Source organism: Paenibacillus sp. FSL P2-0121 (assembly GCF_037975345.1).
GTDB classification, from domain to species: domain Bacteria; phylum Bacillota; class Bacilli; order Paenibacillales; family Paenibacillaceae; genus Paenibacillus_AQ; species Paenibacillus_AQ odorifer.
On sequence record NZ_CP150245.1, the window covers coordinates 6336295 to 6393965 of the forward strand.

Genomic DNA, 57671 nt, shown 5'->3' on the forward strand with positions numbered 1-57671 from the left:
CAGGATAGCTCCGTCCATTTGCGCTGCGCCAGTGATCATGTTTTTAACATAGTCGGCGTGACCAGGGCAGTCTACGTGAGCGTAGTGACGGTTAGGAGTTTCATATTCAACGTGGGAAGTGGAGATTGTGATACCACGTTCGCGCTCTTCAGGAGCTTTGTCGATTTGATCGAATGCGATAGCTGCGCCACCGTAAGTTTTGGACAATACAGTAGTGATTGCAGCAGTCAGAGTCGTTTTACCATGGTCGACGTGACCAATAGTACCGATGTTAACGTGCGGTTTGTTACGTTCAAACTTTGCCTTTGCCATTTGAACAGTTCCTCCTTAATGTGGGGTTCCTTATATTTGAGCCGCCCGCATACCTGTAATCTTAGATGACTGAGTGTTTATACCCGGGACGGCAAGTTAAAACTGGTAATTATTCAGCGCCTTTGTTCTTTGCAGCGATCTCTTCCGCAATGGATTTAGGAACTTCTTCATAGTGAGAAAGCTCCATTGAGAATACGCCACGTCCTTGTGTACCAGAACGAAGTGTTGTAGAGTATCCGAACATTTCGGAAAGAGGCACCTTAGCACGGATAATTTGCGCTCCACCACGGGAATCCATACCTTCGATACGGCCACGGCGGGAGTTCAGCATACCCATTACATCACCCATATATTCCTCAGGAACAGTTACTTCTACTTTCATGATTGGCTCAAGCAGGACAGGCTTACACTTGTCTTTAGCTGCTTTGAGTGCCATCGAACCGGCAATTTTAAATGCCATTTCGTTGGAATCGACATCATGATAAGAACCATCTACGATGGTAGCTTTAACGTCTACTAGCGGGAAGCCAGCAAGTACGCCGTTTTTCATTTGTTCTTCAATACCCGCAAGTGCAGGAGCGATGTACTCTCTAGGAACCGAGCCACCAACAACTTTACTTTCGAATTTGCTACCAGTACCTGGTTCGAGGGGTTCAAATTCAACCCATACGTGACCGTATTGACCACGACCACCAGATTGGCGTACAAATTTACCTTCGACGCGAGCAGGTGCCTTGAACGTTTCGCGGTAAGCTACCTGTGGTTTACCCACATTAGTTTCTACTTTGAACTCACGACGCATACGGTCGATGATGATGTCCAAGTGAAGTTCACCCATACCAGCCAGGATTGTTTGGCCTGTTTCTTCATCAGTGTGAGCACGAAGAGTTGGATCCTCTTCAGTCAACTTTCCGAGAGCAACGCCCATTTTATCTTGGTCAGCTTTAGTTTTTGGTTCAACAGCGATCTCGATAACTGGATCAGGGAAGTTCATTGATTCCAGAATTACTGGATTCTTCTCATCACACAGTGTATCACCTGTACTGGTATCTTTCAAACCAACAGCAGCTGCGATGTCGCCAGAATACACGATGGAAATTTCTTGACGGCTGTTCGCATGCATTTGAAGGATACGACCAATACGTTCACGCTTGTTCTTAGTTGCATTAACTACGTATGATCCGGACTCAAGTACGCCTGAGTAAACACGGAAGAACGTAAGTTTACCAACATAAGGGTCTGTCATGATTTTAAATGCCAAAGCTGCAAACGGCTCTTCATCCGAAGAGTGACGAACAGCTTCTGTACCGTCATCAAGATGTCCAGTGATAGCTGGAACGTCAAGAGGAGATGGCAAGTAATCAACAACAGCATCCAGCATAAGCTGAATCCCTTTGTTTCGGTAGGAAGATCCAGCAATTACAGGGAACAATTTAACTTCAACTACGCCTTTGCGAATTGCAGCTTTAATTTCCGGAATTGTAATTTCTTCGCCTTCCAAATACTTCATAGTCAGATCCTCATCAAGTTCAGCAACTTTCTCGATCAACTCGAGACGCAGCTCCTCAACTTTGGCCAAATATTCTTCCGGAATATCCGTTACTTCGATGTTTTGGCCCAGATCATCTCTGAACATGTGTGCTTTTTGCTCAACTAAGTCGATAATACCAGTGAAATCACTTTCTGCACCAATTGGCAATTGAATAGCAACTGCATTGGCTTGAAGGCGATCACGCATAGTTTCGATTACGTTAAGGAAATCCGCACCGATAATGTCCATTTTGTTTACATATGCAATCCGGGGAACGTTATAACGGTCAGCCTGTCTCCATACGGTTTCAGACTGAGGCTCAACGCCCTCTTTTGCACTAAATACACCAACTGCCCCATCCAATACACGCAGGGAACGTTCAACTTCAACAGTGAAGTCAACGTGTCCTGGGGTATCAATGATATTGATGCGGTGACCTTTCCACGCAGCAGTCGTAGCAGCGGACGTAATCGTGATTCCGCGCTCTTGTTCTTGCTCCATCCAGTCCATTGTAGCAGCACCCTCGTGAACTTCACCGATTTTGTGCGTACGGCCTGTATAGAAAAGAATCCGCTCTGTGGTAGTTGTTTTACCAGCATCAATATGCGCCATGATCCCGATGTTACGTGTATTTTTTAAGGAGAACTCTCTAGCCATGAAATGGATCTCCCTTCAAAATATAAGTTATTTGAATGACCTTTATCCTACCAACGGTAGTGAGCGAACGCTTTGTTTGCTTCAGCCATTTTGTGTGTATCTTCACGTTTCTTAACAGAAGCGCCTGTGTTGTTGGAAGCGTCGATGATCTCAGCCGCCAAACGCTCTTCCATAGTCTTCTCACCGCGGTTGCGAGAGTAGTTTACGAGCCAACGTAATCCCAGAGCAGTACGTCTCTCTGGTTTAACCTCGATAGGTACTTGATAGTTAGCACCACCGACACGACGAGCTTTGACTTCCAAAACCGGCATGATATTCTTGATGGCAGCTTCGAAAACTTCCATCGGATCTTTACCCGTACGTTCTTCAATCAATTTGAATGAATTGTACAGAATGCTTTGAGCGACACCTCTTTTACCACCCAGCATAATGCGGTTAATCAAACGAGTAACCAACTTGCTATTATACAACGGATCTGGCAATACGTCTCTCTTTGTAACTGGACCTTTGCGTGGCATGGATATCCCCCTTTCTTAAATGTTTATTATTCAGATATTGTTATCTTACTTCTTAGCTTTAGGACGTTTTGCACCGTATTTAGAACGAGCTTGCATCCGGTTAGCTACACCTGCTGTATCCAAAGCACCACGAACGATATGGTAACGAACCCCTGCAAGGTCCTTTACTTTACCTCCGCGAAGTAATACAACACTGTGCTCTTGTAAGTTATGTCCGATACCCGGGATATAAGCTGTTACCTCGAGACGGTTCGTCAAACGAACACGGGCATATTTACGAAGCGCTGAGTTTGGTTTACGTGGAGTCATTGTGCCTACACGAGTGCACACACCGCGTTTTTGCGGAGCGCTCAAATTTGTAGCCTCACGCTTGAGGGCGTTATACCCTTTTTGAAGAGCGGGAGATTTAGATTTTTCGATTTTGGCTTGACGGCCTTTACGAACCAATTGGTTAATTGTTGGCATGTTGTTGCCACCCCCTTCCTGAAATGATAGTCGATTTAAGAACTCTAAGCCCACAGACCCAGGCGGTTCATAAAAAGACAAATGAAAAGTTCTTGCCGCTGGTGTTCACCCCAGTACAAAAACATTTCTGTAGCTATTGTTTTAAGACGGCTGCCATCGCAGCGCCAACTTCTATTCCGCAGGCCTTGCCCAAATTCAGCATCGTATCCACATATGTGATCTTAACACCTTGTTTGTTACAAAGCAAAACTATCCTGGAAGTAAGCCTTTGATCTCCGTCCTCTGCCACATAGACTTCTGCGGCTAGGCCCAACTCTACCGCCTTGACGGTTTGTTTGGTACCGATCTTGACCTGAGCATCCTGTAGTCCTCTATCATCAGTCATTCTCTTTACCTCCAATGAACAAGGATAACATGGCTACTCACGCACCTTAGACATTTTAGCATTATCAATAGATGGTGTCAAGAAATTCAGCAACAATTTTTATAGAAATTATACACAGCAGAACACTCATGCCACACCTATGAGTAGGTATGACATGAGCACACTACCATGATTGCTAATTTATTCAGCAGGAACCGTCTCTAAAGATTCAAGTTCGCTTTCTGCATTTGGATCACTTAGCTTAACGTTACGGTAACGGTTCATCCCAGTACCTGCAGGAATCAACTTACCGATAATAACATTTTCTTTAAGTCCAAGCAACTTATCTACTTTACCTTTGATAGCAGCGTCTGTTAGGACACGAGTAGTTTCTTGGAATGATGCAGCTGACAAGAAGGAATCCGTTTCAAGAGACGCCTTGGTAATACCGAGCAAGACTGGTTTAGCAACAGCAGGCTCTTTACCAGACAAGATAGCTTCCTTGTTAGCACCTTCGTACTCATGAATATCCGCAAATGCACCTGGCAACAGACTTGTGTCACCTGCGTCAATGATACGGATCTTCCGAAGCATTTGCTTGATCATAACTTCAATGTGCTTATCATTGATCTCAACGCCTTGGTTACGGTATACACGCTGTACTTCTTGCAGAATGTAGTTTTGTACCCCACGGATCCCTTTGATACGCAGCATTTCTTTAGGGTCAATCGAACCGTCTGTCAGCTCATCGCCGGCTTCTATTTCTTGGCCTTCGCTAACACGTAGACGTGAACCATAAGTAATGGAATAAGTCTTGGATTCTGCTTCACCTTGAACCTCGATTTCGCGACGGTCTTTGGTTTCACGGATTTCCTTAATTACGCCATCGATCTCACTGATTGTAGCTTGACCTTTAGGGTTACGAGCTTCAAACAACTCCTGAATACGCGGCAAACCTTGAGTGATGTCATCACCGGCAACACCGCCGGTATGGAACGTACGCATTGTAAGCTGGGTTCCTGGTTCACCGATAGATTGTGCGGCAATAATACCAACTGCTTCACCAATCTCAACGTGTTTACCAGTTGCCAAGTTACGTCCGTAACATTTCTTACAAACACCATGACGGGCACGGCAGCTCAGTACAGAACGAATTTGCAGCTTAGTTACACCTGCGTTTACAATTGCCTCCGCTTTATCGGAGTCAATCAAATCATTGCGGTGAACAATGATTTCGCCTGTTTCTGGGTGACGAACAGTTTCGAAGCAGTAACGACCTTCAATACGGTCATACAGATCTTCGATAACTTCTTTACCATCCTGAATACGACTAACTGTGAAGCCTTTATCGGTTCCACAATCTTCTTCACGGACAATAACGTCCTGGGCAACGTCAACAAGACGACGAGTCAGATACCCTGAGTCAGCGGTACGAAGTGCGGTATCGGCAAGACCTTTACGCGCTCCGTGAGTGGAGATAAAGTACTCCAAGACGGTAAGACCTTCACGGAAGTTCGCCTTGATTGGCAATTCGAAAATCCGACCTGAAGGTGTTGCCATCAGACCACGCATACCACCCAGCTGAGTGATCTGCGATTTGTTACCACGCGCTTTAGAGTCAACCATGAGCATGATAGAGTTGAAACGGTCCATCGACTTAAGCAGGATGTTCGTAAGATCATCCTTAGTCTTCGACCAGATCTCAATAACACGGTCATACCGTTCGTCATTGGTGATCAAACCACGGCGATATTGGTTAGCAACCACATCAACCTTAGCTTCAGATTCTTTCAGGATGGTAACTTTCTCCTCAGGAACAATAACGTCCGACACGGCAACTGTAACACCAGAACGTGTGGAGTAAGTGAATCCGAGTTGTTTGATTTTATCCAAAATCATAGAAGTTTTGGTTGTGTGATAAGTTTCAAAACAACGAGCAATAATCAGACCCAGATATTCTTTACCTACAGCACTGGCTTCTGGAGCGGATTCAATCAGCTCGCGAATGTTCGCGCCTTTTTCGTAGATAAAGTATTTCTCTGGTGTGCCGTGCAGCAAGTTAGTTTTGGTTGCTTCGTTGATATAAGGGAAACTACTTGGGTAGATTTCATTAAAAATGATCTTACCGACCGTAGTAATCAACATTGCATTTTGTTGTTCTTCCGTAAAGCATGTTTTGCCAAGTGCTTTAGCCGGAATAGCAACACGAGCATGAAGTCCTGCAGTTCCGCGTTGGTAAGCTGATACAGCTTCGTTAACGGTACGCAGAATCATACCACTACCCTTTTCTTCCTTGTTATCCATGGTCAAGTAGAAAGTACCAAGGACCATATCCTGGGAAGGTGTTACAACTGGCTTACCGTCTTTAGGGTTCAAGATATTACCAGATGCAAGCATAAGAATGCGTGCTTCCGCTTGAGCTTCTGCAGACAGAGGAACGTGCACCGCCATTTGGTCACCGTCAAAGTCGGCATTGTACGCCGTACATACGAGTGGGTGAAGACGAATAGCGTGACCTTCCACCAAAATCGGTTCAAATGCTTGAATACCGAGACGGTGAAGTGTTGGTGCGCGGTTTAGAAGTACTGGGTGTTCTCTAATTACTTCTTCGAGTACATCCCAAACTTCAGGACTTACGCGTTCAACTTTACGTTTCGCGCTCTTTATGTTGTGGGCAAGGCCCTTATTAACCAATTCTTTCATAACAAAAGGCTTGAACAATTCTAACGCCATTTTCTTAGGAAGTCCGCACTGATACATCTTGAGGTACGGTCCTACTACGATAACGGAACGTCCAGAGTAGTCAACCCGTTTACCGAGCAAGTTCTGGCGGAAACGTCCTTGTTTACCTTTCAGCATATGGCTGAGCGATTTAAGCGGACGGTTACCAGGACCGGTTACCGGACGTCCCCGACGGCCGTTATCGATGAGAGCATCGACAGCTTCCTGGAGCATCCGTTTTTCGTTCTGCACGATAATGTCAGGAGCACCGAGATCAAGCAGTCTTTTCAGACGGTTGTTCCGGTTAATAACACGGCGATAGAGATCATTCAAATCAGACGTAGCAAAACGGCCACCATCCAACTGAACCATCGGACGAAGCTCCGGAGGAATAACCGGAAGAACATCCATGATCATCCAATCAGGCTTGTTGCCGGAGTTACGGAACGCTTCAATGACTTCCAGACGTTTGATCGCCCGGTTACGGCGTTGGCCTTGGGCCGTACGCAGTTCTTCTTTGAGGAATTCCAGCTCTTTATCAATGTCGATATCTTGAAGAAGCTTTTTAACAGCTTCAGCACCCATGCCGGCTTGGAAACCATAACCGTATTTTTCACGGTAGCTACGATATTCTTTCTCGGACAGAAGTTGTTTCTTTTCCAGTGGAGTTTCACCTGGATCCGTTACAACATAAGATGCGAAATAGATAATTTCTTCAAGTGATCTTGGAGACATATCTAGTGCAAGCCCCATGCGGCTTGGGATACCCTTGAAATACCAGATATGAGATACCGGAGCGGCCAATTCAATGTGACCCATACGTTCACGACGAACTTTAGCACGGGTAACCTCAACGCCACAACGGTCGCAGACTACGCCCTTATAACGGACACGTTTGTATTTACCGCAATGACATTCCCAGTCTTTTTGTGGTCCAAAGATACGCTCACAGAAAAGACCCTCTTTTTCCGGTTTCAACGTACGATAGTTAATGGTTTCCGGTTTCTTAACTTCTCCGCGGGACCATGAACGAATCTTCTCCGGAGAAGCGAGTCCGATTTTCATAAATTCAAAATTGTTAACGTCCAACAAGGAGCAACCCTCCTTAACCTAATCCTGATTTAGTACCGCTTTGCCCTCTTCTGACTGTTACATCAAAAGAGGGCGTGCGGTCCTTTATAAAATGGAACACTTAAGCTCCAGCTTGATTATTCTACTCCGACTTCTGAACCTTCTAAATTGAGGCTTAGTTTGTCGCCTGACGTCTCGTCCTCATCGTCCAATTCTCTCATTTCAATTTCCTGCTCGTCACCGCTAAGAATCTTAACATCCATACCCAGGGACTGCAGTTCTTTGATCAATACCTTGAACGACTCAGGAACACCTGGTTCCGGTACATTTTCACCTTTGACAATAGATTCGTACGTCTTCACGCGACCAACTACGTCATCGGATTTCACGGTCAAAATTTCTTGCAATGTATATGCAGCACCGTAAGCTTCAAGCGCCCACACTTCCATCTCCCCGAAACGCTGTCCACCAAATTGAGCTTTACCACCCAATGGTTGCTGCGTAACTAGTGAGTAAGGTCCTGTTGAACGGGCGTGAATCTTATCATCAACCATGTGCGCCAGTTTGATCATGTGCATGACACCAACAGTAACTTCACGTTCGAAGCGTTCACCTGTACGGCCATCATACAGCACGGTTTTACCATTACGCTGCATACCTGCTTCTTCCATCGTATCAAACACGTCGTACTCACGCGCTCCGTCGAATACCGGCGTTGCAATGTGAATTCCCAGACGCAATGCGGCCATACCAATATGGACCTCAAGCACCTGTCCGATGTTCATACGAGAAGGAACGCCCAGAGGGTTAAGAACAACCTGTACTGGCGTACCGTCCGGAAGGAACGGCATATCTTCTTCTGGCAGGATACGGGCAACGACACCCTTGTTACCGTGACGTCCGGCCATCTTGTCTCCCTCAGAGATCTTACGTTTCTGAGCGATGTAGACACGTACCAATTGATTTACACCAGGAGGCAGCTCATCGCCGTTCTCACGTGTAAAGACTTTAACGTCCACGATAATACCATCACTACCATGAGGAACGCGTAAAGAGGTATCCCGTACTTCACGAGCTTTCTCACCAAAGATAGCGTGCAGGAGACGTTCTTCTGCTGTCAGTTCAGTTACACCCTTAGGAGTAACCTTACCCACCAGAATGTCACCAGCGCTGATTTCCGCACCGATGCGGATGATTCCGCGCTCATCAAGATTGCGCAGAGCTTCTTCGCCGACGTTCGGAATATCGCGCGTAATTTCTTCAGGTCCCAATTTAGTGTCGCGAGCTTCAGATTCGTATTCTTCGATATGAATCGAAGTATATACATCTTCCTTAACCAGCTTTTCACTTAACAGGATCGCATCCTCGTAGTTGTAACCTTCCCAAGTCATGAACGCAACGACTACGTTACGACCAAGAGCAAGTTCGCCCATTTCTGTGGAAGGACCGTCTGCCAGGATATCACCCTTCTTAACAATGTCCCCTCTTTTAGCTAGAGGACGTTGGTTAATACAGGTACCTTGGTTAGAACGCATAAATTTGTGTAATTTATATTTAACGATATCGCCTTTAACTTCCTTGCCTTCGACAGTCTCAACGCGACGCAGCCAAATTTCATTAGCTGAAGAACGTTCGATAATACCGTCATACTTGGAAACGATACATACGCCAGAATCCTTAGCGGATTTATGTTCCATCCCTGTTCCGACCAGTGGAGCTTTTGGAATCAGAAGCGGAACAGCTTGACGTTGCATGTTAGATCCCATCAGTGCGCGGTTGGAGTCATCGTTCTCAAGGAACGGAATGAGCGCCGTAGCGACAGATACAACCTGTTTAGGCGAAACGTCCATGTAATCGACACGATTACTTGGCATCGTTGTAATGTTGTCTGAGTCTTTGTTGTAACGAACGATTACCATGTCTTCTTTAAAGGTGCCATCTTCTTCGATCAACACGTTAGCCTGAGCAACTACATAATTATCTTCCTCATCAGCAGTCAGATAGTCAATTTGCTCAGTCACCTTACCAGTCTTCGGATCCACCCAACGATACGGAGCTTCAATAAAGCCGTATTCATTGATGCGGGCAAAGGTAGACAAGGAGTTGATCAACCCGATGTTTGGACCTTCCGGCGTTTCAATTGGACACATCCGACCGTAGTGACTGTGATGGACGTCACGAACTTCAAAGCCCGCGCGTTCACGTGTCAAACCACCAGGTCCGAGGGCGGACAGACGACGTTTATGCGTAAGTTCCGCAAGCGGGTTCGTCTGATCCATAAATTGAGACAGCTGGGAGCTACCGAAGAACTCTTTAATAGACGCGATGACCGGACGAATATTGATCAGAGCCTGAGGCGTAATCGCATTAGCATCCTGAATCGACATTCTTTCACGTACAACACGTTCCATCCGGGACAAACCGATACGGAACTGATTCTGCAAGAGTTCACCTACAGAACGCAGACGACGGTTACCCAAGTGGTCAATATCATCGGTATTGCCAATTCCGTGAAGCAAATTAATAAAGTAGCTGATTGAGGATATAATATCAGCTTGAGTAATATGCTTAACAGATTTGTCGATATTGCCGTTAGCGATCAGCTTAATAACCCGGCCTTCTTCAATTGGCGAGAATACGTCAATTGTTTGAAGAGGAATATCTTCGCTGTCCATAACTCCACCAGTAACACGGTAGTTTTTAAAGGCAACATTCTTTTCGAAATATGGAATCAATTCATCAAGCAGTCTACGATCGACCATTTGGCCGGATTCTGCCAGGATTTCTCCAGTAGAGTCGTCAACCAAAGGCTGAGCAAGACGTTGATTGAAAAGACGGTTCTTAATGTGTAGCTTTTTATTGATTTTGTAACGGCCTACATTAGCTAGGTCGTAGCGTTTTGGATCAAAGAAACGCGCAACCAGCAAACTTTTGGCATTGTCTAGTGTCGGCGGTTCGCCCGGACGCAAACGCTCATAAATTTCAATAAGCGCCTTCTCCGTGGAGTCCGTGTTGTCTTTATCCAGCGTATTGCGAATATATTCATCATTGCCAAGCAATTCCAGAATTTCGGCATCACTACCGAAACCGAGAGCACGCAAAAGTACGGTAACAGGAATTTTACGAGTCCGATCGATACGAACATACATAATGTCCTTAGCATCGGTTTCAAGTTCCAACCAGGCTCCGCGGTTCGGGATTACTGTGGCGGTGTAGGTTTTTTTGCCGTTCTTATCCACTTTTGTGCTGAAATAGACGCTTGGAGAGCGAACCAACTGGCTGACAATAACCCGTTCCGCACCATTAATAATAAAAGTGCCGGTCTCCGTCATCAGCGGGAAATCTCCCATGAACACTTCCTGCTCTTTAACCTCACCGGTCTCTTTATTAATGAGCCGCACCTTTACACGCAGAGGAGCCGCATACGTTACGTCCCGCTCTTTAGCGTCGTCAACCGTATATTTCGGTTCACCCAGGCTGTAATCAATGAACTCTAGTACCAAATTACCTGTGAAATCCTGGATCGGCGAGATGTCCTGAAACATTTCCCGCAATCCTTCCTCCAAAAACCAATCATAAGATTTTTGTTGGATCTCGATCAGGTTCGGGACCTCGAGTACCTCGTTAATTCTCGCATAGCTCCGCCGAGTGCGTCGACCATACTGAACAAGATGTCCTGCCAACTTTACTCACCCCTCATGTCTACTCACTTAAAAATTGATTGCGAACCCTTGTTTGGAACCGTATAATGGAACCATACTACAAGGATTCAGTCATAAATAAAAGAAAAGCCCTTATCGAAATCTTCGAAAAAAGAGCGCATTTATCCATGACCAAAATACTCCTTATCAAGTAGATTTGCCCAAAACGTACATATTATACGTCACCAAGCAATAGTTTATGCGCTATTATCTATTACCACGCAGCATTTGCTACGTTAGAGCATAGACAACCAACTCGCAAAAACTTGCCGTGCGGCATGCGCTAGCCGGGCGACAATATATTGCTTGACATTTCAGCAAACTAAAGACATGGAGCCTATCTTAATACTGACATTTTATAATAATACCATTATCACTATCACATGTCAATAACCTATTGTATTTTATTTTTGCGCTTTAATAATACGATAGCCTTTGTCTTTCCCCACTTCTTCCACCATTGAGAACAAGCTTTCTAGTTTTGCCACTGCGGATGGAGCGCCCTGCTTCTTCTGAATCACAATCCACAGATAGCCACCCTCATTTAAATGTTCATACGCATCTTCAAAAATCTTATGCACTACAGCTTTTCCTGCACGAATCGGAGGATTAGTTAGAATCACATCGAACTTCTGCTGCTCATTCAATGCGCCGAGCACATCGCTTTCCATTATCGTAACATTCCGGATTCCATTGTGCTGAGCATTCTCACGCGCCAGTTCTACCGCACGACTGTTAATATCAATCATGGTTACATGTCCTTTGGGAGCTAGGTATGCTGCACTTAATCCAATCGGCCCATAACCACAACCTACATCAAGCACCGCTGAACCGTCCGGAATTATCATAGCTTCAATAAGAACTCGGCTACCGTAATCGATGTCCCCTTTAGAGAATACACCGGCATCGCTCGTAAAACGAAAGCTTTTGCCTCTTAGTACGGTATCAATGCTACGTCTGTCATGACGTACTTCCGGCTGCTGCGAATAATAATGTTGCGACATCTCTTTCCTCCCTTTCCTATTATGTTAGCAGTTGGTATATACGCCCTACTAACTCTATTTATAAAACAAACCCCTTGAACAAGTTCAAGGGGTTTTCAGTAATAGAAGGAATTACTTCACTTCTACAGCTGCGCCTGCTTCTTCCAATTTTGCTTTAGTAGCTTCGGCTTCGTCTTTGCTTACTTTTTCTTTGATTGCTTTTGGTGCGTTGTCTACAAGATCTTTAGCTTCTTTCAAGCCAAGACCAGTGATTTCGCGAACGATTTTGATAACGTTGATTTTGGAAGCGCCAGCGCCTGTCAAAATTACGTCAAATTCGGATTGCTCTTCAGCTACTGCTGCTACTGCACCGCCAGCTGCTACTGGAGCTGCTGCAGTTACGCCGAATTCTTCTTCAATTGCTTTAACCAGGTCGTTCAGTTCCAATACGCTCATGCCTTTAATTGCTTCCAAGATTGCTTCTTTACTCATGATTGAACCTCCATTTTATATTTAAATTTATTTGTGGTATTGATTATGCTGCAAGAGTCAAAGGCTTACGCGCTTTGTTCTTCTTTTTCAGCAACAGCTTTAACTGCAAGCGCGAAGTTGCGCATTGGAGCTTGAAGTACGCTAAGCAGCATGGACAGCAAACCATCGCGGGATGGAAGCTCAGCCAGTGCTTTCAGTTGTTCCGCGTCAATGACACGACCTTCAACTACGCCGCCTTTCAATTTCAAAGCGTCGTTTTTCTTGGCGAAATCGTTCAAAATTTTAGCTGGTGCTACTGCATCAGTTGTGCTGAATGCGATAGCTGTTGGACCAGTCAAAACTTCATCCAATTCACTCAACTCAGCCGCAGCAGTTGCGCGACGCAGCAATGTGTTCTTCAGGACTTGAAACTCAACGCCAGCTTCACGAAGTTGCTTACGCAGTTCAGTCACTTGGGAAACGTTCAATCCACGGTAGTCAGCTACAACAGTCGAAAGACTGTTTTGCAGTTTTGCAGTAACGACGTCAACCGCGTCTTGTTTTGCTTGAATTACTTTTGCATTTGCCAATGTATACACCTCCTGAAAATTTATGTGTCGGCGTTCTTTCCAAGGAAAGCTTCACCGCTCCTACGCAGGCAGTAGAAAAGCCTCCGCAGAATCACGAAGGCTTGATAAAACGAAAGTTATACGAGCGAGCTCGTTACTTCTTGTTTCTATCACAACACCTCGGTAGGAAATTAAGCACTAAGGCACCTACTGTCTACGGTAAGCATATTCAAGGTTAAGATTGATACCTTAAGTTTCACAACTGTTATAGATTATCAAAATTGACTCAAAGAGTCAACCCTTAATTATCTGAAGACGGTTGTGTTCACACGAGCGCTAGGTCCCATTGTGGAAGAAATCGAGATGCCTTTAAGGTATACACCTTTAGCAGCAGCTGGTTTCGCACGGTTCAAAGCGTCGATAAGAGCTTTAAGGTTATCGTTCAATTGTGCAGCATCAAAGGACACTTTGCCGATTGGCGCGTGAATTTGACCTGCTTTGTCGAGACGGTATTCGATTTTACCGGCTTTGATTTCTTGCACAGCCTTGGAAACATCGAATGTAACTGTGCCAGCTTTAGGGTTAGGCATAAGACCTTTACCACCAAGCAGACGACCCAGTTTACCGACTTCACTCATCATATCAGGTGTAGCTACGCAGACATCAAATTCAAACCAGCCTTGTTGAATTTTGTTGATCATGTCTTGATCACCAACAAAATCAGCGCCAGCAGCTTCAGCCTCTTTCGCTTTTTCACCTTTTGCAAATACAAGCACGCGTTGTGTTTTACCAGTGCCGTGAGGCAGGACAACAACACCACGAACTGCTTGGTCTTGTTTACGTGGGTCTACACCCAGACGAACTGCTGCTTCAACGGTTTCGTCGAACTTAGCAGTCGCTGCCTTTTTCACAAGCTCTACAGCTTCTGAAGGCTCGTAAGTTGCTTCGCTGTTGATCAGCTTAGCAGCTTCTTGGTATTTCTTACCATGTTTAGCCATGAAAATGTTCCTCCTTTGTGGTGTTAGCGGAAATTCCTCCCACATACTTGCGGGTCACGAATGACCGATTCTTCGAAAACTACTAGTCTTCGATTGTGATACCCATACTGCGGGCAGTACCTTCAACCATACGCATTGCAGCTTCAACAGTTGCAGCGTTAAGGTCAGGCATTTTTGTTTCAGCAATTTCACGTACCGCAGCGCGGCCGATTTTTGCTACTTTTTTCTTGTTTGGTTCGCCGGATCCTTTTTCTACTTTAGCAGCGATGCGAAGCAGAACAGCAGCCGGAGGAGTTTTAGTGATGAAAGTAAAGGAACGGTCTTCAAATACTGTAATTTCAACCGGAATGATCAAGCCAGCCTGGTCGGCAGTACGAGCATTAAATTCCTTACAGAATGCCATGATGTTGACACCTGCTTGACCTAACGCCGGACCTACTGGAGGCGCTGGATTCGCTTTCCCTGCAGGAATCTGCAGTTTCACCATTTTAATAACTTTTTTAGCCATGAGTGACACCTCCTTGCAAAAATAGTGGTCTTCGAACGCCAATAGCGCTCTCCCACAAGAAACCCTAGCTTATGTTATATTTTCTCCACTTGAGTGAAATCCAACTCTAGCGGGGTTTCCCGTCCAAACATGTTAACATGCACTTTGATCTTGCTCTTGTCAGCCAAAATTTCTTCCACGGAGCCCACAAAATTCGCAAACGGACCAACCATAATACGTACGGATTCCTTGATTTCGAAATCAATCTTCGCTTTAGGTTCAACCATGCCCATATGCTTCAGAATTTGTTCTACCTCTTCCGGAAGCAAAGCTGTTGGTTTAGACCCTGAGCCTGTCGAACCAACAAATCCAGTAACGCCCGGAGTATTGCGGACAACATACCAGGAATCATCAGTCTGAACCATTTCCACCAAAACATATCCGGGGTAAACTTTACGCATAACGGTTTTTTTCTTACCGTCTTTGTTTACGATTTCTTCTTCCATAGGAACAAGAACGCGGAATATTTTGTCTTCCATGCCCATGGACTCAACGCGCTTTTCCAAATTGGCTTTGACCTTATTCTCATACCCAGAATAGGTATGAACGACATACCATCTTTTTTCCATATCAAGCCACCTGGGACCTCTCTAAATAATCGCTTCAATCACAGCGGAAATACCGATGTCCAGAACCCAGAAGTAAATAGCGACAACTACAATCGTACCGAGAACGATCAATGTATAGTTGGTCAATTCTTTACGACTTGGCCAGCGAACCTTTTTGAGTTCACTCCAGCTCTCAGTGAAAAAGGAAAACATAGACTTGAAACTACGTTTCATGCCGACTACACCTCCACAGACTATCTGGTTTCGCGATGAGGAGTTTGCGAGTTACAATACTTGCAAAATTTCTTCATCTCCATGCGGTCGGGGTGATTTCGCTTGTTTTTGGTAGTCGCATAGTTTCTTTGTTTGCAACTTGTACAAGCCAAAGTGATAATTACCCGCATGATGTGCACCTCCCGAGACGTCCTTCTAATTCACATTAGAAGACGCAAATATTGATCCTAAAAAAAAGCCGCGAATTTAGGCCTACCTAAAACACTTTAGCATAATGTCAAGGTCTGTGTCAACGAAAGAATTCCGTTCTGCACTGGGTAATTCCGGGTTTAGTAGTCATATGGCCGTACCCTGTCTTTGGGTCTATCTCTTCCTCACACTTCGCTGTCTTCCTTACCATTATGGGGTATTCCGTCTGTGTATAAACCTACCTTCAACGGCAACGACTAAAATCGGCTCAAATAGTAATTTATGGTGCAAGCACCTAATTCTATCCGAGTGATTTCAAAAAGACTAAAAAAAAGAACTCGATGTCCGAGCCCTCTCTTGTTCATTATATCATCAATTGTCACGTACTTCTAGATATCTTTCTAATTTCCTTTTTACTCGTTGTAGAGCGTTATCAATAGACTTTACATGCCGCTTAAGATCTTCAGCAATCTCTTGATAGGATCTTCCGTCTAAATACAACATCAGAACCTTGCGCTCCAAGTCACTTAGAATCTCCGCCATCTTATCTTCAAGACCAATGAATTCTTCTTGATTAATAATTAGCTCTTCTGGATCTAGAACCTGTGTTCCACAAATGACATCCATAAGTGTTCTATCAGAATCTTCGTCATAAATGGGCTTGTCCAAGGAAACATAAGAGTTCAGCGGAATATGTTTCTGACGAGTGGCCGTCTTAATAGCCGTTATAATCTGTCGTGTAATGCAGAGCTCAGCAAAAGCCTTGAATGAAGAGAGCTTGTCACCTTTAAAGTCACGAATAGCCTTGTATAGACCAATCATTCCTTCTTGTACAATATCTTCACGGTCTGCCCCGATCAAGAAATAAGAGCGGGCTTTAGCACGTACAAAGTTACGGTATTTATTAATCAAGTGTTCTAATGCGCCACTGTCGCCACCACGGAAAGCCTCGACAATATCTTCATCACTTATGAAATCATACTCAGACAGCATTATTTCCTTGAGGTCGACACTCACCAAGAATCCCCCCGGCTGCAACGCAAGACACATCGTTACTTCGCGAAATATAGGATCAGTATATATTATGTTACCTTCCACCGTCAACCGGAGTTTGTCCAAAATCAATCTAGAATAGCATAAATTGGAATAAAATATTTCCTGATTCTTCCTCAATCTCACTGTCTGCGCCATTTTTCCAACTTACTGCGCACATCGGGAGGCAGTTTGTCTTCCAAAGAATGACGAGTAGAACTGACACCGCCAGGTTCAATAGCTTTTTTTACTTGTTTCTGATTCTCTTCAATTTCCAGATGCAATTCCCTTGCCGAAATTCGCAATGCACCTTGTGCAAAAATAATATGCTGCTCTATAAAATCACTCGTAGCCACATAGATCTGCCGGCGCCGATTGCTATATTCCCCAACCAGTCGCTCAATGCATTCATCTGCGGTTTCTTTTTCCTTGGTGAAGTACACCTGGACCTTACCCTGGACAAAAGACCTTCCCAACCCCGGAACACGGTATGCATCAAAAACAGCAATAACTCTTCGTCCAGAGAAAGCCTGGTAATCTGCCAGCAAATCCATCAAGCGGTCGCGTGCTTCCTGCATACCAATCTGGGACAGTGCCACAAGTTCCGGCCAGCCACCGATCATGTTATATCCATCCACAAGCAGCACATCGCGCCAGTCGGCCATAGCTATCCCTGCTGTTGCCGGCGGCGTATCACTTCATACATAATGACTCCTGCGGCGACAGAGGCATTTAATGAATTGATCTTTCCGGCCATCGGCAGCTTAAGAAGTACATCACATTTTTCACGAATCAAGCGTCCCATTCCTTTATTCTCATTGCCAATTACAACAGCTACCGGACCCGTGAAAATATCGGATTGGTATAGATTCTGATCGGTATCCACGTCTGTTCCTACTACCCAGACTCCCTGCTCTTTTAGACGGTCAATGGTCTGACCCAGGTTTGTAACCCGGGCAACCGGAACATACTCCACAGCACCCGCGGATGTTTTGGACACGGTCGCAGTTATCTGAGCCGAACGGCGTTTAGGTACGATTACCCCATGTACTCCAGTACAATCCGCCGTCCGTAGAATCGAGCCCAGGTTATGAGGATCTTCAATTTCATCAAGCAATATAAGGAATGCCGGTTCTCCTTTGGCTTCTGCTATAGCTAACAGATCATCCACTTCAACATAGGCAAATGGTGCTGCTTGTGCAACCACCCCTTGATGCTGCACGCCTGGTGCCAGTTGATCCAGCTTACGCTTGTCCACATGCTGAATGACAATTCCCGCTTTCCGGGCTTCGGCAACGATGGGTGCTGTCAGATGCTTCTGGGCTGTCTCTGCAATCCAAATTTTATTTAATGTACGACCAGCACGAAGCGCTTCAAGCACAGAATGCTTCCCTGCCAATATTTCCTCTTCAGTCTTCAATTCTTCTTCCATGTTCACTTCTCCTATTTTCTATTTCGCCAAAGCCTATCACGGCTGTTTCAACATAAACTGTATACCCTTGTGCACAATTTCTTCTATTCTCTCCTGTTGTCCTGTGTAGTACAAGTGACCAATCAAGCACTCAAAAGCTGTAGCATGACGGTATTCAAGCACATCCGCATTCTTAGGAACACTTCCCGATTTCGCATTTCTTCCCTGACGGGCGACATCCTTCTCTTCTTCCGTGAGACTAGGCTCCAAAAAGTTCAGAATTGCACACTGTGCTTTAGCGGATACCAGCCCTGTAGCAGAACGATGCAAATGGTTCGGACGCAAATTCGGAAGAGATACTAAATACTGGCGAACAGCCACCTCATAGATAGCATCTCCTACATAAGCTAGAACAATAGGCGAAAGTAGTCGCGCAGGTTTGGAAGGCTCATAAGGAAACCATCCGTTATCAAACTTGCGTTCCTCACTCATTTACGACGCCACCGCATTCCTTGTGGAGTATCCTCAAGCAATATGCCCAAGCGGCCTAATTCATCACGGATCTCGTCAGACCGGCTCCAATTCTTATTCTTACGAGCTTCAACCCGCTCGGCGATCAACCGTTCAACTTCTTCACTTGCAATTTCCTCTTCCAGTTCAGGCGTCAAACGCAGCACAGCATTCATTTCGCCAAAAGCTTGCAGTAATGCAGCAAAATCAGCAGGAGCAGCCTCGTTATTCGCAAGCGTATGGTTTGCCAGGCTCACCCAATCGAACATAGCCGTGATCGCATCAGGCGTATTAAAGTCATCCTGCATTCTAGCATGGAAATTGGCCACTATAGCTGACAGCTTATCATTAATCTCTGAGTTGACCTCACCTTGAGCACCATCAGCAGCGAGTTCAAGCCGATGTTTAACGTTACTCTCTGCAAGCGTGATCCGTTCAACGCTCTTTTCGGCGGAAGTCATAGATTCCTCTGAGAAATTCAGCGGGTTACGGTAATGGGTCGATAGCATGAAATAGCGGATAGCTCCTGCTTTAAAACGCTCACGGATGTCTTTTACAAGCCAGCCATTACCGAGCGATTTCGACATTTTCTCGTCCCCGATGTTGATGAATCCATTATGCATCCAGTAATTAGAGAGTGGTTTACCAGTCAGAGCTTCGGTCTGAGCGCATTCACATTCATGATGCGGGAACTGCAAATCTTGTCCACCACCATGGATATCAATCGTATCTCCCAAGAACTCTCGCGCCATAGCCGAGCATTCAATATGCCAGCCGGGACGTCCGTCTCCCCAAGGGCTACTCCAGTGCACTTCACCAGGTTTGGCTGCTTTCCAAAGCACAAAATCCTCCGGTTTTTCCTTACGTGAGTCTACCTCAACACGGATACCAAACTGCAGCTCATCCAGATTCTGACGAGATAATTTACCGTAGTCTTCAAATTTTGAAGTGCGGTAATATACATCGCCGCCGCTTTCGTATGCGTATCCTTTTTCCTCAAGCTCTTTAATAAATCCAATGATCAGCTCCATGCTTTCCGTTACACGGGGATTCAAGGTTGCCGGTTTAACACCAAGCCCTTCCAGGTCGTCACGGTAAGCAGCTATGAAAGTTTCCGCTACCTCTGCTACAGTAGTGTTCATTTCTTCGGCTTTGCGAATCAGTTTATCATCGACATCCGTGAAATTCGTAACATACCGCACCTCATTACCTAACTGCTCCAAGTAATTCCGGACCATATCAAAAACAATTATAGGTCTAGCATTTCCGATATGCATATATCCATAAACGGTTGGACCACACACATACATCTTAACTTTGCCCGGCTCCTGGGGCACAAACTGCTCCTTGCTGCGTGTCATTGTGTTATATATTTGTAAAGCCATCCTTATTCCAGCCCTTTCTGTTCTTCCGGATTCCTTAATACCGGGATGCTTAAATTTCGTAGTCACCAATATACTGCTGAGCTTCTGCTATCCGCTGTGCGGTTTTTTGTTTATCTTCTGCGCCAAGCTTTTCCCTAATTTCTTCGATTTCTTTCTGCAAAAACCGCAGTGAATCGACAAGCGGGTCAGGCATCTTCGTATGATCGAGCCGATCGGATACCCGTTCTCCATTACGTTTTACCACACGACCTGGATTCCCTACTACTGTACTGTTGTTAGGCACTTCACGCAACACAACTGCATTCGAACCTATATTTGAATTGTCACCAATACGAAAAGATCCTAAAACCTTCGCACCGGAACCAATAACTACATTGTTGCCGACCGTGGGATGTCGCTTACCTTTTTCTTTTCCTGTTCCTCCAAGCGTAACCCCTTGATAGATTATAACATCATCACCGATTTCGCAGGTTTCTCCAATAACAATCCCCATACCATGGTCGATAAACAGCCTATTTCCGATGACAGCTCCAGGATGGATCTCAACACCAGTCATAAATCTGCTAAACTGCGAAACCATACGAGCCATTGTATACCAGCGGCGTTTGAAAAAAGAGTGGGCGATCCGGTGACCCCAAATGGCGTGCAAGCCGGCATATGTGAAGACAACCTCGAACCAGCTGCGGGCAGCAGGATCGTTATCAAATACCGCCCGAATGTCCGACTTAATATGCTTAAACATCACGGTTCCTCTCTTCTTAACTTCCTTATCTCCTGTTTACAGGTACACAAGAAAGGTATTGTCTCCAGGCCCATCATCCTTATCATACATATGCGGTGAGTGTTCGCTTGGTTTGTTATCTCGTAGAAATATAAGACAAAGAGTATTGTATGAAAATTATTTTTGCTTATATTTAGACAAAAAACGCCCCTGCAGCATAATGCTGCAGAGACGTTTAACCGCGGTTCCACTCTGCTTGAACGAATCAAATGAGCCGCTATTGTAACAAACGGCAGAATTTCTTCGTTCCACTTGGCATCATTAACGGCGACGTTCCCGGCGCGATCTAATGAGCCTTAAAAAGGTCATTCAACCGTGCAGCTCACAGGCGCATGTTCTGCCCCGGACAAATGAATAACTCCCAGCCCGAAAGGGTGTCCCTTTCTCGGTTATTCTCTCTGGCAATTGTCTTCAATGGACGTACTTCTCCTGATCACAGCTATTATCATATAATTCTATCTTAGCGCAAAAGACAAGATACTGACAAGGGGGTTTAGTCGTATGAAATACGACCTTAAGCGCCCTTAATTTGTGATTTCAAACGTTCGATGACCCGGTTTTTGCCGAGCAAAGCAATGGTTATATTAAGATCACGTCCGTGCGTTTGTCCGGTCAGAGCCACACGAATTGGCATAAAGAGTGCTTTGCCCTTATGACCTGTTTCTTTCTGTACTTCCTTAATCAGAACAGCCATGTTGCTTGCACTGAAATCCTGACAGGCTTCAACCTTAGCCAGAAAAGCAGACAATACCTCAGGAACTTGGCTTTCAGCCAGAACCTGCGCTGCTTCCGTCTCTAACTCTAGGTGACTGCGGAAGAACAGTTCCGATAGCGCCACGATGTCAGAAGCTGCAGTCATCTGCTCTTGATACAACGCGACAAGGCTTTCCGCCCATGCTTGTTGCTCTTCGTTCAGCTCAGCAGGTATTTTACCCGCTTTTTGCAGATGTGGAATAGCTAGCGCAGAGATCCGTTTAGGATCAGCATGCTTAATATAATGATTATTCAGATGCGCCAGCTTGTTTTTATCGAATACAGCCGGGCTTTTGGACAAACGGTCCGCATCAAAAATAGAAATAAGTTCTTCTTTACTGAAGATCTCTTCTTCTCCCTCTGGAGACCAGCCAAGCAGAGAAATGAAGTTAACCAGAGCCTCAGGTAAGTAACCCAATTCATCATATTGCTCGATAAACTGAATAACGGATTCATCCCGTTTGCTGAGCTTCTTGTGGTTGTCGCCAACAATAAGCGTCATGTGACCAAATAAAGGTGGCTCCCAGCCAAGCGCTTCATAGATCATAAGCTGGCGGGGTGTGTTGGAAATATGGTCTTCTCCACGCAATACGTGAGTAATAGCCATCAGATGATCGTCAACAGCTACCGCGAAGTTATAGGTCGGAATTCCGTCCTTCTTCACAATAACAAAGTCACCCATTTCTTTTGTGTCAAAAGAAATACTGCCTTTTACGAGATCATCAAACGCATACGTACGATCTTCTGGCACACGGAAGCGAATGCTAGCCACTCGTCCCTCAGCTTCAAAAGCTAAACGTTGCTCTTCAGTCAGATCACGGTGTTTGCCAGAATAACGAGGCGTTTCTCCGCGGGCAGTCTGTTCTTCACGTTCCGCTTCCAGCTCTTCCTCTGTGCAATAGCAGCGGTAAGCCAAACCTCTGTCCAGCAAATCCTGCCAATGTACACGATATAAGTCAAGACGTTCTGTCTGACGGTAGGGTCCGTACTCTCCGCCAACATCAACGCTCTCATCCCAATCCATACCCAGCCATTTCAAATACTTAAGCTGGCTCTCTTCACCACCAGCGACATTGCGCTTTACGTCTGTATCTTCAATTCTGATAATGAATTTACCGCCTTTATTACGGGCGAACAGATAGTTAAACAGCGCCGTTCTGGCGTTACCTATATGTAAATGTCCCGTAGGGCTCGGTGCGTAACGCACCCGGACTTCATCCGTCATTGTATTCCCTCCGCTTCATATGGTTGAACTTAATTTACTACTTAGACCATCTCAAGATGATATCACATCTTGGAGTAGACAGACAATAGATTGTGCGGCAATTCCTTCGCCGCGTCCGGCAAAACCAAGCTGCTCAGTTGTAGTAGCTTTAACATTCACCTTGGACGGGTCGGCATTAAGTGCACGTGCAATAATCTCGGTCATTTGTGGAATGTACGGAGCCATCTTAGGCTTTTGGGCGATAATCGTTGAATCGATATTTCCCAGCTTATATCCTCGCTCACGAGCAAGTGCCCATACCTCTTCTAATAACTTCAAGCTATCTGCGTCCTTAAAGGCTGGATCTGTATCCGGAAAATGTCTGCCAATATCACCAAGTCCAAGTGCGCCTAGAATCGCGTCACTAACTGCATGCAGCAGCACATCTGCATCGGAATGCCCAAGCAATCCTTTTTCGTAAGGAATCGTAACTCCCCCAATAATACAAGGCCTGCCCTCTACCAGCTGATGCACATCAAATCCTTGTCCTACAGCGATCATGATTGTCCCTCTCCCCTGTTTCTTTCTGTGAATTCTGCATAATCCAAATCATCAGGTGTCGTAATCTTAATATTTCTGTAGCTTCCCTCTACCACAGAAACCGGAATCCCCGCACGCTCCGCCAAGCTGGAGTCATCGGTGCCCAGAAAGCCATCCCGCTCTGCCGCTGCATAAGCCTCCAGCAAATCAGAAAGACGAAAAGTCTGCGGGGTTTGAATCGCCCACAGACTTCGCCGATCCGGCGTAGACAGTACTTGTCCTTCATTATCCACCTGTTTGATCGTATCCTTAACGGGTACAGCAAGAACCGAAGCACCCATCTGCTTCGCTCGTTCGTAGCAAGCCTCAATTTCATTCGGCTGTACAAACGGACGAACACCATCATGTACCATTACCCACTGTGTCGTAAGTTTCAACAACCCTTTATGTACGGAATGCTGACGCTCAGATCCACCAGTTACTATAGCCTTAACCTTGTCCAGCTTATAGAGCTGTATCCATTCCCGGCAGCGTTCAATATCCTCTTCACCGGTTACGAGCACGATTTCAGAGATCAATTCGTGCTGCTGGAATACCTCCAGCGTATGAACGATAATCGGCTTCCCCTGCAGTAACAAATATTGCTTGCTCTCCGGAGTTCCCATTCGCGTTCCTCTGCCTGCCGCCACAATGACGACGCCCACACTGTTTGACATTAATCTGGCTCCTGTCTTTCACGTATAATCCCATCATAACGTGTTTGGCGGGCATTTCCAACCCATAGGACAGTCCCCATACACTTTATCTTCACTTATTGCGCTTTTTCCAAAAGTTTTGGCTTAGCAAATATCATTCGGCCAGCCGAAGTTTGCAGCACGCTAGTGACCAGAACCTCCATCGTAGTCCCGATATATTCACGTCCGCCTTCTACAACAATCATCGTTCCATCGTCTAAGTAGGCTACCCCTTGCCCATGTTCTTTGCCATCCTTAATGACCTGAACTACGATTTCCTCACCAGGCAGCACTACAGGCTTCACAGCATTCGCCAGATCGTTAATATTCAGAACGGAAACACCCTGCAATTCGCAAACCTTATTTAAGTTGAAATCATTAGTGACTACTTTACCTTGGAGTACCTTCGCTAACTTCACTAACTTACTGTCAACCTCAGAGATTTCTTCAAAATCTCCCTCATAGATCAATACCTTCACATCAAGCTCTTTTTGAATTTTATTGAGAATATCAAGCCCACGCCGTCCCCGGTTCCGCTTCAACAGATCCGAAGAATCAGCAATATGCTGGAGCTCTTCAAGCACGAATTCAGGTATGACAATGGTTCCCTCAATAAATCCCGTCTTACAAATGTCAGCGATTCTTCCATCGATAATAACACTTGTGTCGAGAATTTTATGTTCCTCAAGCCCGCGGCCTTCCGGCTCAGCCGCTTGACCCCAGCGTCCAGATGTCCACAGTGCAGCTAGCTCCTCTTTTTTCTCCAAACCGATCCGCAGCCCCAGATATCCAAAAGCTAACGTAGCTGGCACTTGCAGCAGCTGCCCAGCTTTCCCAAGCCAGATCATTGCAGGGTATAACAGGAGAGATAACAGAAGCCCCCCTGTTAACCCAGCTGCACTTGCAGCTAATTCATTCATTGGAATACGCGAACAGTAGTGAACCGCCTCCCGCAGTTTTGAACCTCCCCATTCCGCGCATAAAGACCCCGCAAACAAAAAAATAATGGCACCCAGCACTGTAAATAAAATGCTTCCTTCTACAGGTAAGCTTTCACCCAGCTTTTCCATCCCCTTGGGGAATCCTCTTTCGAGCGCATGGTATAGCGAAAAACCTGACCAAGCACCACATATTAAGGCAAAAGACAAAATCACTTTTTTCCACATAACCTAACGCACCTCCTTTTTATTCATCCTAAATGGATCTATTCCTCACCAGTATGTTCCAATTTTCAAGACGATAAACTTAGGGTAGCGCTGGAAATGCAAAAAGGCTTTGCCATCCCCCAGGGAAGACAAAACCTTTGGTCATAATTTATTCAGTTACCTTACCTTTTGGACCGATTAACCGTTCTTGGAATGATACACTTTATCCTCTGAACGACTACGACGACGATGACGGCGTCTGGCTGTCAACCGATCAATATTTTGCTTAAAGCCGTATAATGCATAAATTCCAAGTAAGACAAAGATCAGCTTAGCGATTTGCTCTGGGAACACAACAGCTACAGCCACTGCAACAACAATAACCACTGGCGCTCCAACCACCGCTTTTTTCGGCAATCCAATCTTTTTAAAATTAGGATATTTAACAGTGCTGACCATCAAATAGGATAAGAGCAGTGTAGCAACGATCATAAACGGAGCCGAAACATCTTTATTAAAAAGAGCTAATGTGGCCAGTACACCACCTGCAGCAGGAATTGGCAAACCGATAAAATAACCCGGAACCCCCGGACGAACATTAAAACGGGCTAAGCGCAAAGCACCAAACACCGGAAAAATCGCAGTTACTGTCCAGCCTAATGCAGAGTTCAAATCCTGCAGGCTTGAGACGTACAAAATAACGGCCGGTGCGACTCCGAAAGAAACGACATCAGATAAGGAGTCCAACTCCTTGCCAAATTCGCTTTCGCATTTTAGAGCGCGAGCTACTCGACCATCTAAGCCGTCTAACAGCATAGCAATAATAACCATGATAGCGGCCATGCTAATCTTACCGTCAAACGCCATCATGATACCAAACATTCCGAGCATCAAATTACCTATCGTAAAAAGACTCGGAATTGATTTTTGTATCATTTCTTCACCTCAATTTTCTAACTTTGGCCTTTAACGTCCCCAATATTACGTGATTGTATGTTATTTACATTTGCCTGTCAATAAGAACTTGCTTCTGTAAACGTTTGAGCCCATCCTGAATATTACGGGCCCGCACCTCCCCAATTCCGTCCACTTCATCCAATTCAGCTATGCTTGCGGACATCAAATTAGGCAGCATTTCAAACCGCTCCACCAGATTGTGAATGATCACATTCGGAAGCCGCGGAATTTTGTTAAGCAGGCGATAACCACGTGGAGTCACCACTTCTTCAGAGGTAATTGCCGTAGAAGAATAACCCAGTATACGGGCAATATGGTTGTCATCCATCAGATCATCATCGCTTATCCGTTTGAGACCGGCGATAATTTCACGGATTTTATCTTCCTGCTCTTCCTTAGCATAGTCTCTGTATAGAAGCCATGCTTCTTCCTCTGTATTTCCAACCAGTTCTTCCATCTGCATGCTGATCAGGCGTCCTTCGTTGCCCAATTCGTTGATATAGCGTTTGATCTCCATTTTTATGCGCAAAACCATCTCTACACGCTGGATAACACCCACTACTTCAGCAACGGTAACAATGCCCTCATATTCTGAAGCTGACAAATTCGTCAGTCCTTGCGTGAGCACTGCTTTATACTTCTCGAGTGTCTGAATCGCTTGGTTAGCCTTTGCCAAAATAGCCCCGATCTCTTTGAGTGCATAACGTATCGAGCCTTGATAGAGCGTGATGATATTGCGGCGTTGTGAAATGGAAACCACCAGCTTACCCGTTTGCTTCGCTACCCGCTCCGCGGTCCGGTGACGGATCCCCGTCTCGATGGATGAGATAGAGGAATCCGGTATAAGTTGTGTATTAGCATACAATATACGCTTTAAATCCTCACTTAGAATAATAGCTCCGTCCATTTTAGCTAGCTCATATAAATAATTGGGTGAAAAATCGCAGTTAATGGAGAATCCACCATCCACTACGTCCATCACCTCAGGACTGTACCCTACGACAATAAGTGCCCCTGTCTTAGCGCGCAGCACATTCTCCAAACCTTCCCGAAAAGGTGTACCCGGTGCCGCCAGTCTGAGCAGATCATTCATATTCTCTAATTGGTTATATTCTTTCATATCCCTGTGCCCCCTAATCTAACGCGACCGATAGTGCATCTGCTACGGTACTGACGCCAATAATCTGGATATCTTGCGGGTGCTTCCATCCCTTCATGCTCTTTTCAGGCATAATCACCCGCCGGAAGCCAAGTTTTGCGGCCTCCTTAACGCGCATTTCCGCGCGCGAAACGCCTCTTACCTCACCGGTAAGTCCTACTTCTCCGAAGAAAACGTCGTAAGGTTTTGTTGAAATATCACGAAAACTGGAGGCGATACTAATAGCTACAGCTAGATCAATCGCCGGTTCATCCAGCTTTACTCCCCCGGCAACATTCAGGTATGCATCCTGATTCTGCAGGAACATGCCCATCCGTTTCTCGAGTACAGCGATAATAAGTGCCATCCGCTGGTGATCCATGCCTGTGCACATTCGCCGTGGGGAAGGGAAGTGGGTGGCAGCAACAAGTGCCTGAAGTTCTACAAGCACAGGTCTAGTTCCCTCCATACTTGCCACCACAGTAGAACCAGCCACGCCAAGCGGACGTTCCGATAAAAAGAGCTCCGATGGATTCTCTACTTCGGTAAGCCCCGCTTCACCCATTTCGAAAATGCCGATTTCATTCGTAGAGCCAAAGCGGTTTTTTACAGCCCGCAAAAGTCTATACGTATGATGCCGCTCACCCTCAAAATACAGCACGCAGTCCACCATATGTTCAAGCATCCGTGGTCCAGCAATAGCCCCTTCCTTGGTAACATGACCAACGAGAACTGTTGCAATTCCACGAATCTTAGCGATACGCATAAATCTTGTCGTACACTCCCGAACCTGGGTCACGCTGCCTGGCGCACTCGTTACTTCTGGCATAAATACGGTCTGAATAGAATCGATGACAAGAAATTGTGGCTGGATTTGTTCGATCGCTTCTTCTATGCTTTCCATATTTGTCTCACATAGTACATAAAGCTCCGTTGACAACGCATCGAGGCGATCCGCGCGCAGCTTAGTTTGCCTTACCGATTCTTCGCCCGAGATATACAGTACTCGCAATCCCTGTGTTGTAAGGGCGTGCGAGGTCTGTAATAAGAGCGTAGATTTACCGATTCCTGGGTCTCCCCCTACTAGTACCAGCGATCCTGGTACGATCCCCCCACCGAGAACACGGTTAAGCTCACCTATACCTGTCAGTATGCGCGGTTCCTTGTCACTTTCTATACTTATGATCGACTGTGCCTTTTCTTTACTATGAAAAATAGGGGCATTCATTCCCTGTGTTTTGACTACGCTTTCCGTTTCCTCCACCATGGAGTTCCAAGCCTGGCACCCTGGGCATTTCCCGAACCATTTTGGCGATTCGTATCCACAGTCGGTGCAAAAAAATTTTGTTTTTGCTTTAGCCATTTGTTCTCCTTACGGTCCGAACTGTTTACAATTCGGATCATTTTCTTCTAATGAAAGTTTACCATTTCTACCCCTTTAACGAAAGGTCATTCGGTATTTGCATTAAATGTATATTTTAAATTGATCTATTTCCAATAAAAAAAGCTTCCGCTCCTCTATAAATAAGGAGTGAAAGCCTTGTTTATTTTATTCGGATTCTACTTCTTTTTCAAGCGCTGGCGCTACTGGAGCGTCCACTTTAGTCACCACAAGTTCTCCCCCGACCTCATCAATATTGAGGGAATCACCCTTTTGGATATTTCCTCTCAACAATTCCTCAGAAAGACGGTCTTCAATATGCTTCTGAATTGCCCGACGCAATGGACGTGCACCAAAGGCTGGGTCATAACCTTCTTTAGCCAAGAAGGCCTTCGCTGCATCCGTGAGTACGAAATCAACATCATATTCACGCAGGCGCTTGCGCAGCTCATCAGACATCAACGTAACGATCTCAGCGATATGTTTCTCATCGAGTGAGTGGAAGACGATGATTTCGTCGATCCGGTTCAAGAACTCTGGACGGAAGCTCTTCTTGAGCTCTTCCATAACCTTGCCCTTCATATTGCCGTATTCTGCTCCTGCATCTTGCACAGCCGTGAATCCAAGCGTTGAATTCTTCTTGATTGCCTGTGCGCCTACGTTAGAGGTCAGAATGATAAGTGTATTGCGGAAGTCAACTACCCGGCCTTTGGAGTCGGTGAGGCGACCATCTTCAAGCACTTGCAGCAAAATGTTGAATACTTCCGGATGTGCTTTTTCAATTTCATCAAGCAGTACTACCGAGTATGGTTTACGACGTACCTTCTCTGTTAATTGGCCGCCTTCTTCATAGCCGACATATCCAGGAGGGGCACCAACTAAACGGGATGTGGAGTGCTTTTCCATGTATTCCGACATATCAATACGGATGACCGCATTCTCATCGCCGAACATGGCTTCAGCAAGCGCACGAGCCAACTCAGTTTTACCTACACCCGTAGGACCGAGGAAGATAAAGGAGCCCATTGGACGTTTCGGATCTTTAAGACCCGCACGCGCCCGGCGCAATGCCCGGCTGACAGCCTTAACAGCTTCGTCCTGACCAATCACTCGTTCATGCAGCAGAGCTTCCATGTTAAGCAGACGGTCGGTCTCTTCTTCTTTCAGCTTGCTTACAGGGATTCCCGTCCAGCTTGCAACAACCTGTGCGATATCTTCAGGTGTAACTTCAGAATCGGTGCGTCCTTGTTTTTCTTTCCACTGGTTCTTAGTCGTATCAAGCTCTTCACGGATTTTTTGCTCCGTATCACGCAGGGCAGCCGCTTTCTCAAACTCTTGGCTCTGAACAGCAGAATCCTTCTCCTTGCGGATATCATCCAAGCGCATTTCTAGTTCCTTCAGATTTGGCGGGATAGTGTAAGAGTGAAGCCTTACTTTAGACCCTGCTTCATCGATAAGGTCAATGGCTTTATCCGGCAGGAAACGATCCGGAATGTAACGATCAGACAGCTTTACAGCTTCCACGATAGCTTCATCCGTAATTTTCACACGGTGATGTGCTTCATAACGATCGCGAAGTCCAAATAAAATTTGTACCGCTTCTTCTGGAGATGGCTGATCCACCGTAATCGGTTGGAAACGACGCTCCAAAGCTGCATCTTTTTCAATGTATTTACGATATTCATCCAGCGTAGTCGCACCGATGCACTGAAGTTCTCCGCGGGCTAAAGCCGGCTTAAGAATGTTGGAAGCATCAATAGCACCTTCTGCGCCACCAGCACCGATCAGCGTATGAAGCTCATCGATAAAGAGTACGATATTCCCCGCTTGGCGAATCTCATCCATGATTTTCTTGAGGCGGTCTTCAAACTCACCGCGATATTTAGTACCAGCCACTACCGAGCCCATATCGAGCGTCATTACGCGTTTGTCGCGCAGTGTTTCTGGAATTTCATTATTAATGATTTTTTGGGCCAAGCCTTCAGCAATAGCTGTTTTACCAACCCCAGGTTCACCTATCAACACCGGGTTGTTCTTCGTCCGGCGGCTCAGTACTTGAATAACACGTTCAATTTCCTTGCTGCGACCGATAACTGGATCCAGGTTGCCATCCTTGGCATAAGCCGTCAAATCGCGTGCTAGACCGTCTAGAGTAGGTGTGCTGACATTAGCAGGTGTTCCGCTATGACTGGATGCAGCCTCGCTGCTTCCCAGAAGCTGAAGCACTTGCTGACGAGCTTTGTTCAAGCTGATGCCGAGGTTATTAAGCACACGAGCCGCGACACCTTCTCCTTCACGAATAAGTCCTAGCAGAATATGCTCAGTGCCGACATACGTATGTCCCAGCTTGCGGGCTTCGTCCATCGACAACTCGATTACTTTTTTGGCGCGAGGAGTATAAGCAATGTTCGTAGGTTGTTCTTGGCCTCTGCCAATCAGTGTCTCCACTTCGTCCTGGATTTTCTCAAGACCCAGACCCAAAGCGATTAATGCTTTAGCAGCAATGCCGTCTCCTTCACGAATAAGTCCTAGCAAAATATGTTCTGTGCCAATATTGTTGTGTCCTAAACGAACAGCTTCTTCCTGCGCTAGCGCTAGCACTTTTTGTGCGCGTTCCGTAAATCTTCCAAACATCATATCTCCTGCACCTCCATGAATAATAAATATCTATATTAATGTTGTGTTCCCAGTGTTTCTCGGAGCAGTTTCGCCCGATACATATCCCGTTCAGTGGCGTTCATCTCGTCACCGAACATTTTTTGCAGAAATCCTGGCTGTGTCTTAACGTTAAGCTCATTAAGCACGGAAATCGAAGGGCCTTCCAGTATGCCAAGGTCAACCCCAAGTCTCACATCAGACAGCCGTTGTGCGGATTCTTTAAGCTCCATTAGAGCTGCATAACACAAAATCCCATAAGATCTTTTGACTCGGTCTGTAATTCTTAAAGCGGAATCTACAAGCAGCCTTTCACGGGCATTTCGTTCATGCTCTATAATCTGGGTGACTACACTGTGAAGGTTCTCGATGATTTCACTTTCCGTTTGACCGAGAGTAATCTGATTGGAAATTTGAAAGATATTCCCTACTGCTTCGCTGCCCTCACCATAAATTCCTCTTACAGTCAATCCCACTTGATTCACTGCTGACAATATGCGATTGATCTGTTGGGTCATTACTAGTGCTGGCAAATGCAGCATTACTGAGGCACGCAGCCCTGTACCCACATTGGTGGGACAACTGGTCAAGTATCCTCTTTTATCATCAAAAGCGTAATTCACAGCCGATTCGAAGATATCATCGATGGCTGTCGCACGTTCCCATGCTTCTCTTACCTGAAGACCCGGGAACAGACATTGGATCCGCAGATGGTCTTCTTCGTTAATCATGATGCTAACCGACTCATCTTCATTTAATATCACAGCTGCGCCACGTGAATCATTAGCCAGATTAGGACTGATGAGATGTTTCTCGACCAATACCTTTTTATCCAGTTCATTCACTTCAGCAAGCTTTATTAGTTGAAAAGATCCGAATTCGGCAGCAGTTTCCCCATGAAACACAGGGGCCAGCAGCTCTAATACTTCTTCCGATTGCTCTAAGGAAGCAAGCATAGGGAATGGAAGATGCTCTAAATTACGTGCAATACGCATACGGCTGCTAATTACAATCTCGGAGTGACTGCCTCCCGAGCGCATCCAATCACTAAGCGCTTGTTCAGTAAATCGGAGACTTGACATGTCATATCCCCCCTATATATCAAAGACTTTACTCTTGTGCCATTTCTTTTTCAAGTTGGCGAATTTGATCCCGCAGCTCTGCCGCAGTTTCGAATTCCTCCTGTGCGATACTTTGCTGTAATTCCAGCTTCAATTCATCAATTTGCCGCTTGAACACAATTTGTGCTCCAGCACGTTTAGGAATCTTGCCTACATGCGAAGTGCTGCCATGCACCCGTTTAAAGAGCGGGTCCAGTGCACTGTTGAAATATTTATAACAGGAGCTGCAGCCAAAACGACCCAATTTGCTAAACTGCGAGTACGTCATTCCACAATTCTCACATTGCAGACTCTGCGTAGTTTTCGTAGCAGCCGTCTTTTCCTTACCGGCCCCTTCAAGATCAAGCAGACCGGACAGCAAGCTGTGAATGGAGAATCCTCCAGCAGTTCCCGGGATCAGTTCACCCTTCTCCCGCGCACAGCTCTCGCAGATATGAAATTCTGTCTTCTCTCCATTCACGATCTTGGTGAAATGGAGTGTTGCTGGCTTGACGCCACATTCCTGACATTGCATAAGCGAAAGCCCCTCCCTTATGATTGACAATTATTTGCCTAACAAAGAGATTAACATCGCCTTCATAATCTTGGCCCGAATCTCATCCCGATATGGAATCTTAACCGTTAGGCAATCCCGAGAAACAGCAGCGCGCATAAGACACGCCTCACGCTTGCTTAGAAAACCAGCTTCCTCCAGTTGATAAATCAACCCTTCGGCAGCGTTCTGATCTATCCCGCCACCTATAGTATGGTTTAAATGGGCATGCAGTGCCACGTTGGGCGGCAATTCAAAACGTTGAATACGAATATATCCCCCGCCACCACGTTTACTTTCCACCACATAGCCTTTTTCCAGTGTAAAGCGTGTACTAATAACATAATTGATCTGTGACGGTACGCATGAGAACTGGTCCGCCAGGTCATTTCGCTGGATTTCCACCGTACCTTCGGGACTTTCATGCAAAATATTCTTCAGATATTGTTCAATAATATCAGAGATATTGCGCATCACTCATCCTCCAGTGCTCTTTAAAGCTTCATAATATCGCTTACGGCCCGCATCCTTAATGACATTCATTAGTGAACTTCATTCATATAAGTCTGAAGAAAACTTCACGAATTCAGAGGATCGCACTGTATGTCATCAGGTGCGTTGACTTTGACTTTCTTTGACTTTTTAATATTATAACATATTCTGTGCTAATTCCAAGAGGATTCTCTTATTTTTCACTTTTTTCAGCGAATGTATTCGGAAATAAAGAACTCTCCCAGCATCTTTCGAAGGGGAGAGCCTAATTATTTTCTAAAAATGATCAAAAAGTGCAGTTTCAGCTTGCGGTATGATTTCTTCGAGCCATTCCAGAGCCGTCGGATTACCAGTCACACGTCCATAACGAGCCAGCTCTGCCGGGCGTTTATATCCAAACATTAGAATCGTCAGCGAACCAATATCACAGCTTAAGTCAGCTGCATCCCGTTCACCCTCTATACGCAAGAAAGCTGCTGCTCCCTTTTCGGAGACAGTCCATTCCCACAACCCGTCATTCCATGGGGCATATTTATCTTCAATATAGATAACCTGTTTCTTCTGACTGTTGTGACGCTTAAAAGAATAACTCTCCACGAATGCTTTAGCATTAACAATACGCGCCATAAAATAAGGATAATTCTCCTGCTCTATACGCGGATCAGGCAGCAAAAAGGGTAACATATCATCGGATGGCACCAGTTTTAGCGATGCACCGGTCACCATCGAATCGTGATTCGCAAGAAATGTCCATAGCCCCTGCCGGGCCTGTTCGTTCAAAAACACAAATTCATCAATGACCAGCTCTCTATTTTCTATCTTATATAGTACGTATCCTTCAGGTTCCCCAAGCTGTGAATAAAATACCGCAGTCTGACCTTCATCATCCAGAACAGAGTTTTCCCACCAGTCCAAATCACGCTTAAGTGTTCCGTTATATCTAACTGCAAAACGATTGTATAAGTTGTCCAATACTTCGATATCTATAACACCACGTCTTACCTTGCCCTCAACTTCAACCTTCTTGGGAAACTTGGCAACAGGAATGGAGTATTTCTTATATTCACAATAAACTTCCCAACCAAATTTGCGATAAAAGGGGATCAAGAACGGATGCAGAAAAGATAATGTCTGCCCCGCCTCATTCATCGTTTGCAGCGTATGCGCTAGGAGCTTTGCCACATGCCCCTGTCTGCGATTCTCTGGCCATGTCGCTACCCCTGCGAGCCCTCCCATAGGTACTAATCTACCTTGTATGTACACTTCGAACGGAAGAAGAGTAAGTTTAGCTTCCAAAGTACCTTCTTCAAAAGCACCCCATACGCGTTCTGCTTTAAATCTTTCCTTAGCATTCGCCCTTTTCTCACTAGGCAGCTTATATTGAAAAGCATATTCAGATAAATCCATGCTTAGATCAAACTCTTCTGAGTGCAACTGTCTGATATCCACAAAACTCACCTCATCATTTATGAATTTACTTTTATGGTTAGTATAACAAGAGAGTGTATTGTGTGCGAATTATAAGGATATTTTTCGAACTTTTTTTAGTTATCCACAGCCTTAGGCAGTTTTAAAAATAGTCTTGTAATCTTGTTCTATTCAAGTTAAAATAATTATCCACTTATTAATCCCTCTATCCACATAAATATGACTATATCCACAGCAACCCGTGTATTACTTAGGTTTTCTGTTGACAGATCTACATAAATATGTACTTAATCCACACCATTTGGTGATTTTTTGCCTTTTAATCATCTATCCACATGTGCGTAAGTTTTCTGCAAATTCCAATGAATTATCCACAAGTTTTCCACAATCTATAATAGACGCAAAAAAGCCACTGTCGAGTTATCAACAGTGGTCTATTTGTGCTTGGCAACGTCCTACTCTCCCAGGACCCTTCGGTCCAAGTACCATCGGCGCTGGAGGGCTTAACGGTCGTGTTCGGGATGGGTACGCGTGGAACCCCTCCGCTATCGCCACCAAACATGCGTCTGTCAAACAGACGCTGCCGCGTGAAATTCGGTTCATCACCAGAAGTGACAATGAATTTCTAAGCGTATTTCAGGCTTGATGCCTGAAAACTGAATCCGAAACAAATCTGCATTCTACGTATAGGATAAGCCCTCGACCGATTAGTATTGGTCAGCTCCATGCATTGCTGCACTTCCACCTCCAACCTATCTACCTCGTCGTCTTCAAGGGGTCTTACTAATTGGGAAATCTCATCTTGAGGGGGGCTTCACGCTTAGATGCTTTCAGCGCTTATCCCGTCCGTACGTAGCTACCCAGCCATGCTCCTGGCGGAACAACTGGTGCACCAGCGGTACGTCCATCCCGGTCCTCTCGTACTAAGGACAGCTCCTCTCAAATTTCCTGCGCCCACGACAGATAGGGACCGAACTGTCTCACGACGTTCTGAACCCAGCTCGCGTACCGCTTTAATGGGCGAACAGCCCAACCCTTGGGACCTACTTCAGCCCCAGGATGCGATGAGCCGACATCGAGGTGCCAAACCTCCCCGTCGATGTGGACTCTTGGGGGAGATAAGCCTGTTATCCCCAGGGTAGCTTTTATCCGTTGAGCGATGGCCCTTCCATGCGGTACCACCGGATCACTAAGTCCGACTTTCGTCCCTGCTCGACTTGTAGGTCTCGCAGTCAAGCTCCCTTATGCCTTTGCACTCTGCGAATGATTTCCAACCATTCTGAGGGAACCTTGGAACGCCTCCGTTACTCTTTAGGAGGCGACCGCCCCAGTCAAACTGCCCGCCTGACACGGTCCCCGTACCCGATAAGGGTACTAGGTTAGAACCTAGATACGATCAGGGTGGTATCCCAACGGCGCCTCCACCGAAGCTTGCGCTCCGATTTCTACGGCTCCCACCTATCCTGTACAGATCGTACCCAAATTCAATATCAAGCTGCAGTAAAGCTCCATGGGGTCTTTCCGTCTTGTCGCGGGTAACCTGCATCTTCACAGGTATTAAAATTTCACCGGATCTCTCGTTGAGACAGCGCCCAAGTCGTTACGCCATTCGTGCGGGTCAGAATTTACCTGACAAGGAATTTCGCTACCTTAGGACCGTTATAGTTACGGCCGCCGTTTACTGGGGCTTCGGTTCATAGCTTCGGGTTACCCCTAACCACTCCCCTTAACCTTCCAGCACCGGGCAGGCGTCAGCCCGTATACTTCGCCTTGCGGCTTCGCACAGACCTGTGTTTTTGCTAAACAGTCGCTTGGGCCTTTTCACTGCGGCCCCCTCGTGCTATTCACACTACCGGGGCACCCCTTCTCCCGAAGTTACGGGGTCATTTTGCCGAGTTCCTTAACGAGAGTTCTTCCGCGCGCCTTAGAATTCTCTTCTCGCCTACCTGTGTCGGTTTGCGGTACGGGCACCTTCTCCTGGCTAGAGGCTTTTCTTGGCAGTGTGAGATCATGACCTTCGCTACTACAATTTTCGCTCCCCATCACAGCCCAGCCTTAATGATGTGCGGATTTGCCTACACATCAGCCTCACTGCTTAGACGGACATCCATCAGTCCGCGTCACTACCCTCCTGCGTCACCCCATCGCTCATAGCGGATTACGGTGGTACAGTAATTTCAAACTGTTGTCCTTCGACTACGCCTTTCGGCCTCGCCTTAGGTCCCGACTTACCCTGAGCGGACGAGCCTTCCTCAGGAAACCTTGGGCTTTCGGCGGATCAGATTCTCACTGATCTTTTCGTTACTCATACCGGCATTCTCACTTGTGTAGTGTCCAGCGCTCTTTTCAGTACACCTTCAACCCCTACACAACGCTCCCCTACCCCAGATACATACGTATCTAGCCATAGCTTCGGTGGTGTGTTTAGCCCCGTTACATTTTCGGCGCAGAGTCACTCGACCAGTGAGCTATTACGCACTCTTTCAATGGTGGCTGCTTCTAAGCCAACATCCTGGTTGTCTGTGCAACTCCACATCCTTTCCCACTTAACACACACTTGGGGACCTTAGCTGATGGTCTGGGCTGTTTCCCTTTTGACAATGGATCTTAGCACTCACTGTCTGACTCCCGGCAATAAGTATATGGCATTCGGAGTTTGACTGAGCTTGGTAATCCTTGCGGACCCCGCACCCAATCAGTGCTCTACCTCCACTACTCTTATACCGAGGCTAGCCCTAAAGCTATTTCGGGGAGAACCAGCTATCTCCGAGTTCGATTGGAATTTCTCCGCTACCCCCACCTCATCCCCGCACTTTTCAACGTACGTGGGTTCGGGCCTCCAGTGCGTGTTACCGCACCTTCACCCTGGACAGGGGTAGATCACACGGTTTCGGGTCTACGTCCACATACTAATCCGCCCTATTCAGACTCGCTTTCGCTGCGGCTCCACCTTCTCGGCTTAACCTTGCATGTTAAACGTAACTCGCCGGTTCATTCTACAAAAGGCACGCCATCACCCATTAATAGGGCTCTGACTTTTTGTAAGCACACGGTTTCAGGTTCTATTTCACTCCCCTTCCGGGGTGCTTTTCACCTTTCCCTCACGGTACTGTTTCACTATCGGTCGCCAGGTAGTATTTAGCCTTAGCAGATGGTCCTGCTGGATTCATACGGGGTTTCACGTGCCCCGCACTACTCGGGATCCGTCTCGGAGAGAACACAGTTTAGGTTACAGGGCTTTTACCTCTATCGCGGGCCTTTCCAGACCTCTTCACCTACCATATTCCTTTGTAACTCCATGTGAGACGTCCCACAACCCCTAAGAGCAAGCTCTTAGGTTTAGGCTGTTCCGCGTTCGCTCGCCGCTACTGACGGAATCACTATTGTTTTCTCTTCCTCAGGGTACTTAGATGTTTCAGTTCCCCTGGTCTGCCTCTACATTTCCTATGTATTCAGAAATGAGTAACTGCGAATTACCACAGCTGGGTTTCCCCATTCGGACACCCCCGGATCAAAGCTTGCTTACAGCTCCCCGAGGCAGTTTCGTTGTTCGCCACGTCCTTCGTCGGCTCCTGGCGCCTAGGCATCCTCCGTGTGCTCTTATTAGCTTAACCTTGATTTTTCCGCAGGAAAATATCATACGATGACATTCTCTTTGGAATCATCTCACTAATAACATTTACTTGTTTACACAAGTTGCTAAAAGATGTTCTAAAACGCAAATTCGTTTCGGTATCCAGTTTTCAAGGATCAAGTGTATAGACATAACAAATAGATGAAGTTTGTTGGTGGAGCCAAGCGGGATCGAACCGCTGACCTCCTGCTTGCAAGGCAGGCGCTCTCCCAGCTGAGCTATGGCCCCGCAAATTCCATCAAAACCGAACAAATGGATACACGTTAATTGGTTGTGGAAGTTAAACTTCCGATTTGAATGTTCTCATTGCAGAGAACGATTCTCCATAGAAAGGAGGTGATCCAGCCGCACCTTCCGATACGGCTACCTTGTTACGACTTCACCCCAATCATCTACCCCACCTTCGGCGGCTGGCTCCCTTGCGGGTTACCCCACCGACTTCGGGTGTTGTAAACTCTCGTGGTGTGACGGGCGGTGTGTACAAGACCCGGGAACGTATTCACCGCGGCATGCTGATCCGCGATTACTAGCAATTCCGACTTCATGCAGGCGAGTTGCAGCCTGCAATCCGAACTGAGACCGGCTTTGATGGGATTGGCTCCACCTCGCGGCTTCGCTTCCCGTTGTACCGGCCATTGTAGTACGTGTGTAGCCCAGGTCATAAGGGGCATGATGATTTGACGTCATCCCCACCTTCCTCCGGTTTGTCACCGGCAGTCACTCTAGAGTGCCCAACATTACTTGCTGGCAACTAAAGTTAAGGGTTGCGCTCGTTGCGGGACTTAACCCAACATCTCACGACACGAGCTGACGACAACCATGCACCACCTGTCTCCTCTGTCCCGAAGGCCGCCACTATCTCTAGCAGATTCAGAGGGATGTCAAGACCTGGTAAGGTTCTTCGCGTTGCTTCGAATTAAACCACATACTCCACTGCTTGTGCGGGTCCCCGTCAATTCCTTTGAGTTTCAGTCTTGCGACCGTACTCCCCAGGCGGAGTGCTTACTGTGTTAACTTCGGCACCAAGGGTATCGAAACCCCTAACACCTAGCACTCATCGTTTACGGCGTGGACTACCAGGGTATCTAATCCTGTTTGCTCCCCACGCTTTCGCGCCTCAGCGTCAGTTACAGCCCAGAAAGTCGCCTTCGCCACTGGTGTTCCTCCACATATCTACGCATTTCACCGCTACACGTGGAATTCCACTTTCCTCTTCTGTACTCAAGCCACCCAGTTTCCAGTGCGACCTCAGGTTGAGCCCAAGGTTTAAACACCAGACTTAAATAGCCGCCTGCGCGCGCTTTACGCCCAATAATTCCGGACAACGCTTGCCCCCTACGTATTACCGCGGCTGCTGGCACGTAGTTAGCCGGGGCTTTCTTCTCAGGTACCGTCACTCCGGTAGCAGTTACTCTACCGGACGTTCTTCCCTGGCAACAGAGCTTTACGATCCGAAAACCTTCATCACTCACGCGGCGTTGCTCCGTCAGGCTTTCGCCCATTGCGGAAGATTCCCTACTGCTGCCTCCCGTAGGAGTCTGGGCCGTGTCTCAGTCCCAGTGTGGCCGTTCACCCTCTCAGGTCGGCTACGCATCGTCGCCTTGGTGGGCCGTTACCCCACCAACTAGCTAATGCGCCGCAGGCCCATCCCTCAGTGACAGATTGCTCCGTCTTTCATTCTTCTCTCAGGAGAAAAAAGAAATTATCCGGTATTAGCTACCGTTTCCGGTAGTTATCCCAGTCTGAAGGGCAGGTTGCCTACGTGTTACTCACCCGTCCGCCGCTAAGTTATTTTGAAAGCAAGCTTTCAAAATAACTCCGCTCGACTTGCATGTATTAGGCACGCCGCCAGCGTTCGTCCTGAGCCAGGATCAAACTCTCCAATTAGTATTGAAAAGAGCGATATGCTCATTTTGAAACTGACGATTCATTAATTGAATCTTTTTAAAAATTAACGTGTTCCATTTGTTCAGTTTTCAAAGAACTTGCTCCTAGCATTTGGACATTCAATGTCTCTTGCACAGGAATTAGAGTATATCATGTTTGTTTCTATCTTGTCAACTTATTTCTTCATCGCTTGTGTTTCGTATGTGCGATGCGTCGTAAGCACAAGAGATAATATACCATGCTGTCATTGAGTTTGCAAGCTTTTTTTGAAATAAAAAAATCATTCGTATAAATAACTTCGATACAACACAAATTGATACCATTCATCCATTATTTGTGGCTAAATAGAATTTATCGTATTCGCCAATCTTACCTTTTAACTATCAGTACAGAGAGGAGTCAAAATGAAGACCAAACCTACAGACGCTGCATCCACGGTAGACAGCAAGAACAAGGAGCAGCGTAATCTGCAGCAGGCAACGATTTATAAAATTTTGTTAGCTGTCAGTTTTGTTCATTTATTTAATGATTCTATACAGGCAGTCATTCCAGCAATCTTCCCTATTCTCAAAGATAATCTACTGCTCTCTTTCGCCCAGATTGGATGGATCTCATTCGCTTTAAATATGACGTCATCAGTAATCCAACCCGTCATTGGATATGCTGCAGACCGTAAACCCCGTCCTATATTATTACCACTGGGTATGTGCAGCACATTTTTAGGTGTACTTCTATTGGCTTATGCCAATAGCTATTTTCTGGTCTTATTCTCGGTTATCCTGATCGGATTCGGTTCAGCCACCTTCCACCCAGAGGGTATGCGTGTTGCTCATATGGCCGCAGGTCAGCGAAAGGGATTGTCGCAATCTATTTTTCAAGTGGGCGGCAATGCTGGACAGTCCCTGGGTCCAATGCTTACGAAATGGGTGTTCATCCCCTTTGGCCAGATTGGTGCCCTAGGCTTCACGATCGTCGCGGCTGCCGGAATCGCTGTTCAGACCTATGTAGCTCGCTGGTATAGAGAAATGCTAGATGCCGGTTATACCTTTCATAAAAAATCAACAGCACGGGCAATCGACCCCGCCCGCCGAAAAAGCATACGAACAGCAACGATTATTCTTGTATTCCTAGTCTTTGTTAGGTCTTGGTATGGCGCTTCTATCGGCAGTTACTACGCCTTCTATCTAATGGACAAATATCAAATGACGCTGGATAAAGCCCAAATCTATATTTTTATGTATTTGGCTGCTGGCGCAGTGGGCACATTTTTTGGAGGTCCGCTGGCTGACCGTTTTGGACGGCGTAATCTCATCTTACTATCAATGGTAGGAACCGTTCCCTTTGCACTTGCTCTACCCTTTGTAGGTCCATTATGGGCGGCTGTATTGCTGCTGATTGGCGGTTTCATCCTTCTGTCCAGCTTCTCTGTTACCGTCATTTATGCTCAAATGCTATATCCGGGCAACATTGGCACAGTTTCAGGTCTGATCACGGGACTTGCTTTTGGACTCGGCGGGATCGGCTCATTAGTCCTCGGCAACCTCATTGATAGTATCGGGATTGCTAAAGTGTTCATCGCTTGCGGCTTCCTCCCGCTGCTTGGGTTTCTTGCCTTGCTGCTTCCTAGAGATGAGAAATTAGAAGAATGGGCGGCGCAATAACTTCTCAATGATCACTTAAGGCTTTACTCATTACTGTAGAAAATAGAGCGGCAGCCTTCCCGCTGCCTTCAGTCATGTAATTATCCTGATTCGTACGATCAAAACCCATCCATACCGCAGCTGTCCACTCCGAAGTATAGCCTACAAACCAAAGATCCCGATTAGCTTTCTTGCTCACGCCAGCCAAGTCCAATTGGGTCGTACCGGTCTTTCCCGCTACTGGTCTGTTCATCTGCGCTTTTTTCCCTGTTCCTTCATTAACAACATTGCGTAACATAGCCGTCATCGCTTCTGCGGTACGCGGCGAGATTACCTGACGTGATTCAGAGGGATGAGTATACAAGACCTTCCCTTTTGAATCCGTTATGGAGCGCACCATATGAGCCGCATTAAATTTTCCTCCACTAGCAAAGACACTGTAGGCCTGGGCCATTTTTAGTGGAGAAACCCCATTATGAAGCCCCCCCAAAGCTATTGATAAATGATTGTCCTCCTCCGTCAGTACAATTCCTAATTTGGCGGCAAATTGCCGCGCAGAAGAGATTCCAACCTGCTTCAATACCCATACGGCTGGTGCATTGATGGATTTTTGCAAAGCTGTGTTCATTGTGACCTGACCTTGGTATATACCGTTCAAGTTCTCAGGCTTATAGCTGCCATAAGCAACTTTACGGTCGGACAGCATACTATTCGGGTTGAATTTCCCGCTCTCGAGTGCAGGTCCATAATCAATGATCGGCTTAAAGCTGGAGCCCGGCTGACGTGCATCAATAATAGCTCTGTTCAAATTGCCCTCGTTTTGATCTCGCCCACCAATCAATGCCACTACTTCTCCTGTACGATGATCCATTATGGTCATAGCTGCTTCTACCTGCTGATCTTTTCCGTCAGGTGGAAATGAAGCCTCTTTGAGAACGGCCTGCTCAAGTGCCTGCTGTGCTTTGATGTTCAAACCTGTAACTATAGTGTAGCCGCCTGTACGAAGCTCCTCTACGGATTCCCCTGTGATCTGAGCCGCTTCCTTAAGGGCTGCATCCACATAATACACTCCGGCAACCCCATTTTCGACCGCAGCTGGAGGCTGATATTGTTTATTCATAGCTTCCTGCATTTGCTCATACGTGATTAGTCGCTGATTGAACATCATCTTTAGCACTAGATTTCTTCTCGTTTTGGATAATGCACTATTGTCTACTGGGTTATAAATAGAGGGGCCTTTAGGGATTCCCGCCAGAGTGGCTATTTGCCAGATCTCCAATTTTTTCAGATCAGACACGCCGAAGTAACGCTTCGCTGCTGCTTTTACTCCATATTGTCCCCGCCCCATATAAATCTGATTGAGGTACAGCTGCAAAATCTCACGTTTCGTCAGTCGCTGCTCCAAGGCAAAAGCAATAGAGGTTTCATTTAACTTACGCAGCATATTCTTATCTCTGTTCAAATAAAGATTGCGAGCAAGCTGTTGAGTAATACTACTGCCACCTTCTGATAAACTCATGTCCAAGATATTTTTTAAGAACGCGCGTGATATCCCTTTATAATCGACCCCTTGATGGCTATAAAAACGGCGGTCTTCTACTGTTAAAAAGGTATCTATTAATAAAGCCGGCATCTCCTCAAGCTCTGCTGTAAGCCTATAACCCGAGCTCGGTAGCGGAGTCATTCGTATAACTGTTCCATCTGAAGCTGTGATGAGGCTTGATTCTGGCAATTGCAGCCTATCCTCATGCCGGTTAAGTACAATACCCCCATACTGGTATACATAAAACAAAATCAAAAGCGCCAATACCGTACTAATAACACTCACATCAAATAATAGGTACCCTACTCGCAATATCCGGGTGCGTGCATTCCATCTGCTCATGATTCGATAATCAGGTTCTCCAGGAACCGCTCCATACTCCGAACTTCATCATTCGCTGCTGCAAGAAGTGTATGTACTTCCGCCTCATTCTCTTCAACCTCACGGAGGGTGCGAAGTATCGCCCTAGTCCTTATTAATAAAGCTACTGCTGGTGTGTCCTCTATCCGCTTTGAGCTTGCATCTCTATCTGGAACTTCTATTCTTTGCATTCGATTGAGGTTAGCAGCAATTTCACCTATTTCTCCTCCAGAGAGAACCTTGATGTTCTGGGCGACTCCTTTATCTGCCAGCTCTGAGGTTCCCACCACTAGCGAGCGCAAATCATCAGCCATTTTCTGTGAACGAAGAACATACAGCCCACCGAAGACTAGAATAAATAGAAGGATGGCACTAGGGGTTTGACCCATATGATTAATAACCCAATGAATAAGCCGGACAAAAAAGGCTCCTGGTTGACCCGAATAATGAGAATACAGCAAAGCGACAGCCCGCTGGACAACAAAAAGAAAGGCAGCACTCAAAAGAGCACAACCCATAAAAATATATAAATAGCTGATACGAACCGTCCGAAGTTTTGGCATGGTAGTTCCCTCCTTGTGCCACAAGGATAACTTCCAAATCTTAAGAACCCGCCAGAGTTTTCTTAAGATTCTATGAAGAATGGGAAACGGGTAATAAAATCCGTGCGAAGAGATGTACTTTCTACATAAATAACGCCATTGTGGCGTTCGATGATACTTTTGGCAATCGCAAGTCCAAGCCCTGAGCCGCCTGTATGCTGTGAACGCGACTTTTCTGCCCGATAGAATCGTTCAAAAATAAAAGGGATATCACTTTCCGCAATCCTCTCTCCGAAGTTGCTAATACGGACCACAGCATCATTTTCCTTTTTACTGAAACCTATCTCCAATTTCCCGCCGCTTCTGCCGTAACGGATCGCGTTAGTAATCAAATTTTCATAAGCACGTACTAATTCTTTAGGCGAAGCCTCTATCCATAACTCATCAGCAACGTCCTCGATTTCATAGATCATATCCGCCTTTGTTAGTTCAGGAACTGACTCCTCCGCCAGCTGCCGTATGAAGGCCTTCAAATCCAATCTCTGCATAACCAAAGGGTACTCTCCACTATTTACACGTGTGTATTCAAAAAGATCATCGATCAGTTTACGCAGCACCAGGGATTTGTTGTAGGCTATATCCACGTAATACCGGATTTCCGCTTCTTCCTGACATCGATCTTGTTCGATGTATTCCAGAAAGCCCAAGACAGAGGTAAGCGGGGTGCGTAAATCATGGGAAACACCTGTGATCAAGTCATTTTTCGCATTTACAGCTTTACGTTCCTCCTCTATGGAGTGCTGCAAACGCTCAGCCATTTCATTAATATTCTCAGCCAGCACACCCAGCTCATCCGTGGTTCTGACTTCAATTCTATGGGACATCCCGGAGCTTGTAATTTCTCGAATCCCTTTTGTGATCTCTTCCAGATACAGCACAACTTTACGAGTGTAGATAAAAAAGAATAATAAAAAGCTGATAATACCCGCTGCTGTCATTAGTGGCATAGAGCCAATATGATTAATAATCCAGCGCAGTATGCGTGAATAGGGAGCCGACTCTGAAGCCGGATTTAGATAGATCATAAAGTTGACGAGTTGGTACCCTGCCATAAGCAGCAAAGCGCCCGAAAGCACACTCAGCAAAAAAGCAAACATAAACTTCCAGCGAATCGTCGTTATATATTTAGAATTCAAGAAGCCTCACCTAATCCTTTCAGGAAGGTCCGTCTAATTTATAGCCAACTCCCCAGACGGTTTGTATATAACGTGGGCGTTTCGAATCGATTTCGATTTTGTCTCGGAGATTACGAATATGTACCATCACTGTGTTACCGCCATCTAAAAAGGGTTCATTCCATACCTTATTGTAAATTTGCTCCAAGCTAAGCACTTGACCTTGGTGTCTCGCTAAAAGCTCTAGAATAGAGAATTCCCGCGGAGTCAGTTTAATCTTCTGCTGGTCTACATACACCTCATGCTTAGACGTATCTATAGTCAGATCCTCAAAGCTTAGTTTGCTGTCGTTTCCCAACGTATTACTATCCTTATTAAATCCGTGATAACGGCGCAACTGTGATTTTACTCGTGCCACAATCTCCAAAGGATTAAACGGCTTGCCCACGTAGTCATCTGCCCCGAGGCTCAGGCCGGAGATCTTGTCCATATCTGTATTTTTGGCTGATAGTATGATAATTGGCATTTTCCGCTCTTCACGGATCTTCATACATGCAGCTAGCCCGTCCATTTTAGGCATCATGACATCAAGAATAATTAGATCAACTTCCTCTTTCTGCAGACATTCCAGCGCTTCCATTCCATCATAAGCCTTTAGCAGTCTATAGCCTTCATTACAGAGATAAATCGTTAACAGTTCTACAATTTCCTTCTCATCGTCTACTAACAATATCGTTTCTCTCTTCACAGGAAGGGTTTCCTTTCAAATATAGTAATAAATATCTATAGCCTATATATTAGCAGATCAACCGAATTTTTTTCTAAAAAAGAAACGTTTAGTTGTAATCCACGCAAAAAAGGCCCCTGCTCCTCTCGTACTTAAACGAAATGGAACCGGGAACCTTTTGGAATCGAATATAGTTTGTTACTTACATATCCAACAAGCGAATTAGCTCATCTTCATCCTCAATGACTTGAATGCCTAACTGCTGGGCTTTGGCCAGCTTACTGCCAGCTTTTTCACCAGCGATAACTAAATCCGTCTTCTTGGACACACTTCCCGACACCTTTGCTCCGAGTGCTTCCAGACGTTCAGCTGCTTCATCTCGGGTAAGCTTTTGCAAGGAACCGGTCAATACGACCGTTTTGCCACTAAAGAAGGAATCGGTACTAACAGGACGTGGCGCCTCAGGAGCCTTTGCTTCCACACCCAACGTCCGCAAGCGGGAAACATTAGCTACTACAACTGGGTCTGCGAAGAAGCTGACAATGCTCTCGGCGACAATCCCACCAATGTCTGGTAACTCAGCGAGCTCCTCGGCTTTGGCCTGCATCACAGCATCCAGATCGCGGAAATGATCAGCCAACATCTTCGTCGTTGCTTTACCTGTGTTAGGGATCCCTAACGCAAAGAGAAATGAAGCAAGATCTCTACCTTTGCTATCTTCTAAAGCTTGCAGCAAATTCTGTGCTTTTTTCTCACCAAAACGGTTCAGCTGTACAAGCTGCTCAAAGTTCAGTTCATACAGATCCGCAGAGTCATGTACATTAAGCTCATCATAGAGCTGACCCGCCGTCTTCTCACTGAACGTCTCGATATCCATCGCATCACGCGAAGCAAAGTGGGTGATCCGACTGATAATCTGCGGCCTACAATTCAGTTTATTGTTACAGAAAAGATGTGCTCCGCGCATTTCTAACGGATATCCACAAGCTGGACAGTCCTCAGGGAAAATAATCTCTCCACCGTCATTCTCCTCTGTTACCTTGCCAAGAATTTCTGGGATAACATCATTGGAACGGCGAATAAAGACCCGCGAACCTAAGGCGAATTTCAAGTTTTTGCGCTCAATATCACCCACATTATTCAGGGTGCAGTTCTGAACGGTAACTCCGGCAAGCTCTACAGCCTCAACCCGAGCCAGCGGAGTCACTTTACCTGTACGACCTACATTCCAGCTAACAGACTCCAGCACGGTCGTCGTTTCTTCGGCTTCAAATTTATAAGCAACTGCCCAACGCGGGAACTTGTCAGTGTAGCCAAGCACCTCACGGATCCGGAAATCCGTGACCTTAATTACAGCCCCATCAATGAGGTAATCAAGACTCGAACGACTCTCCTCGATTCCAGCGAGCTGCTCAGTTACATCATCAAAATCATTGCAGTAGGTCAGGTATGGGTTCACTTTAAATTTGTTATTCCGCAGAAAATCCATCATTTCCTGATGGTCAGCGAACTCCGCGCCTTCTGCAAAGCCTACATTATAGAAAAAAGCGTTCAAACGGCGGTCCGCAGTAGTCTTCGGATTAAGATTACGCAGTGCACCTGCTGCTGCATTACGCGCATTCTTCAGCGGCTCTGCAGCCCTTGTATTATAATCAGCCAGCACAGACAGATTCATAATCCCTTCACCCTGAACCTCAATGACCCCATCCTTGAAGGGAATCGTCAATGGAACGGATTTGATGGTCTTCACCTGTGCAAGTATTCCTTCGCCAACTACACCATTGCCACGCGTTGATGCCTGTTCGAGAACACCATTACGATAGGTTAAATTCAGCGTCAAGCCATCGAACTTCAGTTCTACTGCATAACAAGGATCAGGAAGAGGGGTATCTGGATTCTTAAGATTGTATTCATTCACTAACCGGAGCACCCGGGTATTCCAGCTGCGCAGCTGTTCAATATTCTGTGCTTTATCCAGACTCCAAAGCGGTGCCAGATGCCGATGCGGCGTGAAGCCCTTAAGCAGCTCTCCACCTACACGTTGTGTAGGCGAATCCGGTAGTACGAAGCCACTCTCAGCCTCCAGTGCTACAAGCTTGTCGTATAAAACATCGTATTCCTTATCGCTGACTAGCGGTGCATCCAGCGTGTAGTAGTGGTAATTATAGTTATTTAATTCCGCAACAAGCTCTTCCATCACATGCATAGCATCCATGCAGGTACATCCCTCCGTCAATAAGTTTCCTAAAGTTAGCGTGGTCTAAATATCCGTTCGTTAATCGTTGTCTGTTATTATTCCACTTTGGTAATCGGCGCAAACCCCGCAAGCAGGCGTTTCACACCCACGGGAGCCGGAAAAGCAATCTGTAGCTCCGTGTCATTCCCGCTGCCTTTAACAGATACAACGGTGCCCGTGCCCCATTTGCCGTGGGAGACCTTGTCACCGGCTTTGTAATCGCCAGCTGCAGCAGCCCCTGCTCCGGTAGCACGCTGTGCGCCTCCGGAGGTCACGGTCACGCTGCTCTTGCTTGCCGCCGCTGACGCCGTGCTTCCGCCGCCTGCCGGCGTAGCTCCGGTGGCGCCACCCCGGCCGCCAAAGTTCCCACGGCCACCGCTGCCGAAGCCGCGTCCGCCGTAAGCACCGCCTGCCTCCGCGCCTCCGCGCTGGAAGCGGTCTTGAGTCTTAACGGTATCTTCCTTCAGTTCCTCCGGAATCTCCTCTAAGAAGCGGGACGGTTGGTTCGCCGTCGTCCGGCCAAAGAGCGTACGCATCCGCGCACAAGAGAGAAACAGTTGTTTCTCCGCGCGGGTGATCCCCACATACGCAAGCCGGCGTTCCTCTTCCAGCTCGTCGTTGTCCTGGAAGGCACGGCTGTGTGGGAACACGCCTTCTTCCATTCCGACGATAAATACCGTCGGGAACTCCAGACCTTTGGCGCTGTGCATCGTCATTAACACAACCGCATCACTACGATCCTCTTCATCATCGTTCACACTATCGATATCTGCGATAAGTGCAAGATCCGTGAGGAAGGAGACCAGCGACTTGTCTTCGTTGTTCTTTTCAAACTCCATCGTCACCGATAAGAACTCATCGATATTCTCTAGCCGCGAGCGTGATTCGAGTGTGTTTTCATTTTGCAGCTCCAAACGGTACTGCGACATTTCCAGTATTTTTTCCGTCAATTCGGTTACAGACAAGAACTCCACCATACGGTGTAGAGCTTCAATCATATCGTAGAACTCTACTAGCATATTCCGCGTCCGTCCAGCAAAGCCCAAATCATCGACCGTTTGCAGTACTCGGAAAATAGAAACACCACGTTCACCAGCAGCAGCTGCCAGCTTGCCAACCGTTGTATCTCCTAATCCACGCTTAGGAACATTAATAATACGCGTCAGGCTGATATCATCATCAGGGTTAGACAGTAAACGTAGATACGCCAGCAGATCCTTGATTTCTTTACGATCATAGAACTTGATCCCGCCAACGATTTGATATGGAATATCTGATTTGATCAAAATTTCCTCTATTACCCGTGACTGAGCATTCGTCCGATACAGAATCGCGTGATTCTGGTAAGCTTGACCTTGCTTCACATTTTTGCTGATTTCTCCGGTTACAAAATACCCTTCGTCATGCTCGGAATCCGCCCGGTACACCTTAATCTTGGCGCCTTCCTCGGAATCGGTCCACAGCTTTTTAGGTTTACGGCCACTATTAAGCGCGATTACCCCATTGGCTGCATTCAGGATATTAGCGGTTGAACGGTAATTCTGTTCTAGCAGAATCGTCTTCGCTTCCGGATAATCCTCTTCAAAATTAAGAATATTCGTAATATCCGCACCACGCCAGCGATAGATCGACTGGTCACTATCCCCTACCACACAAATGCGGTGGTGGCTGTCTGCCAGCATGCGGCACAACATGTATTGTGCTCTGTTCGTATCCTGATACTCATCCACATGGATGTATTTGAACTTCTTTTGGTAAAAATCCAGAACCTCGGGAACTTCCTTAAATAATTCGATAGTCTTCATAATCAAATCATCAAAATCAAGCGAGTTATTACTTCTCAAACGCCGTTGGTACATTTTATAAACCTTGGCAACTAAACCTTCGAAATAATCACCGACTTTTTGCTCATACTGCGCCGGAGTAATCAGTTCATTCTTAGATGCGCTAATTATGGCTTGTACAGCTTTCGGTTCGAATTTTTTCGTATCAATATTCAGTTCCTTCATGCAATTACGAATGACTGATAACTGGTCTGTAGAGTCCAGAATCGAGAAGTTGGAAGTAAATCCAATGCGCTCAATATCCTTCCGCAAGATCCGAACACACATGGAGTGAAAGGTGGATACCCAAATATCTCTTCCCTCAGGTCCAACGAGCTTAGATACACGTTCCTGCATTTCCCTCGCAGCTTTATTCGTAAATGTAATCGCCAAAATCGCCCAAGGCGGCGCCTTTCGATTAGCAATCAGCCAGGCAATTCTGTGAGTCAGCACTCTCGTCTTCCCACTGCCCGCACCAGCCATAATCAAAAGGGGTCCTTCAGTAGTTTCGACAGCCTGCCTTTGTGGAGGATTCAATCGGCTGACCGCGTCTTGTATGTTAATAAGTTGCATGTGTAACATGCTCCTTTCTAAAAATGAAATTACAAATCATAAGTAGTCCATAAGCTAACCGCTAGTCGAACTGCTCTTGCACCGTCTTTTTAACAGCAAATACCGTACGAATTGCCTGCTCTACATCCCGATAAATAATATTGCCGACAACTACTGTATCACATAGAACTGCTGCCTGCTCGGCCTCTGCCTCACAAGTAATGCCGCCTCCATAAAATAGTTGGGCTTGCTCCACCATCTCACGCACTATACGTACTGTCTCCATATCCCCAAATCTACCGCTATATTCAAGATAGACTATTGGCAGGGACATCAGCTTGTCCGCAACCTGGGCATACGCAGCAGCCTCTTCAGCATTAATGGTTGTCTCGGCCCCTGTAATCCGCGCAACTGAAGAATCACTGTTCAAAACGACGTAACCTTCCGTTAGCAGCTGATCCCATGGGATCATAAATCCATAACGCTCTATAGCTCGACGATGATGGCCTACAATCCAAGCTGGATCAGGTGTATTTAGCACCATAGGAATCATATAAAGATCAAATCCGGGTACAGCAGCTTCAAGTTCGGATACCTCGAGTGCACAGGGCAGCTCAAAACGTCTTACTCTTGATAAGAGATCTACTGTATTCTCATAGGTTACTCCTGTAGAGCCTCCTATCAATATGGCATCCGTGCCGGACAAGCAAACGGCCTCCAAATCCTCATCTGAAATCATACGATCTGGGTCCAACTTAAACACATGCCGCCAAGGTTTGATCATTTGCTGTACTGATTTCATGGGAATCATCCTTAATTGTCATTTGGGCAAGACAAAACACTCCTGCCGCCGCAAAAGATATAGATCTAGTCTATGCCAGCACAGGAGGTGTGTCAATTTAAAGCGAACAAAAATACGAACATTTTTTCGCATATAAATTTGGGGTCCCCGCAAAGTACCTGAATACGCATCTGAGGAAAGCAGCACTTTGCAGGGATATATTAGTTGTAATGAGTGGAGAAAGATTTCAGCGTATACCTCTGAGGTTATTCAAATCATTTTCAGGCACAAAATCACTATAAAATCCGTCTACACCCATACGAGATAACGCTCTAATCTCATCCTCTTCATCCACTGTATGAACGTATACACGAGCTCCGATCTTTTTTAACTGTTTGACAAAACTCTTGGTGGCCCGGCTAACTGGCATCGTAATATCCACACCTGTTTTTTTAACAAACTCAATAACTTGTTCATCCGTATCCTTAGATTGGTACAGGGTGTAAAGCACTTCTGGAAAAGAATACACCTTATTGATCTCATCAAGCATCGGCTGATTGTAGATCTGTGGAACTATCCGCTCCAACAATGCTGGATCCCGACGCTGCGCCGCTTCGGTCAGCAATGTAAATTGCTTCTCTATAAGTTCCGGTTGGATTTCTTTGGTATCCGTAACGATATAAGCATCTGGATAATTCTGCATTAGATCAAGCACCTTCTCAATATCAAGCGGAGAGTATATATTCAGGATGGGGCTGTCCATAAATTCCTCGTAATCTAGTGCCACACCCTGTTTATTAGCAGGGAGAACCTCCAACTGACCTAAAAGCTTGCTCATATTGCCTGTCCATTCATGCCGAGCAACCAACTGATCATCCTTCGATAACAAAAAATCAACTTCAAATACGCGAGTTCCCCGTTCATAGTTAGCGACAAAGGCCTCCCAAGCATTGGTATACGTATAGCCGTTAATTCCCCCCATGGCATGTGCAACGATTCTGTGCGCTTCAAAACCGCTCGCGGGTTGCTCTTCCTCTTTGTTCAACGTTATTACAAGAATTATTATTAGTGCGACAATCATTACTACGGTTGCAATAATCTTTTTCTTATTCATAGTTGTGAGTTTCCTTTGCAAAGTTTAGATTAGAAAATTAATACCCCGCTCTGCCAGTGGCAAAACGGGGTATTATTAAAATTTCACAAATCTAAATAAGTGCAGGTCTCAATATGCGTTTTTGTTAACGAAGCCGTTGCGAATCGTTTTGAAAATAATTCGAATATCGAACAGTAAGGACCAGTTCTCGATATAGAAAATATCGTGCTTAATCCGTTCCTCAATTGAAGTGTCCCCGCGCAGCCCATTGCTCTGTGCCCAGCCCGTAATTCCTGGACGCACATGGTGCTTCACCATATACTTCGGAATTTCATCACGGAATTGTTCTACATAAAATGGTCGTTCTGGCCGTGGGCCAACTACACTCATATGACCGAGTAATACATTAAAAAATTGCGGAAGCTCATCCAGACTTGTCTTACGGATAAAGGTTCCAAATCGAGTTCTACGAGGATCTTCCCGCGTACTCCAACCTGTATCCTCTTCCCCGTCCTGCTGCAGCTTCATTGAACGAAACTTATACATCATAAAATTACGCCGATTAAGTCCCACCCGTTCCTGCCGGAATATGATCGGTCCCGGTGAGGTAAGACGTACGCCGAGAGCTACGATCAGCATCACGGGAGATATCATAATAATAGCGAATAGAGAGAACACGATATCAAACAAACGTTTTGCCATCTTATTCCCCGTCATATCCAGTGGAATATCACGAACATTAATCATTGGCATACCTGCAAAGTTATCAAAGTAAGGACGAGCTGGTAAATAATCAAAGAAATCCGGAATAATCAATGTGCGTACCCCTGCTTTTTCACAGGCTGCAATAATCGAAGGATATTTAGAATGCGCATCGAGCGGCAAGGCTAGAATAACCTCGTCCACAGGCAGCATCTCCAGCATTCCGGATAACTGATCAACCGTACCTAGAATCGGTTTATAGCGCTGTTCTTCAATTCCATCCCAAGTATGATAGTCGTCTAAGAAACCAATAGCTTCATATCCGAGCTCTGGATATTGCTCCAAATTGTTGTAGAATCTTTTGCCGAGTGTACCAGCGCCGATGATAAGTACGAACTGGCGGTTCAATCCTTTTTCGCGCAAAGATTTAAGCATCTTCTTCAACACATAACGGTAAAGCATAATGGAAAGAACGTTAAATCCCATATAAATAGCAAGGTAGACACGGGAGATATCAATTTCTTTCACAAAAAACATCAAACCCAGCAGAATAAAAATACCAATTATATGCACTTGAAAAATCTTCAGAAATTCATCGACGAAACGTTTCTTACGCTTAGGCAAATAAAGCGATAAAAGGATACCAATTAAGACAGCTACTACGCCATAAATCATACTCCAATAAGCGTAAGACTCTACATGAAGCGTGTTATAGGATTCCATCCATCCGCTTTTGAACTTGATCCACCAAGCCGCTAAAAAGGACAGTTGGATGACAAGAAAGTCAGCAACCATATAGAGCTGTGTCAAAAATTTCTGATTCCGCCGAATCATAATCTCACCTCAGTATTCTTATCGTTACGAGCGCCTGTTTCCGTAGCAGAGCTAAGACTCTGTGCAGGTGATGGAACTGCTTTAGGAAAGATTAGGACATTCCGCAAAAGGGACAGAGCAAACTTCATACCAACACCAGCATATACTGTTCCATTTATAATACTGTTGTACTTCCTACTATAATGCTTACGATGAAATAAAATCATTGCCCTGTGAAATTCATAGACGATCTTGAACGGTCTACGTCTGGCACTGCCGCCTTTGAGATGGACGATGGAGGTCTTCGGATAATAATAAATCTCCCAACCAGCCTCTTTAATACGATAGCACCAGTCTAAATCCTCACCGTACATAAAAAACTCTTCATCTAATCCGCCGACCTGATCAATCGTCTCCCGCCGCAGCAGCATAAACGCACCCACCAGACAATCTATCGGGTAATCAAGATCAGGGTCCAGATAACCTAACTGGTAACCGTTAAACTTCGGTCGATCCGGAAACAACTTACTGAAACCAAAAGCATAATAGAAGGAAGCTGACGGTGTAGGAAATCCTCGCTTACACGCTTTATCCAGCGACCCATCTGGCAATATAATCTTACATCCTGACGCCCCAACATCGGGACGACCATCCATAAAGGAGATCATCGTCTCCAGCGTATCCCTGCGCACCACCGTATCTGAATTGAGCAATAGTACATACCGTCCGGACGAAGCTTCCATCCCCTGATTATTTGCACGGGCAAAACCGACATTGTCGTTATTTGCGATCAACATGACACTTGGAAACTCTCTACCAATCATCTCTACCGAATCATCATGGGAATTGTTGTCTATCAAAATAATCTCATAGGAATAGTTCGTTTCTGAGTCATATACCGACCTGATACAGTCCATCGTCAGGCGACACGTGTTGTAATTGACAATAAGTATGCTTACATCTACATTCACTGCGTAACGCTCCTGACAAATATAGTAATCTACCGACAATTATTATAACATAAAACCTCCCTGAGAGGAGGTGACCTTTCAGGGAGGTTTTTCCAGATACTGTTTGATTTACGTGTTCTTTCGCTCTTTTACGATGGTCTGTATATATTTTCGTTTCTTTTTTAACGCTGGGAGCTGAGTGAAAAAGGATTTCCACGCTACGATTAACTTTGGCTCTCTCAGAAGCATATAACCATGCGCGGCAATTTCATAGGGAAGAGAAACTAAGATTGTCTTCAGCATAGTTCGAGCCAATTCATTCTTGTAGATCATTTTGTAGCGATTAATGTAAGATATTCGCCGGATGAACATTGGTTTGGTACTACGGCCAGACGTTTTCCACCCACGTTCATGATACCCAATTGCCTCAGCATCATAATACCCCTGCCAGCCAAATAGCTGGGCTCTCCAAGCCACATCCACATCTTCCTTATATGCAAAAAAATCTGCATCAAAAAACTCCCCATCAACACTAACGTCTTCAATCATCCGTCGAGAATACATCGCCGCCGCCCCAGATACACCAAATACTGTACCCGACTGTGTCCATAGTTCTGCTGGATCCCCCGCACCACGGTCAAACGCACGCCGTGCCTTGTTCATCTGAAGACCAGTGCTATCCACTAATCCGTGATCAGCCTTTAGCAAAAGCTTACCTGTGGCGCTGCCAATTAAAGGATTTTCCTCCAGCCGTGTAACTAATCTAGATACGTAATCCTTCGCTAGTATCAGATCTGGATTTAGGACAAGTACGTAGTCAGTATCTGTGACACCGATAGCTTTATTATGAGCATGCGCGAAACCAGTGTTACATAAGTTCTGATATACAAACAATTGTAGGTCAGTGATTTCAGATGATTTTTTATCAATATTTAAAATTTTCTCATCCGGGAAGATAGCCATAAGGGGTTTACCCATAGGATCGACAAAGCTTGATGCTTCTCTTAATTTCTCTATAGTATCATCTTCAGAGTCATTATCCACAATCACAATACATTTTAGTGGATAATCCTGTGCAAGGACTGCCTTTAAACAACCTACAATATCATCAGTACTATTATATGTAACTAGTTGTACACTAACGGTTTTGGTAAGCATGATAATCCTCAGATCCTTATGATGTTGACATTATTCAAGAATTTTTTTCGATTTTGTTCTTATCAATAAAGAATGATATAAAAGGTGAGATGCCTCAGTGCCAGAAAAACTAAAATAGCTTCATAATAAATCCAAATTCTAAATAGAGCTTTTGACTCTGTTATAGTATTTAATAAAACAGAAAGTAAAGTCGCTAGTAGTATTAATAAGAGAATGTCAGTCGCATAAAAAACTCTATGCCCTGAGGCATATATAGTTGGTGAAAAACTAATAACAATACTTGAGGCTAAAGCAGCCATATAAAAGAGAACACTCACAATTGTTATCCTAGAATTTCCAAATAACTTCACAATAGACAAGGCAATACAAAGAAAAACTAGTAAGCCCAATAATATCGAAACATTCATACTTACTGATTTTGAATTATAATCACTGAATATTTTGGGGAGATCATATAAATTATCAAACATAGAAATTTTATTGCTTTTAATGAACATTTCAAGAGTTTGATCAAATGCCGTAGTAACATTCCCTGGTCTGCTTTTTGCAGAAATCATGCGTATACCGAAATATGCCACCGGTACTAAGGACATTATTCTATACATTATTCTTTTATTTTTTGTGAACATCAATATTGTAATGAGTAATGAGATTATAAACATTATAGAACTAGCCTCATTAACAAGATGCCAAAGACTATAAAACAACCCATAAAATAATTTCTTAAACAAGGAAAACGTTTCATATTCCGGGAATAATGAAGCTTCCGAGGCAAACCTTTTGACATTCCCAGGTGCTGTATAACCTATAATAGCATTAATTATGACAACTGCTAAAACAAGCATAGAAGGTATATGTATTTTCTTTTTCTTAAGAGCAGAAAGTAAAATTAGAATTGTGCTAAAAGTAATCACAATCGCAGCTATTTGCTCTGAGTATGCAGCATATATCCCAGCCAATAAATTAAAAATTATTAA

46 protein-coding genes, 1 tRNA gene, 3 rRNA genes and 1 other annotated feature (2 of these 51 only partly in view) are annotated in these 57671 nt (G+C 45.6%); of the genes, 1 reads left to right on the plus strand and 49 read right to left on the minus strand.

Translation table 11 applies throughout. From position 1 onward, the window contains the following. The 37 genes from tuf to MKY54_RS28270 all read right to left on the minus strand — a co-directional run. On the minus strand, nt 1–312 hold the beginning of the coding sequence (tuf, locus tag MKY54_RS28090; RefSeq protein WP_036680523.1) for an elongation factor Tu. It extends 879 nt beyond the left edge of the window; 312 of the gene's 1191 nt are visible here — the first part of the coding sequence; the start codon lies at nt 310–312; its stop codon lies beyond the left edge, outside the window. A 109-nt stretch (nt 313–421) separates the two neighbouring features. Then, complete coding sequence (fusA, locus tag MKY54_RS28095; RefSeq protein ID WP_036680521.1) at nt 422–2500, minus strand: elongation factor G; 2079 nt, start codon at nt 2498–2500, stop codon at nt 422–424. A 47-nt stretch (nt 2501–2547) separates the two neighbouring features. Continuing rightward, a complete protein-coding gene (gene rpsG / locus MKY54_RS28100) occupies nt 2548–3018 on the minus strand; it encodes a 30S ribosomal protein S7 (protein ID WP_036680520.1) in 471 nt (156 codons plus the stop codon). Between the two features lie 45 nt (nt 3019–3063). Continuing rightward, the gene (gene rpsL, locus MKY54_RS28105) at nt 3064–3483 is read right to left on the minus strand and encodes a 30S ribosomal protein S12 (RefSeq protein WP_036680518.1); all 420 of its coding nucleotides are present in this window, start codon (nt 3481–3483) and stop codon (nt 3064–3066) included. 133 nt (nt 3484–3616) lie between these two features. Next, nucleotides 3617–3868, minus strand: coding sequence for a ribosomal L7Ae/L30e/S12e/Gadd45 family protein (locus tag MKY54_RS28110; protein ID WP_038573459.1), 252 nt, complete (start codon nt 3866–3868; stop codon nt 3617–3619). A 180-nt stretch (nt 3869–4048) separates the two neighbouring features. Further along, entirely contained in the window at nt 4049–7660 is a 3612-nt protein-coding gene (rpoC, locus tag MKY54_RS28115) for a DNA-directed RNA polymerase subunit beta' (protein ID WP_076130019.1), read from the minus strand. 116 nt (nt 7661–7776) lie between these two features. Next, the gene (gene rpoB, locus MKY54_RS28120; RefSeq protein WP_038573461.1) at nt 7777–11322 is read right to left on the minus strand and encodes a DNA-directed RNA polymerase subunit beta; all 3546 of its coding nucleotides are present in this window, start codon (nt 11320–11322) and stop codon (nt 7777–7779) included. Nucleotides 11323–11744: 422 nt separating this feature from the next. After that, complete coding sequence (locus MKY54_RS28125) at nt 11745–12344, minus strand: class I SAM-dependent methyltransferase (RefSeq protein ID WP_076186625.1); 600 nt, start codon at nt 12342–12344, stop codon at nt 11745–11747. A 111-nt stretch (nt 12345–12455) separates the two neighbouring features. Continuing rightward, a complete protein-coding gene (rplL, locus tag MKY54_RS28130) occupies nt 12456–12815 on the minus strand; it encodes a 50S ribosomal protein L7/L12 (protein ID WP_036680508.1) in 360 nt (119 codons plus the stop codon). Between the two features lie 65 nt (nt 12816–12880). Continuing rightward, nucleotides 12881–13384, minus strand: coding sequence for a 50S ribosomal protein L10 (rplJ, locus tag MKY54_RS28135; RefSeq protein ID WP_076099619.1), 504 nt, complete (start codon nt 13382–13384; stop codon nt 12881–12883). 64 nt (nt 13385–13448) lie between these two features. After that, nucleotides 13449–13601: a sequence feature (ribosomal protein L10 leader region), on the minus strand. A 67-nt stretch (nt 13602–13668) separates the two neighbouring features. Continuing rightward, a complete protein-coding gene (gene rplA / locus MKY54_RS28140; protein ID WP_036680504.1) occupies nt 13669–14361 on the minus strand; it encodes a 50S ribosomal protein L1 in 693 nt (230 codons plus the stop codon). An 82-nt stretch (nt 14362–14443) separates the two neighbouring features. Continuing rightward, nucleotides 14444–14869 (minus strand): 50S ribosomal protein L11, encoded by a 426-nt coding sequence (gene rplK, locus MKY54_RS28145; protein ID WP_036680502.1) that lies wholly within the window; start codon nt 14867–14869, stop codon nt 14444–14446. A gap of 74 nt (nt 14870–14943) precedes the next feature. Next, on the minus strand, nt 14944–15477 hold the full coding sequence (gene nusG, locus MKY54_RS28150) for a transcription termination/antitermination protein NusG (protein WP_036680499.1): 534 nt from the start codon (nt 15475–15477) through the stop codon (nt 14944–14946). 21 nt (nt 15478–15498) lie between these two features. Then, nucleotides 15499–15690, minus strand: coding sequence for a preprotein translocase subunit SecE (gene secE / locus MKY54_RS28155; RefSeq protein WP_036680497.1), 192 nt, complete (start codon nt 15688–15690; stop codon nt 15499–15501). Between the two features lie 20 nt (nt 15691–15710). Next, nucleotides 15711–15860, minus strand: coding sequence for a 50S ribosomal protein L33 (gene rpmG, locus MKY54_RS28160; RefSeq protein ID WP_076099620.1), 150 nt, complete (start codon nt 15858–15860; stop codon nt 15711–15713). A gap of 391 nt (nt 15861–16251) precedes the next feature. Next, nucleotides 16252–16896, minus strand: coding sequence for an RNA polymerase sporulation sigma factor SigH (sigH, locus tag MKY54_RS28165; protein ID WP_036680496.1), 645 nt, complete (start codon nt 16894–16896; stop codon nt 16252–16254). 158 nt (nt 16897–17054) lie between these two features. After that, nucleotides 17055–17576, minus strand: a complete 522-nt coding sequence (locus MKY54_RS28170; RefSeq protein WP_036680494.1) for an NYN domain-containing protein — start codon at nt 17574–17576, stop codon at nt 17055–17057. 2 nt (nt 17577–17578) lie between these two features. Beyond that, a complete protein-coding gene (rlmB, locus tag MKY54_RS28175; RefSeq protein WP_076105935.1) occupies nt 17579–18343 on the minus strand; it encodes a 23S rRNA (guanosine(2251)-2'-O)-methyltransferase RlmB in 765 nt (254 codons plus the stop codon). A 36-nt stretch (nt 18344–18379) separates the two neighbouring features. Then, the gene (locus tag MKY54_RS28180; RefSeq protein ID WP_076099622.1) at nt 18380–18814 is read right to left on the minus strand and encodes a ribonuclease III domain-containing protein; all 435 of its coding nucleotides are present in this window, start codon (nt 18812–18814) and stop codon (nt 18380–18382) included. After that, the gene (gene cysS, locus MKY54_RS28185) at nt 18811–20217 is read right to left on the minus strand and encodes a cysteine--tRNA ligase (RefSeq protein WP_076130023.1); all 1407 of its coding nucleotides are present in this window, start codon (nt 20215–20217) and stop codon (nt 18811–18813) included. Before cysS ends, MKY54_RS28180 begins: the two co-directional genes overlap by 4 nt. A 49-nt stretch (nt 20218–20266) precedes the next feature. Next, nucleotides 20267–20959, minus strand: coding sequence for a serine O-acetyltransferase (gene cysE / locus MKY54_RS28190; RefSeq protein ID WP_036680489.1), 693 nt, complete (start codon nt 20957–20959; stop codon nt 20267–20269). A 553-nt stretch (nt 20960–21512) separates the two neighbouring features. Continuing rightward, nucleotides 21513–22976 carry a glutamate--tRNA ligase gene (gene gltX / locus MKY54_RS28195; RefSeq protein WP_036680487.1) on the minus strand — a complete coding sequence of 488 codons (1464 nt, stop codon included), beginning with the start codon at nt 22974–22976 and terminating at the stop codon, nt 21513–21515. Between the two features lie 51 nt (nt 22977–23027). Beyond that, nucleotides 23028–23516, minus strand: a complete 489-nt coding sequence (gene ispF, locus MKY54_RS28200; RefSeq protein WP_036680486.1) for a 2-C-methyl-D-erythritol 2,4-cyclodiphosphate synthase — start codon at nt 23514–23516, stop codon at nt 23028–23030. After that, nucleotides 23513–24211, minus strand: a complete 699-nt coding sequence (gene ispD / locus MKY54_RS28205; RefSeq protein ID WP_339170003.1) for a 2-C-methyl-D-erythritol 4-phosphate cytidylyltransferase — start codon at nt 24209–24211, stop codon at nt 23513–23515. Before ispD ends, ispF begins: the two co-directional genes overlap by 4 nt. Nucleotides 24212–24306: 95 nt before the next feature. Then, nucleotides 24307–25395, minus strand: coding sequence for a PIN/TRAM domain-containing protein (locus tag MKY54_RS28210; protein WP_036680481.1), 1089 nt, complete (start codon nt 25393–25395; stop codon nt 24307–24309). 177 nt (nt 25396–25572) lie between these two features. Beyond that, the gene (pssA, locus tag MKY54_RS28215) at nt 25573–26310 is read right to left on the minus strand and encodes a CDP-diacylglycerol--serine O-phosphatidyltransferase (RefSeq protein WP_036680477.1); all 738 of its coding nucleotides are present in this window, start codon (nt 26308–26310) and stop codon (nt 25573–25575) included. Between the two features lie 64 nt (nt 26311–26374). Next, complete coding sequence (gene disA / locus MKY54_RS28220; protein ID WP_036680475.1) at nt 26375–27451, minus strand: DNA integrity scanning diadenylate cyclase DisA; 1077 nt, start codon at nt 27449–27451, stop codon at nt 26375–26377. Nucleotides 27452–27464: 13 nt separating this feature from the next. Beyond that, a complete protein-coding gene (gene radA / locus MKY54_RS28225) occupies nt 27465–28832 on the minus strand; it encodes a DNA repair protein RadA (RefSeq protein WP_036680472.1) in 1368 nt (455 codons plus the stop codon). Between the two features lie 186 nt (nt 28833–29018). Further along, nucleotides 29019–31487 carry an ATP-dependent protease ATP-binding subunit ClpC gene (gene clpC, locus MKY54_RS28230; RefSeq protein ID WP_036680471.1) on the minus strand — a complete coding sequence of 823 codons (2469 nt, stop codon included), beginning with the start codon at nt 31485–31487 and terminating at the stop codon, nt 29019–29021. Nucleotides 31488–31522: 35 nt separating this feature from the next. Further along, complete coding sequence (locus MKY54_RS28235; protein WP_036680469.1) at nt 31523–32587, minus strand: protein arginine kinase; 1065 nt, start codon at nt 32585–32587, stop codon at nt 31523–31525. 28 nt (nt 32588–32615) lie between these two features. Then, entirely contained in the window at nt 32616–33140 is a 525-nt protein-coding gene (locus MKY54_RS28240; protein ID WP_036680467.1) for a UvrB/UvrC motif-containing protein, read from the minus strand. A 30-nt stretch (nt 33141–33170) separates the two neighbouring features. Continuing rightward, nucleotides 33171–33632: a CtsR family transcriptional regulator gene (locus tag MKY54_RS28245; RefSeq protein ID WP_036680465.1), complete on the minus strand. Its 462-nt coding sequence runs from the start codon at nt 33630–33632 to the stop codon at nt 33171–33173. A gap of 294 nt (nt 33633–33926) precedes the next feature. Then, on the minus strand, nt 33927–35099 hold the full coding sequence (locus tag MKY54_RS28250) for a GNAT family N-acetyltransferase (RefSeq protein ID WP_076130022.1): 1173 nt from the start codon (nt 35097–35099) through the stop codon (nt 33927–33929). 421 nt (nt 35100–35520) lie between these two features. Continuing rightward, nucleotides 35521–35637: ribosomal RNA gene (gene rrf, locus MKY54_RS28255) — 5S ribosomal RNA — on the minus strand. A gap of 128 nt (nt 35638–35765) precedes the next feature. Next, nucleotides 35766–38692 (minus strand): 23S ribosomal RNA (locus MKY54_RS28260). 172 nt (nt 38693–38864) lie between these two features. Continuing rightward, a tRNA-Ala gene (locus tag MKY54_RS28265) sits at nt 38865–38940 on the minus strand. 101 nt (nt 38941–39041) lie between these two features. Continuing rightward, nucleotides 39042–40599 (minus strand): 16S ribosomal RNA (locus MKY54_RS28270). Together the 16S, 23S and 5S rRNA genes with 1 tRNA gene alongside form the textbook arrangement of a ribosomal RNA operon. 404 nt (nt 40600–41003) lie before the next feature. Between MKY54_RS28270 and MKY54_RS28275 the strand changes: the two genes are divergently transcribed. Next, a complete protein-coding gene (locus MKY54_RS28275) occupies nt 41004–42260 on the plus strand; it encodes an MFS transporter (protein WP_076123743.1) in 1257 nt (418 codons plus the stop codon). A 4-nt stretch (nt 42261–42264) separates the two neighbouring features. Here MKY54_RS28275 and MKY54_RS28280 read toward each other — a convergent pair whose 3' ends face one another. The 12 genes from MKY54_RS28280 to MKY54_RS28335 form a co-directional block, all read right to left on the minus strand. After that, entirely contained in the window at nt 42265–44124 is a 1860-nt protein-coding gene (locus MKY54_RS28280; RefSeq protein WP_339188639.1) for a PBP1A family penicillin-binding protein, read from the minus strand. After that, nucleotides 44121–44705: a hypothetical protein gene (locus tag MKY54_RS28285; RefSeq protein WP_280753154.1), complete on the minus strand. Its 585-nt coding sequence runs from the start codon at nt 44703–44705 to the stop codon at nt 44121–44123. Before MKY54_RS28285 ends, MKY54_RS28280 begins: the two co-directional genes overlap by 4 nt. Nucleotides 44706–44767: 62 nt before the next feature. After that, nucleotides 44768–45880, minus strand: coding sequence for a HAMP domain-containing sensor histidine kinase (locus MKY54_RS28290; protein WP_076099628.1), 1113 nt, complete (start codon nt 45878–45880; stop codon nt 44768–44770). A gap of 19 nt (nt 45881–45899) precedes the next feature. Then, on the minus strand, nt 45900–46607 hold the full coding sequence (locus MKY54_RS28295) for a response regulator transcription factor (RefSeq protein ID WP_036678667.1): 708 nt from the start codon (nt 46605–46607) through the stop codon (nt 45900–45902). Nucleotides 46608–46788: 181 nt separating this feature from the next. Next, nucleotides 46789–48801, minus strand: coding sequence for an NAD-dependent DNA ligase LigA (gene ligA / locus MKY54_RS28300; protein WP_076099629.1), 2013 nt, complete (start codon nt 48799–48801; stop codon nt 46789–46791). Nucleotides 48802–48878: 77 nt separating this feature from the next. Continuing rightward, nucleotides 48879–51218, minus strand: coding sequence for a DNA helicase PcrA (pcrA, locus tag MKY54_RS28305; RefSeq protein WP_076279176.1), 2340 nt, complete (start codon nt 51216–51218; stop codon nt 48879–48881). A gap of 61 nt (nt 51219–51279) precedes the next feature. Continuing rightward, complete coding sequence (locus MKY54_RS28310) at nt 51280–51999, minus strand: heptaprenylglyceryl phosphate synthase (RefSeq protein ID WP_339188641.1); 720 nt, start codon at nt 51997–51999, stop codon at nt 51280–51282. 226 nt (nt 52000–52225) lie between these two features. Next, on the minus strand, nt 52226–53092 hold the full coding sequence (locus MKY54_RS28315; protein WP_339188642.1) for a phosphatidylinositol-specific phospholipase C/glycerophosphodiester phosphodiesterase family protein: 867 nt from the start codon (nt 53090–53092) through the stop codon (nt 52226–52228). 108 nt (nt 53093–53200) lie between these two features. Then, on the minus strand, nt 53201–54607 hold the full coding sequence (locus MKY54_RS28320) for an undecaprenyl-phosphate glucose phosphotransferase (protein WP_339188643.1): 1407 nt from the start codon (nt 54605–54607) through the stop codon (nt 53201–53203). Continuing rightward, complete coding sequence (locus tag MKY54_RS28325; RefSeq protein WP_339188644.1) at nt 54604–55557, minus strand: glycosyltransferase family 2 protein; 954 nt, start codon at nt 55555–55557, stop codon at nt 54604–54606. The genes MKY54_RS28320 and MKY54_RS28325 overlap by 4 nt, the downstream gene beginning before the upstream one ends. A 108-nt stretch (nt 55558–55665) precedes the next feature. Continuing rightward, complete coding sequence (locus tag MKY54_RS28330; RefSeq protein WP_339188646.1) at nt 55666–56694, minus strand: glycosyltransferase family 2 protein; 1029 nt, start codon at nt 56692–56694, stop codon at nt 55666–55668. 62 nt (nt 56695–56756) lie between these two features. Continuing rightward, a protein-coding gene (locus MKY54_RS28335; RefSeq protein ID WP_076179704.1) for a DUF6056 family protein crosses the window boundary here: on the minus strand, nt 56757–57671 show its 3' portion. Its footprint extends 513 nt past the window's final position; 915 of the gene's 1428 nt are visible here — the last part of the coding sequence; the start codon falls outside the window, past its right edge; its stop codon occupies nt 56757–56759.

Excerpts from the sequence above, each read along its gene's own strand:
- fusA (WP_036680521.1), bottom strand. The coding sequence starts at position 2,500 with ATGGCTAGAGAGTTCTCCTTAAAAAATACACGTAACATCGGGATCATG.
- rpsG (WP_036680520.1), bottom strand. The coding sequence starts at position 3,018 with ATGCCACGCAAAGGTCCAGTTACAAAGAGAGACGTATTGCCAGATCCG.
- rpsL (WP_036680518.1), bottom strand. The coding sequence starts at position 3,483 with ATGCCAACAATTAACCAATTGGTTCGTAAAGGCCGTCAAGCCAAAATC.
- MKY54_RS28110 (WP_038573459.1), bottom strand. The coding sequence starts at position 3,868 with ATGACTGATGATAGAGGACTACAGGATGCTCAGGTCAAGATCGGTACC.
- MKY54_RS28125 (WP_076186625.1), bottom strand. The coding sequence starts at position 12,344 with ATGTCGCAACATTATTATTCGCAGCAGCCGGAAGTACGTCATGACAGA.
- rplL (WP_036680508.1), bottom strand. The coding sequence starts at position 12,815 with ATGAGTAAAGAAGCAATCTTGGAAGCAATTAAAGGCATGAGCGTATTG.
- rplA (WP_036680504.1), bottom strand. The coding sequence starts at position 14,361 with ATGGCTAAACATGGTAAGAAATACCAAGAAGCTGCTAAGCTGATCAAC.
- rplK (WP_036680502.1), bottom strand. The coding sequence starts at position 14,869 with ATGGCTAAAAAAGTTATTAAAATGGTGAAACTGCAGATTCCTGCAGGG.
- nusG (WP_036680499.1), bottom strand. The coding sequence starts at position 15,477 with ATGGAAAAAAGATGGTATGTCGTTCATACCTATTCTGGGTATGAGAAT.
- secE (WP_036680497.1), bottom strand. The coding sequence starts at position 15,690 with ATGAAACGTAGTTTCAAGTCTATGTTTTCCTTTTTCACTGAGAGCTGG.
- rpmG (WP_076099620.1), bottom strand. The coding sequence starts at position 15,860 with ATGCGGGTAATTATCACTTTGGCTTGTACAAGTTGCAAACAAAGAAAC.
- MKY54_RS28170 (WP_036680494.1), bottom strand. The coding sequence starts at position 17,576 with ATGGCCGACTGGCGCGATGTGCTGCTTGTGGATGGATATAACATGATC.
- rlmB (WP_076105935.1), bottom strand. The coding sequence starts at position 18,343 with ATGGAAGAAGAATTGAAGACTGAAGAGGAAATATTGGCAGGGAAGCAT.
- MKY54_RS28180 (WP_076099622.1), bottom strand. The coding sequence starts at position 18,814 with ATGAGTGAGGAACGCAAGTTTGATAACGGATGGTTTCCTTATGAGCCT.
- cysS (WP_076130023.1), bottom strand. The coding sequence starts at position 20,217 with ATGGCTTTACAAATATATAACACAATGACACGCAGCAAGGAGCAGTTT.
- cysE (WP_036680489.1), bottom strand. The coding sequence starts at position 20,959 with ATGTTTAAGCATATTAAGTCGGACATTCGGGCGGTATTTGATAACGAT.
- gltX (WP_036680487.1), bottom strand. The coding sequence starts at position 22,976 with ATGACGGATGAAGTCCGGGTGCGTTACGCACCGAGCCCTACGGGACAT.
- ispF (WP_036680486.1), bottom strand. The coding sequence starts at position 23,516 with ATGATCGCTGTAGGACAAGGATTTGATGTGCATCAGCTGGTAGAGGGC.
- ispD (WP_339170003.1), bottom strand. The coding sequence starts at position 24,211 with ATGTCAAACAGTGTGGGCGTCGTCATTGTGGCGGCAGGCAGAGGAACG.
- MKY54_RS28210 (WP_036680481.1), bottom strand. The coding sequence starts at position 25,395 with ATGTGGAAAAAAGTGATTTTGTCTTTTGCCTTAATATGTGGTGCTTGG.
- pssA (WP_036680477.1), bottom strand. The coding sequence starts at position 26,310 with ATGATACAAAAATCAATTCCGAGTCTTTTTACGATAGGTAATTTGATG.
- disA (WP_036680475.1), bottom strand. The coding sequence starts at position 27,451 with ATGAAAGAATATAACCAATTAGAGAATATGAATGATCTGCTCAGACTG.
- radA (WP_036680472.1), bottom strand. The coding sequence starts at position 28,832 with ATGGCTAAAGCAAAAACAAAATTTTTTTGCACCGACTGTGGATACGAA.
- clpC (WP_036680471.1), bottom strand. The coding sequence starts at position 31,487 with ATGATGTTTGGAAGATTTACGGAACGCGCACAAAAAGTGCTAGCGCTA.
- MKY54_RS28235 (WP_036680469.1), bottom strand. The coding sequence starts at position 32,587 with ATGTCAAGTCTCCGATTTACTGAACAAGCGCTTAGTGATTGGATGCGC.
- MKY54_RS28240 (WP_036680467.1), bottom strand. The coding sequence starts at position 33,140 with ATGCAATGTCAGGAATGTGGCGTCAAGCCAGCAACACTCCATTTCACC.
- MKY54_RS28245 (WP_036680465.1), bottom strand. The coding sequence starts at position 33,632 with ATGCGCAATATCTCTGATATTATTGAACAATATCTGAAGAATATTTTG.
- MKY54_RS28275 (WP_076123743.1), top strand. The coding sequence starts at position 41,004 with ATGAAGACCAAACCTACAGACGCTGCATCCACGGTAGACAGCAAGAAC.
- MKY54_RS28280 (WP_339188639.1), bottom strand. The coding sequence starts at position 44,124 with ATGAGCAGATGGAATGCACGCACCCGGATATTGCGAGTAGGGTACCTA.
- MKY54_RS28285 (WP_280753154.1), bottom strand. The coding sequence starts at position 44,705 with ATGCCAAAACTTCGGACGGTTCGTATCAGCTATTTATATATTTTTATG.
- ligA (WP_076099629.1), bottom strand. The coding sequence starts at position 48,801 with ATGGATGCTATGCATGTGATGGAAGAGCTTGTTGCGGAATTAAATAAC.
- pcrA (WP_076279176.1), bottom strand. The coding sequence starts at position 51,218 with ATGCAACTTATTAACATACAAGACGCGGTCAGCCGATTGAATCCTCCA.
- MKY54_RS28310 (WP_339188641.1), bottom strand. The coding sequence starts at position 51,999 with ATGAAATCAGTACAGCAAATGATCAAACCTTGGCGGCATGTGTTTAAG.
- MKY54_RS28315 (WP_339188642.1), bottom strand. The coding sequence starts at position 53,092 with ATGAATAAGAAAAAGATTATTGCAACCGTAGTAATGATTGTCGCACTA.
- MKY54_RS28320 (WP_339188643.1), bottom strand. The coding sequence starts at position 54,607 with ATGATTCGGCGGAATCAGAAATTTTTGACACAGCTCTATATGGTTGCT.
- MKY54_RS28330 (WP_339188646.1), bottom strand. The coding sequence starts at position 56,694 with ATGCTTACCAAAACCGTTAGTGTACAACTAGTTACATATAATAGTACT.